The 57,671-nt window shown below is 45.8% G+C and carries 49 protein-coding genes and 2 pseudogenes (1 of these 51 only partly in view); 18 read left to right on the forward strand and 33 right to left on the reverse strand.

The genetic code is table 11. The annotated features are described in order from the left end of the window. The 3 genes in view from RKD52_RS18860 to RKD52_RS18870 are tightly spaced (at most 50 nt apart) and all read left to right on the forward strand, a layout consistent with a single transcriptional unit that may run on beyond the window. Positions 1–854: the 3' portion of a DUF418 domain-containing protein gene (locus RKD52_RS18860; protein WP_454100911.1), read on the forward strand. It extends 181 nt beyond the left edge of the window; the window shows 854 of its 1,035 coding nt (coding positions 182–1,035); its start codon lies off the left edge, out of view; the stop codon is at positions 852–854. Positions 855–904: 50 nt separating this feature from the next. After that, complete coding sequence (locus RKD52_RS18865; RefSeq protein ID WP_454100912.1) at positions 905–1,756, forward strand: DUF4097 family beta strand repeat-containing protein; 852 nt, start codon at positions 905–907, stop codon at positions 1,754–1,756. A 23-nt stretch (positions 1,757–1,779) separates the two neighbouring features. Continuing rightward, on the forward strand, positions 1,780–2,439 hold the full coding sequence (locus RKD52_RS18870) for a hypothetical protein (protein WP_454100913.1): 660 nt from the start codon (positions 1,780–1,782) through the stop codon (positions 2,437–2,439). Positions 2,440–2,476: 37 nt separating this feature from the next. On the opposite strand, the pseudogene RKD52_RS18875 reads toward RKD52_RS18870, so the two are convergent. After that, positions 2,477–2,587 (reverse strand): annotated as a pseudogene (locus RKD52_RS18875) (tRNA-dihydrouridine synthase); the annotation flags it as partial. Positions 2,588–3,097: 510 nt separating this feature from the next. Here RKD52_RS18875 and RKD52_RS18880 point away from each other — a divergent pair. Beyond that, a complete protein-coding gene (locus RKD52_RS18880) occupies positions 3,098–3,595 on the forward strand; it encodes a DinB family protein (RefSeq protein WP_454100914.1) in 498 nt (165 codons plus the stop codon). Between the two features lie 153 nt (positions 3,596–3,748). Here RKD52_RS18880 and map read toward each other — a convergent pair whose 3' ends face one another. The 9 genes from map to RKD52_RS18925 all read right to left on the reverse strand — a co-directional run bounded on the left by map (position 3,749) and on the right by RKD52_RS18925 (position 17,377). Beyond that, a complete protein-coding gene (gene map / locus RKD52_RS18885; RefSeq protein ID WP_454100915.1) occupies positions 3,749–4,489 on the reverse strand; it encodes a type I methionyl aminopeptidase in 741 nt (246 codons plus the stop codon). A 99-nt stretch (positions 4,490–4,588) separates the two neighbouring features. Continuing rightward, positions 4,589–5,092 (reverse strand): AAA family ATPase, encoded by a 504-nt coding sequence (locus RKD52_RS18890; RefSeq protein WP_454100916.1) that lies wholly within the window; start codon positions 5,090–5,092, stop codon positions 4,589–4,591. 485 nt (positions 5,093–5,577) lie between these two features. Beyond that, entirely contained in the window at positions 5,578–6,015 is a 438-nt protein-coding gene (locus tag RKD52_RS18895) for a hypothetical protein (RefSeq protein WP_369735791.1), read from the reverse strand. A gap of 409 nt (positions 6,016–6,424) precedes the next feature. After that, entirely contained in the window at positions 6,425–7,813 is a 1,389-nt protein-coding gene (gene rlmD, locus RKD52_RS18900) for a 23S rRNA (uracil(1939)-C(5))-methyltransferase RlmD (RefSeq protein ID WP_454100917.1), read from the reverse strand. 16 nt (positions 7,814–7,829) lie between these two features. Next, complete coding sequence (locus tag RKD52_RS18905) at positions 7,830–8,693, reverse strand: DNA-3-methyladenine glycosylase family protein (RefSeq protein ID WP_454100918.1); 864 nt, start codon at positions 8,691–8,693, stop codon at positions 7,830–7,832. An 83-nt stretch (positions 8,694–8,776) separates the two neighbouring features. Next, entirely contained in the window at positions 8,777–9,586 is an 810-nt protein-coding gene (gene pdaA, locus RKD52_RS18910; protein ID WP_454100919.1) for a delta-lactam-biosynthetic de-N-acetylase, read from the reverse strand. A gap of 107 nt (positions 9,587–9,693) precedes the next feature. Then, positions 9,694–11,226: a fumarate hydratase gene (locus tag RKD52_RS18915; protein ID WP_454100920.1), complete on the reverse strand. Its 1,533-nt coding sequence runs from the start codon at positions 11,224–11,226 to the stop codon at positions 9,694–9,696. Positions 11,227–11,751: 525 nt separating this feature from the next. Beyond that, positions 11,752–15,981 (reverse strand): phosphodiester glycosidase family protein, encoded by a 4,230-nt coding sequence (locus tag RKD52_RS18920; protein WP_454100921.1) that lies wholly within the window; start codon positions 15,979–15,981, stop codon positions 11,752–11,754. Between the two features lie 1,204 nt (positions 15,982–17,185). Continuing rightward, positions 17,186–17,377 (reverse strand): SE1561 family protein, encoded by a 192-nt coding sequence (locus RKD52_RS18925; RefSeq protein ID WP_029285889.1) that lies wholly within the window; start codon positions 17,375–17,377, stop codon positions 17,186–17,188. 141 nt (positions 17,378–17,518) lie between these two features. Between RKD52_RS18925 and yfkAB the strand changes: the two genes are divergently transcribed. Next, the gene (gene yfkAB, locus RKD52_RS18930; protein ID WP_454100922.1) at positions 17,519–18,643 is read left to right on the forward strand and encodes a radical SAM/CxCxxxxC motif protein YfkAB; all 1,125 of its coding nucleotides are present in this window, start codon (positions 17,519–17,521) and stop codon (positions 18,641–18,643) included. Between the two features lie 30 nt (positions 18,644–18,673). Here yfkAB and RKD52_RS18935 read toward each other — a convergent pair whose 3' ends face one another. The 3 genes from RKD52_RS18935 to cax form a co-directional block, all read right to left on the reverse strand. Continuing rightward, positions 18,674–19,459: a YfkD family protein gene (locus tag RKD52_RS18935; RefSeq protein ID WP_454100923.1), complete on the reverse strand. Its 786-nt coding sequence runs from the start codon at positions 19,457–19,459 to the stop codon at positions 18,674–18,676. Between the two features lie 69 nt (positions 19,460–19,528). Beyond that, positions 19,529–20,137, reverse strand: a complete 609-nt coding sequence (locus tag RKD52_RS18940; protein WP_454100924.1) for a YczE/YyaS/YitT family protein — start codon at positions 20,135–20,137, stop codon at positions 19,529–19,531. A 163-nt stretch (positions 20,138–20,300) separates the two neighbouring features. After that, positions 20,301–21,353: a calcium/proton exchanger gene (gene cax / locus RKD52_RS18945; protein WP_454100925.1), complete on the reverse strand. Its 1,053-nt coding sequence runs from the start codon at positions 21,351–21,353 to the stop codon at positions 20,301–20,303. Positions 21,354–21,479: 126 nt separating this feature from the next. Between cax and RKD52_RS18950 the strand changes: the two genes are divergently transcribed. Continuing rightward, entirely contained in the window at positions 21,480–21,896 is a 417-nt protein-coding gene (locus RKD52_RS18950; protein ID WP_369735801.1) for a pyridoxamine 5'-phosphate oxidase family protein, read from the forward strand. A gap of 27 nt (positions 21,897–21,923) precedes the next feature. Here the strand turns inward: RKD52_RS18950 and RKD52_RS18955 are convergent, their stop codons facing one another. After that, complete coding sequence (locus RKD52_RS18955; protein WP_454100926.1) at positions 21,924–22,307, reverse strand: OsmC family protein; 384 nt, start codon at positions 22,305–22,307, stop codon at positions 21,924–21,926. Between the two features lie 124 nt (positions 22,308–22,431). Between RKD52_RS18955 and RKD52_RS18960 the strand changes: the two genes are divergently transcribed. Continuing rightward, positions 22,432–23,598 carry an MFS transporter gene (locus tag RKD52_RS18960; protein WP_454100927.1) on the forward strand — a complete coding sequence of 389 codons (1,167 nt, stop codon included), beginning with the start codon at positions 22,432–22,434 and terminating at the stop codon, positions 23,596–23,598. Between the two features lie 132 nt (positions 23,599–23,730). After that, positions 23,731–23,877: a BH0509 family protein gene (locus RKD52_RS18965; RefSeq protein WP_035207669.1), complete on the forward strand. Its 147-nt coding sequence runs from the start codon at positions 23,731–23,733 to the stop codon at positions 23,875–23,877. A 365-nt stretch (positions 23,878–24,242) separates the two neighbouring features. On the opposite strand, the gene RKD52_RS18970 is transcribed toward RKD52_RS18965, so the two are convergent. From RKD52_RS18970 to RKD52_RS18980, 3 genes are read right to left on the reverse strand one after another with little or no spacing between them, the layout of a single operon-like run. Next, positions 24,243–25,067, reverse strand: a complete 825-nt coding sequence (locus RKD52_RS18970; protein ID WP_454100928.1) for a YihY/virulence factor BrkB family protein — start codon at positions 25,065–25,067, stop codon at positions 24,243–24,245. Positions 25,068–25,077: 10 nt separating this feature from the next. After that, complete coding sequence (locus RKD52_RS18975) at positions 25,078–25,404, reverse strand: YtxH domain-containing protein (protein WP_320154920.1); 327 nt, start codon at positions 25,402–25,404, stop codon at positions 25,078–25,080. Beyond that, complete coding sequence (locus tag RKD52_RS18980) at positions 25,397–25,891, reverse strand: low molecular weight protein-tyrosine-phosphatase (protein ID WP_454100929.1); 495 nt, start codon at positions 25,889–25,891, stop codon at positions 25,397–25,399. Before RKD52_RS18980 ends, RKD52_RS18975 begins: the two co-directional genes overlap by 8 nt. A gap of 183 nt (positions 25,892–26,074) precedes the next feature. Between RKD52_RS18980 and RKD52_RS18985 the strand changes: the two genes are divergently transcribed. Both RKD52_RS18985 and RKD52_RS18990 read left to right on the forward strand, forming a co-directional pair. Beyond that, positions 26,075–26,302 (forward strand): DUF1128 domain-containing protein, encoded by a 228-nt coding sequence (locus RKD52_RS18985; RefSeq protein WP_029285869.1) that lies wholly within the window; start codon positions 26,075–26,077, stop codon positions 26,300–26,302. 70 nt (positions 26,303–26,372) lie between these two features. Next, on the forward strand, positions 26,373–26,561 hold the full coding sequence (locus RKD52_RS18990; protein WP_454100930.1) for a hypothetical protein: 189 nt from the start codon (positions 26,373–26,375) through the stop codon (positions 26,559–26,561). Between the two features lie 36 nt (positions 26,562–26,597). Here the strand turns inward: RKD52_RS18990 and RKD52_RS18995 are convergent, their stop codons facing one another. Further along, positions 26,598–27,113 (reverse strand): type 1 glutamine amidotransferase domain-containing protein, encoded by a 516-nt coding sequence (locus RKD52_RS18995; RefSeq protein WP_369735808.1) that lies wholly within the window; start codon positions 27,111–27,113, stop codon positions 26,598–26,600. A gap of 314 nt (positions 27,114–27,427) precedes the next feature. Between RKD52_RS18995 and RKD52_RS19000 the strand changes: the two genes are divergently transcribed. Next, the gene (locus tag RKD52_RS19000; RefSeq protein WP_454100931.1) at positions 27,428–31,642 is read left to right on the forward strand and encodes a bifunctional 2',3'-cyclic-nucleotide 2'-phosphodiesterase/3'-nucleotidase; all 4,215 of its coding nucleotides are present in this window, start codon (positions 27,428–27,430) and stop codon (positions 31,640–31,642) included. A 50-nt stretch (positions 31,643–31,692) separates the two neighbouring features. Here RKD52_RS19000 and RKD52_RS19005 read toward each other — a convergent pair whose 3' ends face one another. Continuing rightward, positions 31,693–32,967 (reverse strand): lysine N(6)-hydroxylase/L-ornithine N(5)-oxygenase family protein, encoded by a 1,275-nt coding sequence (locus tag RKD52_RS19005; RefSeq protein ID WP_454101268.1) that lies wholly within the window; start codon positions 32,965–32,967, stop codon positions 31,693–31,695. 841 nt (positions 32,968–33,808) lie between these two features. Continuing rightward, positions 33,809–34,744, reverse strand: a complete 936-nt coding sequence (locus RKD52_RS19010; RefSeq protein WP_454100932.1) for an alpha/beta hydrolase — start codon at positions 34,742–34,744, stop codon at positions 33,809–33,811. A gap of 167 nt (positions 34,745–34,911) precedes the next feature. On the opposite strand from RKD52_RS19010, the gene RKD52_RS19015 reads away from it, so the two are divergent. Further along, positions 34,912–36,399, forward strand: coding sequence for a phytoene desaturase family protein (locus tag RKD52_RS19015; RefSeq protein WP_454100933.1), 1,488 nt, complete (start codon positions 34,912–34,914; stop codon positions 36,397–36,399). 37 nt (positions 36,400–36,436) lie between these two features. Here RKD52_RS19015 and treR read toward each other — a convergent pair whose 3' ends face one another. From treR to RKD52_RS19045, 6 genes and pseudogenes are all read right to left on the reverse strand, one after another. Beyond that, the gene (gene treR / locus RKD52_RS19020) at positions 36,437–37,156 is read right to left on the reverse strand and encodes a trehalose operon repressor (protein WP_454100934.1); all 720 of its coding nucleotides are present in this window, start codon (positions 37,154–37,156) and stop codon (positions 36,437–36,439) included. Positions 37,157–37,189: 33 nt separating this feature from the next. After that, a pseudogene (gene treC, locus RKD52_RS19025) lies at positions 37,190–38,873 on the reverse strand (alpha,alpha-phosphotrehalase). A gap of 63 nt (positions 38,874–38,936) precedes the next feature. Next, positions 38,937–40,352 carry a PTS system trehalose-specific EIIBC component gene (gene treP, locus RKD52_RS19030; protein WP_454100935.1) on the reverse strand — a complete coding sequence of 472 codons (1,416 nt, stop codon included), beginning with the start codon at positions 40,350–40,352 and terminating at the stop codon, positions 38,937–38,939. Positions 40,353–40,619: 267 nt separating this feature from the next. After that, a complete protein-coding gene (locus tag RKD52_RS19035) occupies positions 40,620–41,270 on the reverse strand; it encodes a DUF429 domain-containing protein (protein ID WP_454100936.1) in 651 nt (216 codons plus the stop codon). Positions 41,271–41,284: 14 nt separating this feature from the next. Beyond that, a complete protein-coding gene (locus tag RKD52_RS19040) occupies positions 41,285–42,628 on the reverse strand; it encodes an FAD-binding domain-containing protein (protein WP_454100937.1) in 1,344 nt (447 codons plus the stop codon). A gap of 15 nt (positions 42,629–42,643) precedes the next feature. Continuing rightward, on the reverse strand, positions 42,644–43,015 hold the full coding sequence (locus tag RKD52_RS19045; protein WP_454100938.1) for a DnaJ family domain-containing protein: 372 nt from the start codon (positions 43,013–43,015) through the stop codon (positions 42,644–42,646). A 168-nt stretch (positions 43,016–43,183) separates the two neighbouring features. On the opposite strand from RKD52_RS19045, the gene RKD52_RS19050 reads away from it, so the two are divergent. Further along, a complete protein-coding gene (locus RKD52_RS19050) occupies positions 43,184–43,585 on the forward strand; it encodes a hypothetical protein (protein WP_454100939.1) in 402 nt (133 codons plus the stop codon). 161 nt (positions 43,586–43,746) lie between these two features. After that, on the forward strand, positions 43,747–45,561 hold the full coding sequence (locus RKD52_RS19055) for a solute:sodium symporter family transporter (RefSeq protein ID WP_454100940.1): 1,815 nt from the start codon (positions 43,747–43,749) through the stop codon (positions 45,559–45,561). A gap of 34 nt (positions 45,562–45,595) precedes the next feature. Here the strand turns inward: RKD52_RS19055 and RKD52_RS19060 are convergent, their stop codons facing one another. Then, on the reverse strand, positions 45,596–46,390 hold the full coding sequence (locus RKD52_RS19060) for a VOC family protein (RefSeq protein WP_454100941.1): 795 nt from the start codon (positions 46,388–46,390) through the stop codon (positions 45,596–45,598). Positions 46,391–46,533: 143 nt separating this feature from the next. Here RKD52_RS19060 and RKD52_RS19065 point away from each other — a divergent pair, with 143 nt between their 5' ends. After that, complete coding sequence (locus RKD52_RS19065; protein WP_454100942.1) at positions 46,534–47,811, forward strand: MDR family MFS transporter; 1,278 nt, start codon at positions 46,534–46,536, stop codon at positions 47,809–47,811. Positions 47,812–48,211: 400 nt separating this feature from the next. Here the strand turns inward: RKD52_RS19065 and RKD52_RS19070 are convergent, their stop codons facing one another. The 3 genes from RKD52_RS19070 to RKD52_RS19080 all read right to left on the reverse strand — a co-directional run bounded on the left by RKD52_RS19070 (position 48,212) and on the right by RKD52_RS19080 (position 50,597). Then, positions 48,212–49,117: a sigma factor regulator N-terminal domain-containing protein gene (locus RKD52_RS19070; protein ID WP_454100943.1), complete on the reverse strand. Its 906-nt coding sequence runs from the start codon at positions 49,115–49,117 to the stop codon at positions 48,212–48,214. After that, positions 49,117–49,608 carry an RNA polymerase sigma factor gene (locus RKD52_RS19075; RefSeq protein ID WP_454101269.1) on the reverse strand — a complete coding sequence of 164 codons (492 nt, stop codon included), beginning with the start codon at positions 49,606–49,608 and terminating at the stop codon, positions 49,117–49,119. Before RKD52_RS19075 ends, RKD52_RS19070 begins: the two co-directional genes overlap by 1 nt. 332 nt (positions 49,609–49,940) lie before the next feature. Further along, positions 49,941–50,597 (reverse strand): MOSC domain-containing protein, encoded by a 657-nt coding sequence (locus tag RKD52_RS19080; protein ID WP_454100944.1) that lies wholly within the window; start codon positions 50,595–50,597, stop codon positions 49,941–49,943. A gap of 87 nt (positions 50,598–50,684) precedes the next feature. Between RKD52_RS19080 and RKD52_RS19085 the strand changes: the two genes are divergently transcribed. Further along, complete coding sequence (locus RKD52_RS19085; protein WP_454100945.1) at positions 50,685–52,145, forward strand: aldehyde dehydrogenase family protein; 1,461 nt, start codon at positions 50,685–50,687, stop codon at positions 52,143–52,145. 600 nt (positions 52,146–52,745) lie between these two features. Here RKD52_RS19085 and RKD52_RS19090 read toward each other — a convergent pair. Genes RKD52_RS19090 through RKD52_RS19100 form a run of 3 tightly spaced genes read right to left on the reverse strand, consistent with a single transcriptional unit; the run spans position 52,746 to position 56,419 of the window. Next, positions 52,746–53,966 (reverse strand): iron-containing alcohol dehydrogenase, encoded by a 1,221-nt coding sequence (locus RKD52_RS19090; protein WP_454100946.1) that lies wholly within the window; start codon positions 53,964–53,966, stop codon positions 52,746–52,748. Next, the gene (locus RKD52_RS19095; RefSeq protein WP_454100947.1) at positions 53,966–55,510 is read right to left on the reverse strand and encodes an aldehyde dehydrogenase family protein; all 1,545 of its coding nucleotides are present in this window, start codon (positions 55,508–55,510) and stop codon (positions 53,966–53,968) included. The genes RKD52_RS19090 and RKD52_RS19095 overlap by 1 nt, the downstream gene beginning before the upstream one ends. An 18-nt stretch (positions 55,511–55,528) precedes the next feature. Next, positions 55,529–56,419, reverse strand: a complete 891-nt coding sequence (locus RKD52_RS19100; protein ID WP_454100948.1) for a R2-like ligand-binding oxidase — start codon at positions 56,417–56,419, stop codon at positions 55,529–55,531. A gap of 123 nt (positions 56,420–56,542) precedes the next feature. Here RKD52_RS19100 and RKD52_RS19105 point away from each other — a divergent pair, with 123 nt between their 5' ends. Together RKD52_RS19105 and RKD52_RS19110 are read left to right on the forward strand one after the other, a co-directional pair. Beyond that, positions 56,543–57,214: a response regulator transcription factor gene (locus RKD52_RS19105; protein WP_454100949.1), complete on the forward strand. Its 672-nt coding sequence runs from the start codon at positions 56,543–56,545 to the stop codon at positions 57,212–57,214. A 166-nt stretch (positions 57,215–57,380) separates the two neighbouring features. Further along, entirely contained in the window at positions 57,381–57,668 is a 288-nt protein-coding gene (locus RKD52_RS19110; protein ID WP_454100950.1) for a 2-acyl-glycerophospho-ethanolamine acyltransferase, read from the forward strand. Positions 57,669–57,671 lie beyond the last annotated feature (3 nt).

Here is a 57,671-nt window from a genome sequence, read left to right on the forward strand (position 1 = left end):
ACGCTATATTTTCCTTTTTGTTCGGATTGGGACTTTGGATTTTCTTATCCAGGGCGAAAGAGAAAAGTGACCATCCATCTGCCCTTTTTATTCGGCGTATGCTGGTTTTACTTGCAGCAGGAGTCTTGCACCACCTAATATACGATGGCGAAACCTTGCTAATCTATGCAATTATGGGGCTTCCTGTTTTTTTTCTTGATAAGGCTCCAAAACAGATGAACCTAATCTTAGGTATAGCAGGAATTATTCTAGCAAGTTATCTTGAAAATAAACTGCTTGCCATTTTCCCCTTTTTTATATTGGGTCTGGCATTCGGGCAATATCGTGTATTTGAACATTATATAAAAAATCGAAAAATGTGGACGATGGCTGCTATTCTTTCACTTGCTGCAACATGTATTGTAGCTGTTTTTCTTTGGCAAGAAGCACCTGACAATGGATCGGCTAACCGTATGACTGGGCTTGAGTTATCCGACGCACAAATCGACTCCAATGTTGCCTTTTATGCCTTTACAGAATTGTCCTTAGCATTTGCTCCGTTTTTCTCTGTTTTTTACGTCAGTTTTCTTGTTTTGCTTGAACCTCATTTTCGGAAAATGTTATCCCCATTAAATGCATTCGGGCGAATGGCGTTTACCAATTACATTGGTCAATCGGTTATCCTGATTATCATTGCGATGTTTATTCCAGTTAATACGGCAGTTTCATACACGACTTCAGCGATAACGTGTCTCGTTGTAGTAAACGTGCAGATCATAGCTTCTTCGTATTGGCTTAAGTATTTTAAATATGGCCCATTAGAATGGCTTTGGAGATGCGGAACGTATGGAAGCTGGCTTTCAATACGAAGATAAACAGATGCAAAAAATTCAAATTAAGAAACTTTGAAAGGAGAGAGTTATTCTTGCGCAATAAAAAGTGGTATTTCCCAGGAATTGCGCTGATCGTCTTGAGCTTCGCCGGAACGGCTTGCAAGCCGCTTAAGTATGTCGACAAGTTGTCCTCACACGAGCAAAAATGGGAGTTTACACAGGACGAGCTGAGTGCGCTCACCATCGAGAGCGAATATGACGTGAACATGGAGTTCATCGAAAGCCCCGATGACACCAACTATGTGGAAGTCAGTGGAAATATGCAGCAAAACACAATCGATCAGTTGAAAGAGACAGAGATCACAGGGAATACGCTGGAACTCCCACTGCAAAAGGATGTGAAATTAGCAGCACCTACCTATAAGTCTATTAAGACGAAGGTTATTGTAGCGTTGGCGGACGAAACCAGACTGCAGCAAATCAGCTATAAAGCGGACTTTGGCAACACCAGCTTTACCGGTTTGAAAGCGGAGAATATCGACTTGTCCGTTTCTTCCGGCAAACTGCGCGCGGAAGCTATCAGCGCCGGGCGGTTGAGTTTAACCTCAAAATCCGGGGGTATTACGGCGGAGCAAATCCAGGGGGATGCAGAAATCCAGCTGCACTCAGGCGAAATCAAGGTGGATGGGCTGAAGGGCGCTCTGGCGGTCCAGTCCACAGCCGGCAACGTTACTGTGACGGGGCAACGTTCGGATAGCCTGGATATCTCCGTTCGCAGCGGAGATGTGACTTTGTCACCCGATCCGGAGTTCATAGGATTTTATGACTTGAAGACCACTTCCGGAAACATCACAGCGCCCGAATCCCCTAAAAAGACGACAGATGTTATCAAGGTAAAGACCGTTTCGGGTGATATTCGGATTGGCAGGGTTTCCCCAAATTAAATATACAAAAGGGAGTTGAGGAAATGTTCAAAGAGATACGCAGACGTAAAGCAGCGCGGCGGGTCAAGGCCGGTAACGGGCGTCCGCTAAAGGATTTCCGCTGGTGGCAGCAGCTCTCCCGTGCACTGTTTTACCTCACATTGACAAACGATGCTGGCCGGCAAGCAGTGTTCGCAGTTGACGTCCCGTATTGGCAGAAGTTTTTCTCTGCAGATGACGATAAAGGAACGGCCCACCTATACCTCGATGGCAAACATTACGCCGAGTCTAAGCTCCCTGCCGCCTTCTCCGTGGCTGGAGGAACGATCGAGGTAGCGTCCACGGTCTTTGGCCTCAAACGCTGCCATTTCGTAACCAACGAAGGAACGGTGCACCAGCTTATTCCGGATGAAAGTTCCGCTGAAGGACGGCGTGCCCGTCTCGATCGCGAACACCCCGCTTTGAGCCGCTGGATCAGTTTCATTTCGCTGATCATGCTCATTGTTCCGATGGTTTTAGCCATCCCTCAGATCATCGATGCGGTCACCCAGGTACCCCAGATCGCTCAGCGTTTCGGGACCTTTAACTCACCCATTACTCTGCCGGCGTGGATCAACATTGGACTCGGCTTCTGCGCCGCAGCAGGGAGCGTGGAGCGCGCAACGCGACTGCGTTGGAATGCATTGCTAGACGGGAACTTTTAGTAGCAGCCCGTGTGATTCAATTTATATTTTCTTGCTTCAAACGCCCTCTTACACTCTCAATGCCATCCGGATGACAATAGCTATCCGAATCTGTAAGCTCTGTGAAAAACACATCCGGCCGCCCCGCCGCACTCACCACATGACGAAAACTGGCTTATACTCAATCCACAATCACTTCACATATACAGGCGCTGGAACTCCTCTTTCCCTATGATTTCCGACTTTTTCATACGTTATTTAAATACCGCTTCTTTCCTGAAAAACCTATCAATTAGATCTTGTACTATTATATATCCACCCACATTAAAAAAAGCCTTAAACGTATTTCACATTACCTGTTATCTATCATTTCTAGATGCAAATTTGTATTCAGGCTTATCATCAATAATTAAACCTTGAGAGGCAAAAGCCAATCAAGGTTTATTGATATTATTCTTGCAACTTATCATTATTTCAATTTTTTTGAAGCATTAGTTAGAGATGCATAAAAGCATAGCAGCCACCAGCAGAATCATCGTGGGGCGTCATGATGCAGGAATACAAGCTGGATGAGCCGAATAGTAGGATGAAGAATTTTTTACCCTGAATCAATGTTCACGGGATTTTCAACTGTTTCTTATTTTGAAAGATTAAACTAATCAGTGAGGAGACTGGATGTATGCAAACAGTAACCAACCTTTTTTCAGATCAGCTGGACATGCATTGGCGCGAGAATGACTGGTTTGCATCCTTGGAGCAGGCGCTTGATGGAGTAACCGCGCCTGAGGCATCATGGACAGGTTCGGGAAAGAGCAATTCGATATGGCAGATTGTCAACCATTTGATTTATTGGAATGATGACGTCATTCATCGAATCAAGGGCACAAAAAACTCGCATAAAATAAAGGATAATGAAGAAACCTTTGCAAATCCCGGGGATCCGGAAGACGAAAATGGCTGGGCCCAAACATTACAGCGCCTTGATGAAGTCATGATTCAATTCAAAACCGTCATCGCGGAACTGGATGACGAAAAGCTAAAAGCCCCGTATGCAGCGAACAGGTCCTCCATTGAGCGCTTAATCAGCAGTATTATGATGCATGATTCTTATCATATTGGACAAATTGTTTTGCTTCGGAAGTTACAATCTTCTTGGGGCGGGGTTGATTGGTCTTAGTGGGCTCCAGTTTTAATGTAATTGAAAAGAAGCAGGAACCTGTTAACGGGTTCCTGCTTCTTGTTTTAAAACAAATTGTCGCGCACTCCATCGGTGGAACGGAGCTGGGCATCATATGGGTTACCTTTTCCTAAAATTTGTTTCTATCCAGCATTAAAGGGTTAAAATAATCGGCCCGTTTTTCGTCAGGATAATCGTATGTTCCACTTGGGCGACATAGCTCTTTTCCGTAGCAAAGGTCCAGCCGTCATCCAGTTGGAACACTTCTTCTTCAGAGGTGGAGATAAACGGTTCGAAGGCGATGACCATTCCTTCCTTCAGGATTTCATCATCCCACGGGTCATTATAATTTAAAATATGGTCAGGGGCTTCGTGGATTTTACGACCGATCCCGTGACCGGTAAGGTTTTTGATAACGGTGAACCCATGCTGCCGCGCTGTTTCGAATACCGCTTTACCGATTCTGCTTTTCTTGGAACCAGGCTTTGCTTTCTCAAGGCCCGCTTCAAAAGCTTTCTTCGCAGCTTCACATAATTTCGTTAAGACTTCTTCGCCTTTTCCCACAACAAATGAGATCCCCGTATCAGCGAAATAACCGTTCTTGGAAGCAGACACATCGATATTGACTAGGTCGCCTTCCTTGATCACCCGGTCGCCCGGAATCCCGTGTGCCACCTCTTCGTTCACACTAATGCACGTAAACCCGGGAAAATCATACTCGCCTTTTGGTGCTGAAACGGCCCCTGCTTTTTCAAAAAGCTCCCCGGCCAAATCATCAAGCTCTTTCGTCGTAATGCCGGGAACCGTTTTTTGAACCAGTTCATCCCGAATGGACGCGATAATCTTTCCGATTTCCTTCAAACCGCTGAAATCTTCTTCTGTCTTAGCAATCATTTTTTCTACCTCTTTTTCTTTTTCTTCTATAGGAGTCATTATTCCATTGTTTCATCGAAAATACCCGGAATATGCTTCGGGATCAGTCTGCCGGACAATCTACTCTTTAGATCCTCCACTAAACTCTATGACATGTAAACCCTCAGATGCATCTGGCTTCTCGAAGAAACTTGTGACATGATGAAACACCGCTTCCGTATCAAAAACCGCTCGTTCAGGTTGTTCCTTACGTCTTTTAGCAATTTGGCGCAAGCACTGTTCATCACTCAGGTTGAGATAAATCATCTGATGGTCTGCATGAAGCTCTTCAGCCATCTCTAATAACCATTTGCGCAGCTTTTGTGTGTTGGCCGGAAAGTCCATAACTACATCTGTACCGACACATAATATGTTTTGGACGTGCTTTTTCACCAGTGGCTTTAGCTGAAGGGAAAATCGTTTGTAATCCTCAAATGATTCAATCTGATTGGGATAAAGAGATGATAGCCATTCATCCTCTGACAGCAATACCGCACGTTTATCTAACGCCAATCGTTTTGACTCCGTAGATTTTCCAGCGCCCATTTTTCCGCAGAAGAAGTATAGGGTTCCTGGTTGGTTCAATTGCTATCCCGCCTTTATTAATAATTGGTTTTATCGTTGATCGTTCTTCTTACTCAGCCTTGTCCATCTACGTTTCAAAGGGATTGGAATTAAAAGGATGCAAATCTACAAGGGTACTTACTATTCCGGTAAGGGCCGATTGCTGATCTGCAACCATTTCCTTGGACCGTCTGCAGCCATTAGCAAGTTCATGTTCAAGAAACTCCATGTCTGGGCGGCCAAATTAGAATTAGCCGCATCTGCCGCAACTCTGTTATGAAAGGCAATCTGAATATCACACGAGGTTCAGCCATTCATCCACAAGTGATGCCTGTTCCTAGTAAAATCTCGGAATAGCCTCCAGCCCTTCCCCCTGAAAAATATCATGGGATGCGAGACTTGATCCAAGGTCTTCTGTAAGACAAGCAAATTAATATGCAATTTATTTTATCTTGCAAGGGGATCGCTTTAGGTCAGGGGGAATTTCATTAATTGGCATTAGATTCTTACTGCATTTTTTCCGCTAGAGTTTTTATACGCTCAAGAGCTTTGGGAAACCTGATGTTAAATGTTTCTTCTTGTTCCTGTGGAATATCTATTTTAACTATTAATGTAGTAACTCCATTTTTTTCGGTAAGAGAATAACTCTCTTTTCCACCAGTCCACTCTTTTTCGCGCTCCTGCTGTCCACTTTCTTTTGTGTCTGCACCGTGCCTGAATAAAACAAATTCATTTGATGTAAGTTTCTCTATCAGACTTGTCACACCGTAACCATTTACAGATGATATAAACTGGATTTCATTTCCTTCTTTCAATACTCCTTTCATATATGTGCCTTCATCAATTATATTTGTCCAGTCACGTAATGTAATATCTCCCCAAAGAGTTGTCCAGACACTTTCTTTAGAGGCATTTATTTCGATTGAGAACTGAGTTTCTTTCATATTTTCCTCCTTCAAATAAATGGTTTTACAAATTATAAAGATTCCTTTATATAACATAAATCGTTTTGGCAACAAATTTGAGAAAACACCATAGTCTCGAACTTTTGAATATGGGCGACATTTACAGATGTTCTACTTCTTCACCCTTGACATCTCTTTGAGTATACATCGATCGATTATGAATGCTTGATAAATAAATTCATTCTTCTGTAATTAGGACACTATCCAAATAATACCACAGCAGCACATTGACTATATGAATTTAAAGCTAATATAGAGTAATATCGAAAAATATTATCTATTCTCTCACTAAAACGCACGGGGTTGCATAATTAATGATAACCAATCAGTAAATCCCTCTAACGAAAAAAAGCAAGAAACCCTCAAACCGGTTTCCTGCTTTTTAAACTTACTTCAATACAAACCTCACCACACACTCCACATGAGCCGTATGCGGAAACATATCCACAGGCTGAATATACTCAACCTTATACGCCTTCGAAAGTGTCTTTATATCTTTCGCCAGTGTCGACGGGTTACATGACACATAAATAAACTTCTTCGGTTTAACCTTCAATATCGCACCAAGCAGTTTTTCGTCGCAGCCTGTTCGCGGGGGATCGACGACGACGGCGTCTGGGCGCCAGCCTTCTCCGAGCCATTTTGGGAGCCAGTGTTCGGCTGTGCCTTTTACGTAGGTGGCGTTTTGGAAGCCGTGTTTTTTTGCGTTCTTTTTAGCGTCTTCGACGGAGTCGGCGATGGTGTCCATGCCTCTGATTTCTTTGGCGCCGTCTGCGAGCCACATGCCGATGGTGCCTACGCCGCAGTAAGCGTCGACGATTTTTTCTTTGCCGGTGAGCTGGGCGGCTTTTTTGACTTCGTCGTAGAGTTTGACGGTCTGGACGGGGTTGAGCTGGAAGAAGGCCCGTGCCGAGAGGTCAAATGTCAAATCTCCTAGCTGTTCCTGGATGACTTCTTCTCCATCTAAGTGGACGGTTTTTTCTCCGAAGATCAGGGATGTTTTTTCCCCGTTGATGTTTTGCATGATGGATTTAACTTCAGGGAGACGCTTGTTGATTTCGCTCACGATCAGGTCCTTGCGCGGCAGGTTTTCCTGCGCGGTGATGAGGACGATCTGGACTTGTCCGCTTTTGAAGCCGACTCTGCTGACGATGGTCCGGACGATGCCTTTGCGTTTGCGCTCATCGTAGATGGATACTTTCAGGTCCTGCAGAATTTGCTTGACGGTCTGTACCGCTTTGTTAGTTGCTTCGTGCTGCACAATGCAGTGATCAATGTTGACAAGGTGGTGGGAGTTTTTGCTGTACAGTCCCGCGATGACTTTCCCGTTTCTGAGTCCTGTCTGGAACTGGCTTTTGTTGCGGTAGTTCCACGGGTCCTCCATGCCGATCGTCTGTCTGATGTCGGTTTTACCGAGATCAAGTCCGGAAAAACGCTCCATCGCCTGAACCACAATGTCTCTTTTTTCATGCAGCTGTTTTTCATACGTTAGGTGCTGAAGCTGGCAGCCGCCGCATTCGTGATAGATCGGGCAAGGCGGGTCCACCCTGTGCGGGGACGCCTTCCTGATTTTCTTCACTTTGCCCTCGGCAAATTTGGCGCTGATGTTCGTTGCTTCCACGACGACTTCTTCATTTGGCAGAGCACCTGGTACAAATACGACCTGCTTTTTAAAATAGCCGACTCCTTCTCCGTTGATACCGAGTCTTTTTATGGTTAATGGAAAGGTTTGTCCCTTCTCCAGAGGCACACCTTTGTTCTTTTCGTTGGTCTTCATGTTTGACGCTCCATTTCTATTCAATGCTTCTCCATAAATACAGGGAAGCATAGCTTAAATAAGGGTCCCACTCCCTGCTCAGCTCCTGCATTTCTTCCAAGGTGGGCTTGCGGTCGAGTCCAAAATGCTTTTTCATCGCGTTTTGGATGCCGATGTCGGCAATAGGAAACAGGTTGGGCCGTCCAAGTCCGAACAGGAGCAGGTTCTGGACCGTCCATGGCCCCACTCCGCGGATTTTCACGAGCTCCTTCAGGATGTCCTCGTCCGGCTGATCCTTCAATTCTTCCAGGTTTATTTTGCCTTCTGCAATCAGCTTTGATGTATCGATGACATACTCTGATTTGCGCCCGCTGAACTGCAGCTCCCGCAGGTCGCTGTAGTCGAGTGCCGCCACTTTTTCAGGAAGCGGATAAAACCAGACTCCGTCCACCTGCTCGCCGAATGTATGGACGAACCGCTCTGTCAGTGTATGGGCGAACTTCAGGTTCAGCTGCTGGTGGATGATGCATTTCATCAGGCACTCATACAGGCCAAATTCCAGCACGAGCGGCGTGCCGTCGTGCTCCTGAAAAATACCGGCGATGTTTGAGGAATGAAAATGGGTCTGAACGTCAAGAAGGGACGTATCCCACTGAAAAATACGCATCGTCTCTTTCAGCGCAGCCTCACGGTTCCTGCTTCCGCTTACTAAAAACTCCGGTGCATCCTTCGTTCCAAGAGCCTTCACCTTTACAACAAACGGCTTTTTATCCCCGTCCCTCATCGGAATGGACACTTTACGTTCAGCCATCGTCACGTGATGCAGCGGATCCATGGATAAACGGTCAAGGACACGGTCAAAATCATATGGAGGATCTATTTTTACTCGCTCTTCCCACATTCGTTCTCAAACCCCTTATTTTTGATACTGACTATTATATCATGAAACGCCCGGGGAAAAGGGAAAACTCCCTGTGACCACTGTCAGAGGGAGAAAAAGTATGGCTGATGGAAGGTCCGGTCTATCATAAGATCGTCCAGGCTTTTGAAAATATAGCCTTGTTTGCGCAAATCCGTAATGGCTTTGTCAAGCGCCTCCGCATTGTCCTTTGAAACGGTGTGCAGCAGCAGAATCGATCCCGGATGAATCTGACTCATCATCTGATCATAGGAATATCTCCAGCCCTTTTGTGCATTCGTATGCCAGTCGACAAAAGCAAGCGACCAGAAAACCGGCTGGTACCCGAGCTCTTTCGATTTGGCCAGCACCCGCTCACTGAAAACGCCCCTTGGCGGACGGAGATACTGAATTCCCTGATAGCCTGTCAGCTTTTCCGTCTTTTCCTTAACGGAATCCAGCTCTTTTTTCAGTCTTTCGTCCGTTACTTTTGTGAGATCGGGATGGTGCCACGAGTGGTTTCCGACAATATGCCCTTCATCTGCCATGCGTTTTACAAGGTTTGGCTGGTCAAGAAGGTAGTGTCCCGTCACAAAGAATGCTGCGGGTACCTTTTGTTTTTTCAGGACATCCAAAACCCCTTCTGTGTAGCCATTTTCATAGCCATTGTCGAAGGTGAGGTAAATGTATTTTTGGCTTGGATCTCCCATAAAAAACGCATCATATTTCTCAAGCAGCTTTACTAGCGGCTCCCCGGGGTTTGCGGATTTATGGTTTCTGCTTTTTTCAAAGCCCCAGTTGATTGGCTGGTTGGAAACAGCTGCTGCTGGCTGAATGCCTGAAAGGAAAAACAGCAAAAAGCATGTTGCAAGTATCCAGTATTTCAACTTCTTCACTCCCCTGACATTGTTCTACTTATAGTGTCGGGAAGTGAGGGAATTACATACTGGGAATAATTATGTAATAAATGGAATACAAAAAGCCGGATTTCTCCGGCTTTTCCTTAAATGAATACTGGTTCTTTAAATTGTGACAATTTTTCAAGAGACGACTGGTCAACGTCAGCATGAAGGCTGTTCTCGTGGGAATCCATGGTCACAACAGCTGTAAATCCTTCTACCTTCAGGTGCCACATCGCTTCAGGAATCCCGAACTGCATAAGGTCAACGCCTTCAACTGATTTGATGCAGTCTGCATAGTACTGGGCAGCTCCGCCGATGGCATTGAGGTAAACGCCGCCGTGCTCATTCAGCGCTTTCAGTGTTTTCGGGCCCATGCCGCCTTTTCCGATGACAGCGCGGATGCCGAATTTTTTCATGATGTCGCCCTGATAAGGCTCTTCGCGGATGCTTGTTGTCGGTCCGGCTGCTTTTACATGCCAGTTTTCGTCCTCATCCTTCAGCATAACAGGTCCGCAGTGGTAAATGATCTGGCCGTTCAGATCTACTGGTGAATCGTTGGTTGAAAGGTACTTGTGGATGGCGTCGCGCCCTGTGTACATCATGCCGTTGATGCGGACAACATCTCCGACTCTCAGCTCGCGGATTTTTTCTTCTGTGATTGGCGCTTCAAGCACGACTTCACGCGGGCTTTCTGCCGGAGCCTCTGCAGGCTCGTCGTCCTGAAGATTAGGCATGTCGCCTTCCTGGTACAGCCAGTCCTGAATCGCTCCGCTGCCGGCATCAATCGTGACGCCTAAACGGCGGTATGCCCAACAGTTGTAAGCAACAGAAACGAAAAAGCTTGCTGGAATCCTGTTCATCACGCCGACTTTACAGCCGAGAAGTGTGGCTTCCCCGCCAAAGCCCATTGTGCCGATGCCGAGCTTGTTCGCTTTATCTACGATATATTCTTCGAGTCGCTGCAGATCCTGATTAGGATTCGTATCTTCCGCGCTTCTGAAAAGCTGATCCTTCGCAAGCTCGTAGCCTGAAGTCCGGTCTCCGCCGATGCCGACGCCGATGAAGCCTGCGCTGCAGCCCTGTCCCTGTGCCTGATACACGGAGTGAAGGATGCATTTGCGGATGCCGTCAAGGTCGCGTCCGGCTTTGCCAAGTCCGTCAAGCTCGCATGGCAGGCTGTACTGGATGTTTTTATTTTCACAGCCGCCGCCTTTTAAAATCAGGCGCGCGTCAATGTAGTCTTTTTCCCACTGCTCGAATTTGATGACAGGCGTGCCAAAGCCGAGGTTGTCCCCGCTGTTGTCGCCAGTCAGCGAGTCAACTGAATTCGGGCGCAGCTTTCCGTCCTTTGTCGCCTGTGCAATCGCACGATAGATGTCTTCTTTCATATTCAGCTGATTGGCTCCGACGGGAACCTTCAGTTTAAAAGTCGGCAGTCCTGTATCCTGGCAGATCGGAGATACGTTCTCGTCCGCCATTTTGATATTCTCGGATATTGTCGCAAGGGACATGGCAGCGCGTGTGCCTGCGTTTTCCTGCTGCTTGGCTCTTAAAATGGCGCGGCGCACATCCTTCGGAAGCTTCGTTGATGTTTCCACGATCAGTTCATACATGCTTTCATAAAAACGATCCATCCTGTTTCTCCCCTTATTGTCTATAGAATTCGGTCAATTTTATTCAATTTTTATTATACTCCTTTGTGATTTGGTTGGAAAGGCTTTCAGTCTAGAAATGCGGAGGCTCCCGTTTAGCCCTGACAGGCAGAAAAGAAATCACCGGAAAAGTCCGGGTTTGACTTTTTCGGGGATTTCGTTCTGACGGAAGGGTTGGGAGGCGGAGCTGGACACCTCGAAAAGCGGAGCAGCCCGTTTAGCTCCGGGAGTCAGATAAGGAAACGGCGGAAAAGGCGCTTTTTGCCTTTACCGACGATTCCGTTCTGACAGAGGAGCTGGGTTGCGGAGCTAGACACCACGAAATTACCCGTTCCTTTCCGCTCCAGGAACTTGCTTTCCGCGGGGAGCCCCGGGAGCCTCCTCGCTGCGCTTGCGGGGTCTCCCGTTCGCTCTATTTCCCGCAGGAGTCAAGTTCCTTCCGCTGCAATCCACTGGAGTTTCATTTAAAGACCAAAAACCGCCCGGCCAATGACCGGGCAGCTACTGCTAGTTCTGTTTTTTAGGGAGAATGTTAATCTCCAGGCTTTTCTTGATTTCAAGGTATTGATAGGAAATGGTCAGAGTTCCGCTTTTGTTTGTTTTGATTTTGCCGTTTTTCCATTCTGCAAGGTCCGGAGGTGAAAGCTCCATGAAGAGCTTGTCAGGGTCCATGGCAAATCGGTTGCCGTCTTTGTCGATGGCTGTTGCTGTCAGGCGGATGTTCTTTCCTTCTATGACTGTTTCGTTATTTGGGCTGAGTTCAACGTTGACAGGCTTGATTGTGTTCGGATCAACCACGGTCACTTTGATCGTGCTGCTTTTTCCTCCTGAAACTGCTGTAATGTTAGCTGTACCAGGCTTGAATGTCTGAATGGTTCCGTCCTGAAGCACTTTTACGGCTTTTTCATTATCAGAGGTCCAGACTGTGTTAACATCTTCGAACGTGCTCAGGTTGACGAGATAGTTTCCGTAGATTTCCCTGAAATCACCGAAAAGGTTGAGTGTGCGTTCTGCACCTGCTGCCATTTTCATTTCGCGCTGTTCATTGAGGGCGTCATCGACGATGGATACGTCCGTCAGCAATGGATTGAATTTGTAGTCCATTCCCGACTTCGTCACTTCGAGCACTCCGCTTCCAAGGATGTTTCCTTTGTCGTTGGAGACATATCCTTTGCTCGCGCCGTTGCCTGTAATCGTATAGTTGACGCCGTCTTTTTCCCATGACTGCAGGAGATGAAGGTGACCGAACAATACTTGAACGTTCACGCCGCTGTTTTTCTTTTTATAGGCTCCGAGAATGTCTTCGAATTGCTTGGCATCAGTTGGGTTCATTTCATGCTTCGTGCCGAAGTCATCTTTGGTCGTGTTGTGTGTCACGACAAGAACATTCTTCTTTTTATTTTCCTTAAGAAGCTTTTGAAGGTAATGGAACTGTGTAGAGTCTGATGCTGAAATACTCTGTCCAAACGCGCTGTTCAAGCTGATGATCAGCGTGTTTCCATATTCAAAATGATAGGTTGGCGATCCAATGATGTCTGAGTAGAAATCAATGTTCCCCTGGAACGATTCATGGTTTCCAGGCGTTGCGAAAAACGGTTTTTCTCCAAGCTGGGAAAGGTCGCTCATGGCTCTGTCCCATTCTGCCTGTGAAGAAGTATCCACGATGTCGCCGACATGCATCACAAAGTCTGTTTCTTCTTTTGCAGCCCGGTCAAACAGGCGTTTCGAGTACATAAACCCTTGTGTATCAGGCAGGACAGAGATGGCGAATTGATTGGCCTTTTCCGGCTGCTGAAGCTGTTTTGTATCAAATTCCTTCACAAATGGTGTCATGACATTTCCACTGTTGTCTTTTGCTTCGATGATAAAAGAATGCTGGCCGTCTTTAATCGGCTTTTCAGGAACGGCATATGCCCAGCCCGTTTTTTCGTCGTAATGGACAGGAGCAGGTTTGCCGTCAATTTTGACAGCGATGCTGTTTTTCTTCACGCCGCTTTTTTCATCTTTGAGTTTAAAGGTAATGCGCGGTTCTGCTGTTTTTTCAACTGTTTTGCCTGTTGGCGTCACATTTGAAAGAACCGGTTTTTCTGTATCATCGCTCAAGTCTACTTTTATCGTTTTATCGACGGATGGAACGGACACATTTCCGTTTGTGTCGCGTGCTGAAGCCGTCAGATGATAGGTGCCCTCTGTCAGGTTTTCAACTGCTGCTTCTACTTTTCCTGTTTCAGCATCATAGGTGTGCGGAAGCTTTTCGCCGTTTAGTTTTACTTCGATCGATTCAGCATCTACACCCGATTCTTCATCAACCAGAAGGGATGAAAATGCGATTTTGTTTTCATACACGGTATTTCCAGCAGGTGTGATCTCTTTGAATTCAGGACCGTTAAAGTCTTCTGTTTCGTTCGTGTAAATATATCTCATGTGATCGATATATACACTGCCGCTGTAGTCAGGGATGCTTTTGTTCGTTTCGACAAAATAGAGATAGTTGAATACGATCGGCAGCGCCCAGTCCTGCGGAAGCTCAACTTCAAGGTATTTCCAGCCTGTCCAGTCTACTTTTGGCGCAAGATCAAGCGTCTTGTTGACGCCGTTTGCTTTGAAAATCAGGCGTGCCCACGGAGCTTTTCCGTCGCCGTACACCCATACGCCGAATTTCTTCGGTCTGATGTCTGTTTTATAGGTTTCATACATGGAATCAGCGAGCTCGTCCGGCCATGCCCCAGATGCTGACTTGTTCCAATGTGGTATAACATTAATCGTGCCGTTGTATTTGCGTTCCCACTTTTTCGAATCGTAATCTACACGCAGGCTGCGCTCTCCGAATTTCGCTTCGTCCCCGGACAGCTGATGGGTGCCGCCCATGAAGCCTGATACTTCATAGCCTTCTTTTGGATACGTTTCATAGTCATCGATGACTTGTTCTTTCAGCCCTATTAATAACTCAATCTGCCTTTCAATGGAACCAAGCTTTGCCGTTACCGTTGTTCTTGTTCCCGCAGGTACATCTTCTCTTATTTGAATGGTGCCGTCTGCAGTGATTTCACCAAACTGGCTGTCAATCTCCCAGTCAATTGCATCTCCTGTGAGAATGACCTCTTTTCCGTCTTTCACTGCTTCAGCTTCCAGTTTCTTTTCCTCGCCTGGCTGGAGAATAACCGGTCCCTGATCGGCAAATTGGAAGTCATCCACCTGGTTGATGACCGTAATAGACGCCTGCCCGCTTACTCCGTTGATGACAGCTTCCACTTTATCTGTCCCTGCCTGAGCAGGAGCCTTGTACAGACCCGTTTTATCAATTGTGCCTTTTGAAGCTTTCCACTGGATGGAGCGGCTTGCTATCATGACAGGGTTGCCGTTGCTGTCTGTTGCTTTTACGCCGAACGGGAAAGCCGCATTTTTGAATATCGTTACATCTTTTTCGACGATGACTTCGCCAATTTCACCTGTTTTGGCAGAATGATTGACAAAGAGAAGGCCGTTAGTGATTGATCTTGACTGCCCGTCACTCGGGTGATTGGCTGTTTCAAGCGCGCTTTTTCCTTTCGGCTGAACGAGCATTTCTGTCGATCCTCCGCCGTCAAGGCCAAGAGCAGAGACTGCACCATGTTCTTCCATGATTTCAGCCATTTCGACCAGCGTTACGCCCTGACTTTTATCAAAAAGGGTGCTCGGTTTATCAATCGTCATCGTGATGACCTTTTGCTCTGCTGTAATTCCGATGGCGGTTCTGGCGCTCTTAAGGTTAACGTGGCTGCCGTATTTGGACAGGAGCTCGTCTTTTGTAAGGGCCTTTCCGTCCTTAACAAGCCAGTTGTAGCCGCCTGTAGCCTCTGTAATATCATTTTTGAGGACTCTGTTCTCCCCCGTGAAAAGATCAAACTGGAAGGAAATGTCCATGCCTTCTTTTAATTCATTCCGGATCATTTCTGCTTTTGACCCGAATCCGGCAATGATGACACTGTCTGATGGAATATCAATGCTCTCATAAGCAGGGTAGATCTTTTCGATTTTTCCTGTGTAAGCCTGTCCTCCTTTGATGGCAGAAGCGTCCTTTACCTCTTTTACGACGGCCATGGCTCCATTTTTAATGAAATTCTCATTGCGGTCATCGAAGGTAAGGACTCCCTTCTGGTTTAACTTTGGTGTGAAAATGCCAAGCTTTTCTCCCGCGTTTTCATTGCGGTTCAGTGTATCAACCTTTACATTTTTGCCGCTGTAGGTCAGCGAGCCTCTCATTTCAACTTCTCCGATAAAAGGTTTCTTGTTTTGGTCAATCGCAAAAACAGGATGAAGAGCAACGCCTGAAGGATAGCTGTGATTGATAAGAAGATTGCGGTTTTGAACCTGGAGCGTCATATTGATGCCTGTCTGCATATTGAACATATCCGCATTCACGCCTGCAACAATGTCTTTCCCCTTGAATTCTTCTCGGGCAGCCTGTGACGGCAGAGTTTCTGCAGCAACAACTCGTTCAAGTGCTTTGGATGTGACAACTGATACATTCGGATTCGAAAGATCTGCCTCGAGAACGTTCACTCTCTGGCTGTTACCCGCTGTTCCCCCGAAATTCTCGATTTGCTTTTCAGTGTGTGTAATGCCTGAAGAAATCTGCTCCGCTTTTAACACTGTGCTTTTCTCTGACTGCACGGTTTCTTCTCCAAGAACAGAAACCGGCTGAATCAGCAGCGTGCAGGCCATCAGCATGACGGCAAGCTTGTTTTTCCCTTTCATCTTGCACCTCCGGATAGTAGTATGTACTCTTCTATTCTAGAAGGTAATTGTTGATAGGATTTGGTATTTTTTTTAATGCTTGTAAATTTTTTAGGGCTAAAAGTACCGGTGAGTGTGGATTTAGTGTAAAGGAGTGAGGTATGGACTAGATAAAATAGAAGAAAATTACATTTGATTCAGGTCTTTGGGTTGGCAAAGGATGGAGGCTGTTTTGTTTTTTGTTTCTATGGTACCTTTTTTGCAATCTGCACCCGTTTCTTTCCTGCGGGTAGAGAGGAACAATCCCACTGGTTTTTCTTTTGGTTGATGGTTCTTATCGGGAAGAATAGAACCATCAACAGGGGATTTCGTACGGTTGGTGGTACTTATCAGAGAGAACGGAACCATCAACAGTGGATTTCGTTTGGTTGGTGGTACTTATCGGAGAGTATGGAACCATCAACAGAGCATTTTGTTTGGTTGGTGGTTCTTATCGGGGAGAACGGAACCATCAACAGAGCATTTTGTTTGGTTGGTGGTACTTATCGGGGAGAACGGAACCATCAACAGAGGATTTCGTTTGGTTGATGGTACTTATCCCGTAGAACGGAACCATCAGCAGAGGATTTCGTTTGGTTGGTAGTACTTATCGGAGAGAATGAAACCATCAACAGAGGATTCTGTTTGGTTGATGGTACTTATCGGGGAGAATGGAAGCATCAACAGAGAATTTCGTTTGGTTGATGGCACTTATCGGGGAGAATGGATCCATCAACAGAGGATTTCGTTTGGTTGATGGTACTTATCCCGTAGAACGGAACCATCAACAGTGGATTGCGCTTGGTTGATGGTACTTATCGGAGAGAATGGAACCATCAACAACGGATTTCGTTTGGTTGGTGGTACTTATCGGAGAGAATGGAACCATCAACAGAGGATTTCGTTTGGTTGATGGTACTTATTCCGTAGAACGGAACCATCAACAGAGGATTTCGTTTGGTTGATGGTACTTATTCCGTAGAACGGAACCATCAACAGAGGATTTCGTTTGGTTGATGGTACTTATTCCGTAGAACGGAACCATCAACAGAGGATTTCCGCTTTCTGAAGGGCACAATCCAAACGTTTTCGTGCCTGCATCCCGCAGGAATCAAGTTCCTTCCGCTGCAACACTGGAGTTTTTAAGCCAAAAAAAGAACACCCTCATCAGGTGCTCTCACGTCATCTATTCTTTGTTCCAGTCTTTTTTAAACTGCTCCTGCTTGATTTCAAGTTCGTCCAGCATGTTTATTAAACGGTCGATATCTTCAAGGTCGGTTGATTCGGGATCCATTGAATCAATCACATTCATGAACATATTCAGCCGTGATTTTAAATATTGTAGTTGTGAGTCTTTATCATGAACGGCGTTGCCCAAGATGTATCTCTCCTTTCACTGTTACAGTTATCGTAGCTTATTCAAGGAACTTTGACAACCGCCCCTGAGCGCGAGGTGTTCCAAACTGACAGGTTCATGTTAGAATGTTCTTTATGTGAACTTGAAAAAGGAGTTTTATGAATGAATGCATCAGCTGTGAATCTGCTGCCTATCACCCCTTCTCATGATCCATGGGAAGCTTATTTAGATGTAAAACAGTATGGAAAAATGACCCTTACGAATGTGGAGTTTACAACGACGACACTTTGCAATATGCGGTGTGAGCATTGCGCCGTAGGGTACACCCTTTCTCCAAAGGATCCCCAGGCACTTCCGCTCGATCTGATATTGAAACGGCTTGAAGAGGTTGAGACGCTCCGCTCCATCAGTATTACAGGCGGAGAGCCGATGCTATCCAGAAAATCCGTTGACCAGTATGTGCTTCCTCTATTAAAGTATGCCCGGGAACGCGGGGTGCGTACGCAAATAAATTCGAATTTGACGCTTGATCTTGCCAGGTATGAAAAGATTGCCCCGTACCTTGATGTGCTGCATATCTCCCATAACTGGGGAACACTCGATGATTTTGCCGAAGGCGGCTTTGCGATGATGGAGAAAAAACCGTCTTACGCTCAGCGCACGGCGTATTTTGACCGAATTGTAGAAAACAGCCGGGCGCTTGTTGATGCCGGCATCATGGTCTCGGCGGAAACGATGCTGAACAAGCGAACGCTTCCTCATATTGAAAAGATACACAAGCAGATTACAGAGGATATGAAGTGCCAGCGGCATGAGGTACACCCTATGTACCCATCTGACTTTGCGAGCACGCTCGAAACGCTGACTCTCGAAGAAACGAGAGCTGCCATTCATCACCTGCTCGATATTCGGAACGAGGATGTCTGGATGCTGTTCGGCACACTGCCGTTTTACGCGTGCAGCACAAATGTTGAGGATACAGAGCTGATTAAAAGGCTTCGCGCCTCCAAAAATGTGACCGTGAGGAATGATCCCGACGGCCGTTCTAGACTGAATGTCAACATTTTCAATGGCGACATTATCGTAACGGATTTCGGCGATACGCCTGAGCTTGGGAACATTCAGCGCGACACCCTCCAGTCGGCCTATGACCGCTGGAATGACACAGAGCTTGCGCGCGGCCTGAACTGCCACTGTCCTGCCGTATCCTGCCTTGGCCCGAACCTGCTTGTGAAAAACGCCTATTACCCTGATGTGGATTTTCAGTCCGGAAAATCCGTGATCTAAACTCAAAAAGCGAGCCATTTGGCTCGCTTTTTATCGTGGCTGTTCAGAAACGGTAAAACCGAAGGAAGCGTGATCCTGTACAGGAATCCAGGCTCCAATTCCCTGTGAGGTTACGTTTTGGACAACGATTTTGCGCTTGTTGCCTTTCAGCACCAAGTACACTTCGCCGTAAGTCACCTTGCCTTTTTCGCTGACGGCAGGTGCGTAGGCATTCAAATAGCCAAGGCGCTTAACCGGGACATTATAGACCTGGTCTTTCTTTGAGCCTGTCCCAATGATGGTTTGAAAAGACAATGGAAGATTTGTTTTCTTCATCGCTTTGAGCAGCATCATTTTTTTCACGTCTTCCTCGTTCGGGATCCGCGCTGTCAGTCCGCCTTTGACCTGCTTTTGAGACTCCTGCTTGTAATGAATCTGAACGGCCGCTTTTCCGCCCCGGTTGTCAAAAAAGTTCGTGTTGATCTTTTGATATTCCCAGTTTACCGCGGTTTCGGACGACTCATAGTTCAGTGCCCACTGACCAAGAAAAATCGTTGCTCTGTAGCCGATTGCAAGTTTATTGTCCGGAATCGATGATTCGTTTAAAAGACGAATCAGATTAGGATTTTCGATCGCTATTTTTGATGTATCGATTAACCCCTGTGTAAACTCGCTCGGCTGCAGATACGGAAGATCCTGAGTGGGATTCGGATACGTGTTTTCTTTTGAAATATCCAAAACCGAACTTGGTATCTTTGCTTTCGGTGCTGCAGACACAGAGCCTGAAAAACTGATTGATAAGAGCAAAGCCATTGAAACGAGCATCCATTTTCTCATTTCCTAAACCCCTTTCGGTTGCTTTCCCCTTATTGTTTTCAAGCCCTTATGTCTTTATCCAAACTTTCATTACGTTTTTGCGATCCACTTTCCAAGCACCGCATGTACCCTTGGATTGCAGAGCTGAATAAGCGGTCCAATCGCAAATGTGATTATGATGGTGCCAAGGCCGATCGGTCCTGCGAATAGGAGCGCAAGCAGCAAAGCGCCTACTTCACCGATCGTTTTTGCGGCCATCAGGCTGAGACCAAACTTCTCATGAAGCGTGAGCATTAGCTGGTCGATCGGATTTGCCGGAAAGTTTGTTTGAAGGTAGATGGAGACTCCGATCGCGATCAGGAAGATTCCTGAAAGGAGGATTCCCGCTCTGCCTGCAAAGCTCTGTATCTCAAATTCCTGAAAAACGCGCAGCATCCAGAAATCGACGAAAAAGCCGATCAGCAAAATAGTCATCACACCGAGCACTTTCGGCGCCTCGCGCATAATCAGCGCATTAAGGACGATAATCAGTATCCCGACGATAAAAATCCAGCTTCCGACCGTCAGGCCAATTTGATCTGTCAGCCCTACATTCAGCGCATCCCAGGCGCCGGCGCCAAGGTTTGCTTTAATCGTTAATGTCACCCCAAAGGCCAGAATAAAAAGACCGGCCGTAAAAAAAATCAACCGAAAAATCATGCTCCCCCAACTCCTTCATGTTCTATATGTATGTCCAGGCGGTCATTCTAAATAACTGAATATTTACAAAGTTTAAACTATATGTTACCTTAGAGGTAATCGTTACAAATTGTTTCGTCCTACACATAAAAGACTCTGTGCCGCCTGCACAGAGTCTCTTTTTTTACAGAAGATAAAACCCGATGCCCATAATCAGGTAAGCTGCAAGCAGCGTCGCCCCTTCAAACCAGTTCGTATCACCGTCATTGGTGATGGATATCGTCAGAAGTACAGCTGTAATCATGGAGATCAGTTCCGGCACTGTAAAAACAAGAGGCATTTTCTTTGTAAACAGCAGCGAGATCAGGACGAGAACAGGCGCCACGAACATGGCCACCTGAAGCGTTGACCCGACGGCGATTTCGACTGCAACATTCATTTTATTTTTATAAGCCATAATGATCGCAGAAGCATGCTCTGCAGCATTTCCGACGATGGCTACGATGATGACCCCGATGAACAATTCGCTCCAGCCGAATCTCTCTCCCACTGCTTCAAATGTATGTACGAGGCTTTCAGATACATAGGCAACAGCAGCGGTTGCAAGCAGGAGAATCAGCAGCGCCTTTTTGGCCGACCATTCCGCTTCTTCGTCGTGTCCGGCTTCATCCGTCTCATGCTTGTAAACACCACGGTGGGTCACAAGCTTAAAGAACAGCGCAGCGAGATATAAAAGAATTAAAATGACGGATATTCCCACACTCAAGTTTAACGTCTTTGTCTCATCCATGTCCATCGAAAAAATCTCCGGAATGACAAAAGCGACAATCACTGCAAAGATCAGCAGCCCTGAATTATGCCTCGCATCATAGACGCTGAATTCCTGCCGTTTGTATTTTAATCCCCCTACAAAAAAAGAAAGACCAGCGACAAGCAGCAGGTTCCCAAGTACTGATCCAGTAAGGGATGCCAGCACAACCCCGATTAAACCAGCTTTTAAGGCGAAAATCGAAATGATCAGCTCAACGGCATTTCCAAACGTAGCGTTCAAAAGACCGCCGACTCTCGGCCCCGCTACAACAGCAAGGCTCTCCGTTGCCCGCCCCATATAGCCTGCAAGAGCAATAATGGTCAGGCAGTATACGGCAAACATGATGACTTCAGGCCAGTGCAGCAGCCGTCCAATAACCGAAAGCGGCACACCGGCCACAACGACGATAAAAAAGATTCGATTCACTTATTTCCCACCCTTCTTTGTCTTATTCTTCCTCTATTCGGCAAAAAAATAAGCCGGTCTCTTTTTCGCGTATGAAACCGGTAAATTGATGCAGATTAATGATAGATATGAAAGGAGTGGATAGTTATGAGCGATTCAAAACAAAGAGTCATTCAAATGCTCAAAGACCATAAAATCGGAACACTTGCGACCATTCGCGAGAACAAGCCATTCTCGAGATTTATGCTGTTTTTCCACGAAGATTTGACGTTGTACACGGCAACCAATAAAGAAACGCACAAAGCAGATGACATTGAAAGCAATCCGAATGTCCATGTTCTCTTGGGGCTTGAAGGCAGCGGATGGAACAATGAATACGCAGAGGTTGAGGGAACAGCATCTTTTGAAGAATCTGCCGAGCTAAAAAAGAAATTCTGGCAGGAGGATTTGAAAGAGTGGATTTCCGGTCCGGATGACCCGAATTATGTGCTGCTGAAGATTCAGCCTTCTTCGATCCGGTATTACCAAAAGGCAGGAAGCGAGCCTGAAGTCATCAAAATGTAAGCAAAAAGACCGTGCATGCGCACGGTCTTAGTTTTTGATTTCAAATGTTTCGGTGATCTCAATACTTCCCTCAACGGAACGCACCATCGGGCAATTTTTTCTTGCAAGTTTCACGACCCCATCCACTTTTTCTTCTTTTAAATCATTTCCTTTGATGACGTAATGAATGGCAATGCTCTCAATGCGGTTTGCTTCCTCTTCGTTTCGTTTCACGGATGCCTGAATCGTGATATCCTCTACCTCAAGCCTTTTCTTCTCAAGAATTCCGCGAAGAACACCTCCGCTGCAGACAGCAATCGATGAGACCATCAGCTGATACGGACGGAACCCGTATTCTTCATTCCCTGCAACATGCAGTTCCCCGTATTCAAATTCAGCAGAAAAGCCTACTTCCCTCATTTTAAATTCCATTTGAATCATCCTCTCTTTTTTGCCATCATACTGAATTTTCTCGGGAGGAAAAAGAAATGTGCTTGTCTGCATGGAAAGATGCGTGTAACATTCAGGATGGAAAATCAAGTTAGGAGTCAACCTCATGTCAAAATTCAAATTTGCGATTTTAGTCAGCATTGTTGCCATCTCAGGCTTTTCTCAAGGAATGCTGCTGCCACTGATTGCCGTTATTTTTGAAAAAGAAGGATACTCTTCTTCTGTAAACGGTCTTCATGCGACAGGACTTTATATAGGGGTGCTGCTTGCGTCCCCTTTCATGGAAGGCCCGCTGAAAAAATTCGGCTTTAAGTCGCTGATCCTTGTCGGCGGACTCATGGTGGCGCTGAGCCTGTTCGGCTTTTTGTGGTTTCAGTCTTTCTGGTTCTGGTTTTTACTGAAGCTTTTGATTGGCGTTGGAGACCACATGCTCCATTTCTCCACTCAGACATGGATTACATCGATTTCATCCGAAGAACGGAGAGGTCGGAACATTTCGCTCTACGGTCTTTTTTTCGGACTTGGATTTGCGGCCGGACCGCTGATGGTCCCTCTTGCAGAAATCAATACGTCCCTGCCGTTTATCGTATCAGGCAGCATCAGTCTGATTGCCTGGGCATTCGTCTTTTTCCTGAGAAACGACTTTCCTGAGCATGATACAGGCTCAACCTCTTTCTTTGGAACAGCTAAACGATTTGCTAAAGCATCGCGCCTTGCCTGGGTTGCCTTCCTGCCGACCTTCGGGTACGGATTTCTTGAAGCTTCGCTGAACGGCAACTATCCTGTTTATGCTCTAAGAACTGGCATTGATGTCGCATCTGTATCCATTATCCTGACGTCATTCGCCGTCGGCGCCATTCTTTTTCAGCTTCCGCTTGGCATGATCAGCGACCGGTATGGCAGAAGAAACACTCTTTTATTTGTCATGCTGTCCGGCTTCGCTGCATTTATGGCGGCAAGCTTTGCGGAAAGCCTTGTTCCGCTCATGATCTGCTTTTTCACTGCAGGCATGATGGTCGGATCGACATTTTCTCTAGGCATCAGTTTTATGGCTGACCTTCTGCCTAAAAACCTTTTGCCTGCGGGCAATCTGCTCTGCGGAATTTTCTTCAGCATCGGCAGCATATCCGGCCCTTTCCTAGGCGGGCTCTACATTGAAACCGTGGATTCAGCCAATTTCCTGCACGTCGTCAGCTTTATCCTGCTGCTTATTTTCATAACGCTCGCCTTTTACAGGCAGAAGAAGTTTGAACCGGTGAACATAAACTCATAATGACAGCCGCCAATTTTAAAAAATTGGCGGTTTTTTTAAAATATAGGTTGAACATTTTGAATTGTCTGTTATATAATAGCATTAACAAATACAAACTGTATCATAACAAACAAAAACAGGAGGATGAGTGAAATGAAAAGACAGGAACGCAAAAATATGATCGAGTTTATCGCTAAAATGAAGGATATCGAGTCAGAAACGCTTATGTACATGACAGATGAGGACATTGAGCATATCTATACATCGGCTTATCATTCTTATATTCAATGGTCTGAATAACGAATAATGGCAACGCAGCTGTTTACTTGCCGTTTCACATCGTTTACTTGAAAAACTCATGTAAACACTTGCCACTATCATCAAGTACTAGAATTCATCCATTTTAAGGGAATAAAACACATCAAAAAAGCAAACCGCCCCATGCGGTTTGCTTTTTTATGTTAATGGTAGCCGTTCTGCCCGTTGGCACTTCCGCTTGTCTTGTTCTGCGGCTTGCTTTTCGAGCTCTGTTTTGTGTGGCTTCCGCCCTTTTTCGTATGCTTTGTCATGATTGGTCACCATCCCGGCTGTAGTTTGAAGACCTGGGTCTTCTCCATTACTGTCTCACTGACAGCCGGTGAGTATGAGTCACAATCACTGGAAAGCTACGTTTGTTTTTTCCGCGAATAAAGAACGGCATTCAGCTCACCGCCGAGCATAATGATCATGCCGGACAGGTAAAACCAGATCATCAAGACGATGATTCCCCCGAGGCTTCCGTAAGCGGCGCTGTAGTTTCCGAAGCTTGATACATAATAAGAGAAAGCAAACGAGACCACAGCCCATCCAACTGTTGCAAACACAGCACCCGGAAAAACATCCTTAATATGCAGCCTCTTGTTCGGGGCAAAAAAGTACAGGGCAGTAAACACGATGAACAGAATGACGGCACTCACAAGCCATCTTGCCATGTTCCAAAACGCCAGAAAGGCATCTGACAGACCGAACACGGAAAAGAGAAAAACACCTAATTCTTTTCCGAAAACAGGCAGTAAAAGTGCAACAAGAATGACAAACACCATCGCGATCGTTAAAAGAATTGCCATCCCCCGTGCCACGATGAATGACCTGCTTTCTTCTACTTCATAAGCACGGTTGAATGCGCGGACAATGGCATTGATTCCGTTTGACGCCGACCAAAGAGTGGCCAGGATCCCAAAGGAGAGCAATCCCCCGCTAGATCCAGCCACGATTTCAGTCAGAGTCCTCTCAATCAGCTTGATTGATTCCCCCGGTGCATACTGCGCGAGGAAATTCAGCAGATCATCCTGGGACAGAGGCAAAAAAGCAATCAATGTAATTAAAAAGATTAAAAACGGAAAGAGAGACAGCAGAAAAAAGTACGCAAGCTCTGCTGAGAGGCCGATCAGCTCGTCTTTTGAAAAACGCCTGATCAGACTTCTGATGATGGATTCGTTCACATGCTGCACGCTCCTCCGCTTATTTATCCGTCAGAAACCTTTCTTTTGTTTCTTCAATCATTTGGAGTACCTGCGGAGTTGTTTCCTTCAGTTCATTGATTTTTTCATTAATAAAATCAATATCGTCTTTCGCTTCCTGCACAACGGCCCTCGCCTTGTCAATCTGCTCTTTAATCTCTTCAGTCAGGAGCGACGGGTTTTCAATGTAGACAGCTGTTTTATCCTTCAGCGCGATTCCCTGCCGGACAAACTGATCTCTTGTGGGCTTGTGCAAGAGAGTAATGGCTCCTCCGATTGCTGCACCTGCAAAAACACCTTTTAAAAACAAACTGTTCGATTCACTCATCAATATCCCCCGCTTCTTTTAAATGATGATCTTCCATAATCCGGTCTAACAAAAGCCTGCAGCCGTTATAAACCATGTCATACACCTCTTCAAAATTATCGGTGTAATACGGATCCGGCACATCCGCAATATCCGAATCCGGCACAAAATCCATCAGCCGGCCGACGTATCCTGTCTTAGAATAACCGGCAAGCCTTCTGAGAAAACCCAGATTTTCATTATCCATCGCGATAATATAATCGCTTTCCGTCAAGTCCGCCATTGAAACCTGTCTTGCAGCGATTCCTTCAAAGCTGATCTGATTTTCTTCAAGCATACGCCTTGTGCCTTCGTGAGGCCCCTTCCCGATGTGCCAGTTTCCTGTGCCTGCGGAATCAGCGGAAATAAGCCCACTCAAGCCTTCCTTTTCGATTAAATGTCTCATGATGCCTTCTGCCATCGGCGAACGGCATATATTCCCTAAACAAACAAATACTACTTTAATCATCAATATCCTCCCGGGTGATGTCCATAAACCGCACGTTATTTTATATGTATGAGTGTACATGCCGCCTTTATGGTACTTTTCTCTATTCTTTCATAAGTGATTCAAGAATAAGCATCTTTCATCCATATAAAACATGTTACAATAAATCATACTTACACTGGCAAGCTGAAAGGATGAATCCATTTGAATAATCTGTCTGAAAAATCGGTTGAAAACGTAGAATTTATGATTGAGCAAATTAAAGAAAAGCTTCGCGTCATCAATATCGGCGCCATCAAGCCTTCTCATTTTGACGAGGAAATGTACGAAGAACTGAAAGACATTTATGATCATGTCATGAAAAAGAACACGTTCTCGCCGAATGAAATGCAGGCGATCGTTGAAGAGCTCGGCAACCTCCGCAAAGTATAAGCTTCTGCGAAGAAAAAGATTCTAAAGCCAGTCCCCTTTTGCATATATGTGTAAAAAGGGGGCTGGAATCATGGCTGCAATGTGGTGGCTTGCAACAATCATGCTGTTTTTATTATTGGTCGTCTGTATCATTTTTGTCATAGTAGCATTAAAATCGGCCATTCATACAGAGGACGCCGTTACGATTGATCCTCTTCCTGACGCTGGGGATTCAGAAGAAACTCCTCCTGAAAAAGAAGAATCTGAAGACAAGAAATAACCCGGTGCGTTTTTTACGCCCGGGCTGTTTTTTTTATTATTTTAAAAGGTTCAGCGATTCACGTGTGAATGCCGGCAGATCATCCGGTGTACGGCTTGTGACAAGCTGATTGCCGCATACGACAACCTCTTTGTCATGGAAGTTCGCACCTGCATTTTTCAAATCAACGGCAATGGATGTGTAGCCTGTTGCATCACGTCCGTTCAGCGTCTCAGCTGTAATGAGAAGCTGCGGGCCGTGGCAGATGGCAAACACAGGTTTTTTCTCATCCATGAATGCTTTGGCGAACGTTACAAATTTATCGTCTGCACGGAGGATATCCGGTGAGAAACCTCCTGGAATGAACAGTGCATCAAAATCTTCCGGTTTTACATCATCAATGGACGCATCCACCTTAACAGATTCCTGTCCCTGTTTTCCCTTCACTGTTTTACCTTTTTCATTTTCAATAACTGTCAGCGTATGTCCTGCTTCCTTGAATGCTTTTGCAGGATCTGTGTATTCAGAGTCCTCAAAATGATCGGTCATAACTACTGCGATTTTTTTACTCATCGTTTAGAACCCTCCTATTTGATTGACAGTGTATAAATTACCCTTTTACTAAAAAAATAAAACACACGATGCTTTTGTCGATTGATGGATGGAGCAGATTCCTTTCCGCTTCTAAGACTAATGACCTGCCTTCTTTTAAAAAACACAGTCATCCCCTCTTAAAACAGGGCCATCCTCCTGCAAAACTCTTCCATTTTTAAATCTTTTGTTCTCCTATTATTTACGTTAATTTAACAATATTAGACAAAATACTCATAGCTTTATAGACAGATTATTTATAAAATTTAACTGTTGCGAAAATTTCCGAAAGGTGGATGTTTGTGAAAAGTAAACCGAATACAGTCAGTAAGAAATTCCTGCACTCATTTGCTGCTTCTCTCGTTTTTTTAAGTATTCTTCCCTTCTCTGCCCCAAAAGCTTCAGCCGAGGTGACGGCGGCAGTCGATCTTCGCCTGATTGAAACAACCGATATTCACGCTCACATCATGGATTATGACTATTATTCGGATAAAGAAACCGCTTCATACGGGCTCGCCAGAACAGCTGTCCTGATTGATCAGTACAGAAGCTCTGCCAAAAACAGCATCCTTGTCGATAACGGAGATCTGATCCAGGGAAATCCGCTCGGAGAATATGTTTTCAAAAATCTTGGCGCAGAGATTGCGGCCGGCACGAAAACAAACCCGATATTCGATGCGCTCGGCACGCTTGACTACGATGCGGGCACACTTGGAAACCATGAATTCAACTACGGTCTTGAGTATCTGAAAGGATCGCTTAAGAATACGAATTTTCCTGTCGTAAGCGCGAACGTTTACGATGCTGCAACAAACGAGCCGTACTTTAAGCAGTACGATATTCAGGAAAAAGAACTGATCGATGCAAACGGCAATAAACATCTTGTCAAAATTGGCTACACAGGCTTTGTTCCGCCGCAAATAAACGTTTGGGACAAAAAGCATCTTGAGGGAAAAGTAGTGACAAAGGATATTGTCGAAACGGCAAACAAAGTCATTCCTGAAATGAAAGCCCAGGGCGCTGACCTGATTGTCGTCATGGCTCACTCCGGGATTGAAACAGCTTCAAGTTCTGCAGGCTCTGAAAACATGGTTTTCGACCTGGCTAAAGAAGTGAAAGACATTGACGCCATCGTATCAGGCCATCAGCACGGCATCTTCCCCGGCGACAAAAAATATGACGGCATCGCTTCTATCGATAATGTAAAAGGAACAGTAAACGGCGTGCCTGTTGTCATGCCTAAAAACTGGGGCAGTCATCTAGGGGTCATCGACCTGAAGCTGACCGAGCAAAACGGCGACTGGTCGGTAGCAGACTCACAGTCAAAGGCCGTGCCGATCACAACGGTCACAGCAAAAGATCAAACGATTGCCGCATCTATTAAAGATGTCCACGAAAAAACGCTTGAATACGTAAGAAAGCCGGTCGGAACAACAGAAGCCCCGATTAACAGCTTCTTTGCCCTTGTTCAGGACGACCCGTCTGTCCAAATCGTCAACGATGCCCAAATGTGGTATGCGAAAAAGGTTGCGGAGCAGAACCCGGCCCTTCAGAACCTGCCGATTCTCTCAGCAGCAGCACCGTTCAAATCAGGCGGCCGCAACGGCGTTGACTACTATACAAATATTGCAAAAGGAAGTCTCGCCATCAAGAACATCGGCGACCTTTACCTTTACGACAATACGGTACAAATCGTAAAGCTTAAAGGATCACAAGTAAAAGAATGGCTCGAAATGTCAGCCGGACAGTTCAACCAAATTGATTCTGCAAAAGAAGGCGAGCAGCCTCTTTTAGACACGAACTTCAGATCTTACAATTTTGATGTGATCGATGGTGTCACGTATCAGATTGATGTGACAAAGCCTGCTAAATACAATGCAGACGGAAAGATTGTCAATCCGGATTCAAGCAGAATCATCAACTTCAAATATGAAGGCAAAGACGTAAACCCAGAGCAGGAATTTTTAATTGTCACAAATAACTACCGCGCTTCAGGCGGAGGCGGGTTCCCGAACATGAAGGCTGAAAACATTGCCTACATTTCTGCAGACGAAAACCGCCAGGCTCTGATGAATTACATTTCGGAAGAAAAAACAATCAACCCTTCTGCTGACGGCAACTGGTCGATTGCACCTGTAGAAGGAAATGCACAGGCTGTATTCACTTCAACACCTGCTGCAAAAGACCTTGCTGAGCAAACACCGAATATCCGTTATGCGGGTGAAGCAGCCGACGGCTTTGCCAAATATACGATCGATTTAAAAGGCGGCACAACAGCTCCTCCAACAGACAGCTGGAAACTGACGGTCATGCATACAAATGATACGCACGCTCATCTTGACGATGTGGCGCGCCGCGTGACAAAGGTAAAAGAAGTCCGCGCTGCAGAAGAAAACAGCATCCTTCTTGACGCAGGCGATGTTTTCTCAGGAGATCTCTATTTTACAAGATGGAACGGCCTTGCCGACGTTGAGTTTATGAACATGATGCAGTACGATGCCATGACGTTCGGGAACCATGAGTTTGACAAAGGTCAGGATGCCTTAAGAGCATTTATTGAAAAAGCCAAATTCCCGATCGTCAGCTCGAACGTGGATGTAAGCAAGGAACCGAAATTAAGCGATTTGGTTAAATCGCCAAGCGACTATCCTTCAGTAAAAGAAAGCGCGATTTATCCTTACATCGTTCTTGATGTTAACGGTGAAAAAGTGGCTGTTTACGGCCTGACGACAGAGGATACGCCTGAAGCATCAAGCCCAGGCGAGAATATCGTTTTTAAAGACGCAGTGAAAACCTCTGAAGAAACAGTGAAAACAATTGAAGAAACCGAAAAGGTGGACAAGATTATTGCATTAACCCACCTCGGGTACCAGAAAGACCTTGAGCTTGCCGAAAAAGTAGAAGGCATTGACGTCATCATCGGCGGACACACGCATACCCTTGTGGATACGTTAAAAGTAGTTGATGAAGACCAAACGCCGACCATCGTTGCCCAGGTTCAGGATTATGGAAAATTCTTAGGAAAGCTTGATGTCGCGTTTAATGACGAGGGAGTTGTTCTCCCTGAAGAATCAGCGATCGAGCTGATTGCGATTGATGAAACAGTAGAAGAAGACCCGGAAGCAAAAGCTCTGCTTGACGGATACAAAGAAGAGATCAACAGCTTTAAAGATAAAGTTGTCGGACATACAAAAACGGTACTTGACGGAAAACGCGAAAATGTCCGTTCAAAAGAAACAAACCTTGGAAATCTCATTGCAGACGGCATGCTTGCTAAAGCAAAAGAAGCAAAAGGCGCACAGCTTGCCATCACAAACGGCGGAGGCATCCGTGAGTCCATTAACGAAGGCGACATCACTCTCGGCGAAGTTCTGACCGTGATGCCATTTGGAAATACACTGTTTGTCCTGGATGTAACAGGTGAACAAATTGTCGCTGCACTCGAACACGGCGTGAGCGCTGTTGAAGAAGGCAAAGGACAGTTCCCTCAAGTTGCAGGCGTAACTTTTGCTTTCTCTAAAGGAATGCCTGCTGGCGAACGCATTATGAATGTACAAGTTCAAAACGAAGACGGCTCTTACTCTCCTATTGAACTGAATAAAACGTACAGAGTCGCGACAAACGGCTTCATGGGAGCCGGCGGAGACGGATATGACGTCTTCAAGGAAGCAACTTATGCAGAGGATCTTTTCTTCGTAGACTACGAAGTCTTCCTTGAGCAGCTGGAAGAAAAAGAGTCCGTTAACCCTGAAATCGAAGGCCGCATTATGGAATACTTCACGCCGACAATTGAGGAAAAAGACGGTAAAGCGTTTGTGACGTTTGATGACACGTTTATTCCATACATCGAGCACACAAATGATGTGCTGATCGATCTTTTCGGCACCTCTGAATTTGCTTCAGTTGAAATGACATTTACTGCAGACCAAATGACCGCTCTGAAAGCAAAAGAGGAAAGCCTGTCCTTCAACAATGAGGCAATAGGTCTTGACATCCCGCTTTCAAATCTGGATGAGAAAGAAACCATCATTTCTTTCGCAAAAACAGAAAAAGTGGAAGATGCCCTGACAGACACATATGACTTCGCCATCACTCAGGACGGGAAAAACGTAAAGAAATTTAAAGAAGAAATCGGTATTGCTTTCTTTGTTGAAAATGCCGAGAATCCAAGAGTCTATTATGTAGACCGCAAAAAAGAAGAACTGACCGAGCTTGAAGGATCTTATGAAGACGGTGCAGTATTTGGCTATACAGACCACTTCAGCGAGTTTACGGTTCTTGAATCAGCTGATTCCGGCGAAAACCCAGGGGAAAAACCGGGGAACGGAAATAATCCTGGCAGCGGAGAAAACCCTGGAAAGGGCAATGGCGCTGATAAAGGAAACAACAACGGAAACGGCCTTCCTCATACAGCAACAAGTTCATTCAACATCCTTCTTACAGGTGTTGCAATCCTGATTGCAGGGAGTATATTTTACATTATTCAGCGCAGAAGGCTGAACAGCAAGTAATCGTCTGATGAGGAAAAGTCCCTTCCCGGGTGCGGGAAGGGACTTTTTTTTTATGGCGTAAACTGCTGAAAGACGTTTTTGCCCTGATCTTTAAAATGTTCTTTTTCAAGAATGGAGTTGATGATCTTCATGTTCCGGTCAACTGAAAGAGCAAGATTTGTTGCCCCTGTTCCGTGAGAGTGTTCAAGGTTTGTAAGAGTGTAGATCTGTTCTTTCCTTCCGTCCTTAAAAGCAAGCCGGAAATCCTTTTCAACTTTGAACAGCTTTTCATCCTCCCAGATGATCTCATCCTTCATAGCCTCAATCCACTCCGGGATATTCGGCTTAAAGCCTGTCGCAAATACGATTCCTTCTGTCCCGTGATCAAAGCTAGTATCGCTTTGCCACTGATGGCATTTGAGAATATACTTGTCACCATCCGGTTTCAAATCGTTCACATCTGTCAGCGGCATGATCTTCACGCGCGCATCTTTTCCGTGAATGGAACGGTGATACAGCAGGTCATAGATTGAAACAAGCGTCGTTTTATCCACGCCATTACGCAGCTGTTCAAGCTCCGGAAGCGCCTTCTGCCTCTGCTCAAACGACAGGTCGTGGAAATAGGAGACAAAATCCGGTGAAAATACTTCTTGGCCGAGCTTGGCAGATTCCAGCTGGGTGAAGCCTGCCGATCTCGTAAACCAGCTGAGCTCATAATCGAACAGATCCTGAGACTGGAGAAGATCAAGAAAAATCTCTGCGGCGCTTTGGCCGGAACCGATGACGGTAATGGATTTTTTCTTCTTTAACGACTCCTGCTTGAACATATAGTTACTGGAATGAAAGACATCCTCTCCAAGCTCAGTGTCAAACGGGAGCAGCGGGATGCTTCCGGTGCCCATGACCACGTGCCTTGTTTGATATACCTCGGTGCCTTCCTTGCTTATGACACGTACTTCATAATGCGGGGTTGCCCCTTTTTTGTATTCAACATGTGTCACGCATGAACTGAACCGGCAGCTCTCGATCTCTTTTGCCGCCCACGCCGCGTACTCACTGTATTCTCTCCTGGGAATATCAAACCGGTTAAAAAAGTAAAAAGGATATAGCCTGTTATGTACATGAAGATAGTTGATAAAGGTATATTTACTCCTTGGATTGCAGAACGTCACAAGATCTGCAAGAAACGGCACCTGCATATCCGTCCCCTCGATAAGCATGCCGGGATGCCAGACAAACTCATCCGTTTTATCAAAAAAGACCGCTTCAATCTCAGGCAGATCCTCCAAAATGGCCGCCATGCCAAGGTTATATGGACCAATCCCAATCCCGATCACATCGTACACTGTCTCACCTGCTTTTCTCATAATTGCTCCTGAATCTATACCCCTACTTTCCCCAGAATAATCCGTTTTAAGCAGACTGGGGCGAACCAGGAGATTCTCCCTTTTGATGGTTCTATTCCTCCGGATAAGTGCCCTCAACCTGTAGATTCTTCTTTTTGATGGTTCTATTCTTCCGGATCAGTGCCATCAACCTGTGGATTCTTCTTTTTGGTGGTTCTATTCTTCCGGATCAGTGCCATCAACCTGTGGATTCTTCTTTTTGATGGTTCTATTCTTCTAGATCAGTGCCATCAACCTGTGGATTCTTCCTTTTGATGGTTCTATTCTTCCGGATCAGTGCCATCAACCCGAGCATTCTTCTTTTTGATGGTTCCATTCTTCCGGATCAGTGCCATCAACCTGTGGATTCTTCTTTTTTGTGGTTCTGTTCTTCCGGATCAGTGCCATCAACCTGCGGATTCTTCTTTTTGGTGGTTCTATTCTTCTATATAAGTGCCATCAAACTGAGGATTCTTCTTTTTGATGGTTCTATTCTTCTGGATCAGTGCCATCATCCTGTGGATTCTTCCTTTTGATGGTTCTATTCTTCCGGATCAGTGCCATCAACCTGACGATTCTTCTTTTTGGTGGTTCTATTCTTCCGGATCAGTGCCATCAACCTGAGCATTCTTCTTTTTGATGGTTCTATTCTTCCGGATCAGTGCCATCAACCCCAGCATTCTTCTTTTTGGTGGTTCTATTCTGCCCGATAAGTGCCATCAACCTGAGCATTCTTCTTTTTGATGGTTCTATTCTTCCGGATCAGTGCCATCAACCAAACCTCCCAAACAAAAAAGACGCCTCAGCGTCCCCCCACCTCTGCTATTCCATCTCCGTCATGCTCGATCTTCTTTAGAAACTCCAGTACCTTAGTTTCATAGCCTTCAGGGTCTGTTAGAAACGCCTGGGCGTGGCCGGCTTTCGGCACCAGGTACAGCTGTTTGAGTCCTTTTTTCATTTTGTACATATCAAGGGTCATGTTGACAGGAATAAAGGAATCTTCCTTACCGTGGATGAAGAGAATCGGTGTTTTCGTGTTCTCAAGATCGCGCGCAGGCTTTATTTCCTCAAATCCCCACCCGTATCTGAACTTCGTGACCATGCTGGTCAGGTAGATGAGCGGATAAAATCTGATTTTAAAGTCCAGCATGAGCCGTGTTTTCAAAAGTTCGGTCAGGTCGCTGAAGGCGCAGTCTGCAATGCAGAAGGAAACACGGGGATCTTTTTTCACATACTGCAGGGCCGATGCCGCTCCAAGGGATTCGCCGAGTATTCCCACAAATGCGGATGATCCGAGTTCTTCATAAATATGGTCGACCCAGGCGTGCAGGTCGTCGCTTTCATAGTAGCCGAATGAGGTATGCGTGCCACCGCTCAGGCCGTGGAATCTGTGGTCGCACAGAAGAACATGATAGCCCCGTTTATGAAACATTTTGACGTACTTAAAGCTTCCGAAAAGCGACCATGTGATGCCGTGTGCAATAATAATCGCTTTTTTACTGTTCTCAACAGGAAACCACATGCCGTGAATTTTGTAGCCGTGGTAGGAATCAATGAACCATTCTTCTTTAGGCGTTTTTTCAAAATGCTCTGTATTGATTTCCCCGCTTTCTACTCCGAGCCTGTACGTTTTTTCATATTCCACTTTTCTGGGTACCGTAATAAGGGTGCTGAAAAAGAAGGATACAGCGAGTATTGCTATCAAAGCGGCAAGTATGGAGCAAAGCAAAATCCACATGGTATCACCTTCACTTCCCTTTTCCACATCATATTACCGTTTTCATAATAGGTGATAAGTGTGAGGGTACCGTTTAGTCACTGTAAAAGTTTTGTAAGAATACCGGCAGCCGATTAAAAGTTGGGCGCTGAGCGGTAAAAAAGTACAATGACAGCGAGGTGAAAACGATGGCAAAACGGACAATCATCATTGGAGGCGGCATCGGCGGACTGACGGCAGCTGCTTTTCTTTCAAAAGAAGGAACAGACGTCACCGTTCTTGAAGCATCAAACGAGTGGGGCGGCTGTGCGGGTAAGTTTCAGCGCGGGAAATTTTTATATCCTGCAGGCGCAACCCTCGGCATGGGCTTTGAACAAGGCGGCGTGCACGATAAGCTTTTCCGTGAACTCGGTCTTCCTTTTCAGGAACACAGCCTGCTTGATGTCATCATGGACATTCACCTGCCGGGGAAAACCATTTCCTATTACCGCGACCGTACCCTTTATTTAAAAGAAGCGGAGAAGCACTTTCCGCATCTTACAGCGAAAATCCATGCATTTTACTCAGACATATGGAAAACCGGTGCGGAAGTGAAAAAGCTGATTGATCCCCTGCCGGTCCTTCCTCCAAAGACAGCTTTTGAGTGGGGGAAGCTCTTAAAGTCACTAAAACCATCCACCCTTGGCCTTATCCCTTATTTTCAGAGTACGATGGCGGCCCTGCTCAAAAAGCACGGACTTCAGAATGAGCGGGACTTTGTTCACTTAATTGATGCCCAGCTCATTGATTCGATGCAGATAACGAGCGAGGACTGTTCTGCCATCCTCGGCGCCTATGCCCTGACTGTGTACCATGACGGCGCCTTTTATGTGAATGGCGGTTTGTATCAAATAGCCGAGCATCTGGCTGCATTCGCAAAAGACCGCGGAGCCGTTCTGAAAAAACGATCCTGGGTGAAATCCATTCATAAAGAAAACGGCCGGTACAGAGTGACTGACCGGAAGAACAAGACCTATGACGCGGACTATATCATCTGCAACCTTCCCCTGCCCGGATTTATCAGCCTCCTGTCCCAGGATTTAAAAAAGCAGCTGAGCAAAGCATATACGAAAAAACAGAGCCTGCAGCAATGGGGCACGATGACGCTTTATCTTACTGTAAAAGAGGAGGTCATCCCGGAGAACTTTCCGCTTTTTCATCAGGTGATGGACAATGACTCAGGCGATATGACGGAAGGGCATCACTTGTTTCTCTCTGTTTCAAAAAAAGAGGACGCGCGGAGGGCACCTGCCGGATACAGAACCATGACAGCAAGCACCCATACGGACTTGAAGCTGTGGGATACGAAGGAAAAGTATGACCGATATAAAGAGGTGCTCACAAACCGGATGCTGCGCTCGATTGAGACGGCGATTCCGCGTCTGCAGGACGGATTGACAGATGTCATGCCGGGGGCTCCGGGAGCGTGGGAAACGTTCACTAAAAGACCGGGAGGAATGGTCGGGGGATATCCGCAAACTCTGGAGCATTCGCTGTTCAACAGTCTGTCGCACCGCACCGGCATACCGGGCATCTACCTGTGCGGCGACAGTGTGTTTCCCGGGGCCGGAACAATTGGTGTGTCTGTCAGCGGGTATCATGCTTCCCAGTCTGTTCTCAGGGATTTGCGCAGCTGAAAGCACATAAAAAAAGTCAGGCAGCAGCCTGACTTTTTCAATGCCCTCTCCGGGCGAAATCCACAAACCGGAACTTATCAAGTCTGTGCCTTGATTCTGTATACTGAAACAGACTTGTATCATCCAGGTAAACATGGTTTTTTACTACAACGATGTGGGTAAAGCTGTGCAGATCGAGATAAGCATAGTCTTCTTCCGTACACTCTTCCACAACAATCTCTTTTTTGGCGAAGCTGATCTTGAGACCAAGCTCTTCTTCAATGTACCGGTAAATGGAATCCTCGCAGATCTCCTTTGTTAAAGAAGGAATGAAGCGGCTGTTCAGGTAATCCTTATCGAGAATAATGGATTCCCCGTCGATGTTTCGTGACCTGACAACCTCCCATACATCATCCCCGCCGCTAAGGTTCAGCTGCTGGGCAATAAACGGATCCGGTTTAATAAGACCTAATTTTTCTACAGTTGTGCGGGACGAGCGTCCAAGGTTTTTCGACAGCTCTTTAAAACTGACAAGACCGGAAACGGGAAAGCTCATTTTCGTCACATCGAGCACAATGGACCCTTTTCCTTTAACCTTCTGAATGAACCCGTTCTGCGCCAATAGATTGAGCGCCTTGCGGATCGTCTCCCTTGACGTCTCGTATTTTGCAGCGAGCTCGTTTTCAGATGGAATTGTTTCATCAGGCGCGAGGATGCCCTGTTTGATTAAATCGGCAAGCTCCTGGTAAATAGCCAGGTATTTATTGTTTGTTTTCATCTTTAACCACCATCACCAGTTTACCATGAAATGTTACTTTTTAAGATGATAAACGACGGATTCATATGGACGGAGAGTGATTTCTTTTACAGATTCACTTGAGTCCTGATAGTTGCTGATCAGGATTTCCGCTTTAAACTCATCACCGATGTGCACCGGCAGTGTAAAGACGGTTTCTTTTTCATAGAAATTGTTGATGACGAGCAGTTTTTCGCCGTCTCCATTGCGGACGTAGGCAAACAGCTGCTCATGGTCGTCATGGATCAGTTCGTAATCTCCGTACGTGATGAGATCAATGTCTTTTCTTAATTGAATCAGCTTCTGATAGTGATAGAAGACTGAGTTTTCATCCTGGACGGCTTTCTCGGCGTTGATCTCAGGGTAATTTTTCGCAGGCATGATCCATGGTGTGCCTGTTGTAAATCCTGCATGTTTTGAATCATCCCATTGAACCGGCGTGCGGGAATTGTCTCTTGATTTGCTCTTTAAGATTTCAAGGATTTCTTGTTCTGACTTGCCGGCTTCTTTTAAAATGCTGAACATGTTCAGGGATTCAACATCGCGATAATCATTGATGGATTCAAACTTAGGGTTTGTCATGCCGAATTCCTCGCCCTGATAAATATAGGGTGTCCCCTGCATCATGTGGACGGTTGTGGCCAGCATTTTTGCCGATTCCACGCGGTACTTGCCGTCGTTTCCGTATCTTGAAACAACGCGCGGCTGATCATGGTTGCACCAGAACAGGGCATTCCAGCCGCCGCCTTTATGCATCTCCACCTGCCATTTTGAAAGGATTTGCTTCAGCGCCTGAAAATCAAAATCTGCGAGCGCCCACTTCTCCCCGTTCGGGTAATCCACTTTCAGGTGATGGAAGTTGAACGTCATGCTGAGCTCATTTGAATCAGGATTTGAATATTGGATGCAGTTGTCGATTGTCGTGGATGACATTTCGCCCACTGTCATACTGTCATATTTTGAAAACACTTCTCTGTTCATTTCTTTCATATACTCATGAACACGCGGTCCGTCTGTGTAAAACTTGCGGCCGTCTCCCGGAGCAGTGTTGCCGTTGTCATCAGGGAAGTTCTGATCCTTTGAAATCAGGTTAATGACGTCAAGCCTGAAACCGTCGACACCTTTTTCAAACCAGAATGTCATCATGTCATACACTTTCCGGCGGACCTCTTCGTTTTCCCAGTTCAGGTCAGCCTGTGTGACGTCAAAAAGGTGAAGGTAGTATTCGCCTGTTTTTTCATCCAGCTTCCATGCAGAGCCCCCGAACTTTGAAATCCAGTTTGAAGGCTCAGAACCGTCCTCTTTTCCTTCTTTCCAGATGTAAAAATCGCGGTAAGGACTCTCTTTTGAAGACTGGGCTTCTTTAAACCAGGAATGTTCTGTTGACGTGTGGTTCACCACAATATCCATGATGACTTTAATTCCGCGGTCATGAGCCTCTTTTAACAAGCGTTCAAAGTCTTCCATCGTTCCGTATTCTTCATGAATGGAAAAATAATCACTGATGTCGTAGCCGTTATCTTTTTGGGGGAGATTCGTAAATCGGCGTCAGCCACACGACATCGATGCCGAGTTTTTTCAAGTAATCAAGTTTATCGATGATTCCCTGAATATCGCCGACTCCATTTCCCGTCGTATCGTTAAAGCTTTTCGGATAAATTTGATAGACCGCTGATTTTTTCCACCAGGGCTGTTTCATTGTACATGCACCACCATTTTAGAATTTACGCAAAAAAGGACAATGGCTTGTCCCTTTCTGCTTTTATTTTTTCTTCCAGTTAAATTTCGCAAACACATATGTCAGAACAAACGGCACGACAACTGCTATCGCCATTCCGATAAAGAACGCTGTCCAGTATTCAGACTGGATGGATAGGAATCCGGGGATTCCGCCGACGCCGATTGAGAATGCTTTGACATGATTAATTGTAATAAAGATACCTGCAATCGCAGAACCGATCATTGCAGCGATAAACGGATAGCGGTATCTGAGATTCACACCGAACATGGCCGGCTCCGTAATCCCGAGATAAGCGGAAATACCGGATGTCAGGGCAAGACCTTTTTGCTTTTCATCCTTCACAATGCGCATCATCGCAAAGGCAGCAGAACCTTGAGCAATGTTTGACAGAGCAAGCATCGGCCACAGGAATGTTCCTCCGGCGCTCGCCACAAGCTGAAGGTCAACGGCAAGGAACGTATGATGCATGCCTGTTACAACAAGCAGAGAATAGAATCCGCCGTACAGGAGACCGCCAAGAGCTGCAAAGTTGTCGAAAATGGCAATAACGCCGTCTGTGATTGCATTACCGGCTGCAAACGTAACAGGTCCAATCAGGATAAATGCTGCAAAGCCTGTTACTAAAAGAGTGATTGGAGCAACAACAAGCAGTTTAATGGAATCCGGTATCCGCTTGTTTAAGAAAACTTCTATTTTGGCAAGCAGGTACGATGCAAACAGAACCGGAAGCACCTGTCCCTGATAGCCGATTTTTTCAACCTCAAGACCGAACAGGTTCCATACTGGAACCTCTCCTTTGGCCTGAGCTTCACCGTAAGACCATGCATTCAGAAGATCAGGATGCACAAGGATCAAACCAAGGACAATACCAAGCAGCGGGCTTCCGCCGAACCGCTTTACTGCCGACCAGCCGATCAAAGCTGGCAGGAAGGTGAAGGCGGTATTGGCAATCAGGTTAATAATGGAGGACAAATCCGCCCATTGCGGGTACACCTGGATCAGAGACTGCCCGTCAAAGAAAATATCTTTCCCGCTCAGAATGTTGTTGATCCCCATAAGAAGACCGGCCGTAACAATCGCCGGAAGAATCGGAATGAAAATATCCGCAAGCATCTTCACGGCACGCTGAAGCGGATTCAATTTGCCTGATGCTGCTTCCTTGACATCCTCTTTGGACGACTCGCCCATGCCTGTCTGTTCAGCCATTTCTTTATAAACCTTGTCAACAAGACCCTGTCCTATGACGACCTGGAACTGGCCGTTTGTTGAAAATGAGCCCTTTACCATATCAATCTGATCAAGCTTCTCTTTATCCACTTTGCTTTCATCTTTCAAAGCAAACCGGAGACGAGTGACACAGTGCGTTGCAGCGGCAATGTTCTCTTTCCCGCCGACCGCATCCACAATGTCGCGGACTTCCTGCTTGTTCACGCTCATCTATTTCAACCTCCCGTAATCGTTTTCATTTACGTGCTATTATTCTCGCTATGTTCACAGAAAATCATCCTGTATATACAAGTTACACTCACATTGTATTCCTGTATATACAGGTTGTCAACAGAAAAGCGTAATCGTTTTCAGCCAGATGCTTTTTTATGCATAACAATCATTCCCTTCAGCAGGCCTTTATTGGTTGTTACCCTTTTTGCCGGCATACAAGCAGGAAAAGCAGAATTAAAAAAAGACCACGCACAAACGTGATCTTCAGCAGCAAAAATCAAAAGGATGAAACGGTTTATCGGCCCCTATGCATATTTCGGGTTCAAGTTCTACATCTGCCCAGTGCCAGGCAGCAAGGGCGGCAGCGCATGCATCAAGTCCGTGGCTTGTTTCTGCAGCGTCCGGCGAAAGATTCTTCATCCTCCATTGTTCAAAGAACGGGAGAAGGCTTCTCCTGTCCGCATCTGATTTTTTATATGTCAAAGCGAGATTCCGGTCTTCAGGCTTCAGCCGGAGCCCAATTGCACCGCCGGGATGCACTTCAACAATAGAACCCGTGTATTTCTCAAGCGCCCTGCTCAGGTGAATGCCTCTTAAAGTGAGATAAACCATCCGGTTCAAGGTCGGAGGCATGATGGAGCCGTGATAGAGGCCCGCCTCCCGAAGCTTTGATCTGACAGCTTTGTCTGAAGGCCTGTCCCCGCCGCCGTCCTGATAAGAGAGCGGCGCATCAATTCCGACAGTAACTTTTCCTCCTTCTAAGGCTAAACGGCTTACTGTCTCCAGAATAAGCCGGTCGCTGTTATGAAACGTCAAGCTGTTCAGTACAAGGCTGTCCGCTTCTTTTTTAAAAACAGCAACTGCCGTCTCTTTGTGATTGGCAGGACCTGCAAGATCAATTCCAACTACATGCACTCTTCTCCCTCCTTTTATAAATCAAATGACAGCTGTTCACTATCAGAAGGCTTGCTTTTGCGTTCCGTTCCTTTTTTTGCAGGTTTAACCGCTTTTTTCAGATCAATCACCGGAGCTTGGTAGTCCAGCTGAAAAAAACCTGGATAGTTCCAAGGTTCATGAATGTATTTCGCAGGCACACGCTCCAGAACGGGCAGATACCTCTTGATAAAAACTCCGTCCGGATCTTCCGCCTTTCCTATTTTGACCGGGTTCACCGCTTTTGAAGAGACCTTTTTCATCTGTTCGGTGTGAATCGACGGCTCATAGTCCAGGAAAAGGGAGGCAAGTGCTTCCGAACACGCTGCGTGATCCAGTTCGAGAACCGCAATTCCAAAAGAAGCAAGCATGCCCCGGTATTTGGCAGGAAGCCACCCTGTTTTGTGCAGACATTTCATGCATGCATCAGCAAACGGTATGCCTGTTTCTCCCGCGTGCCATTTGTCGAATAATGGTGGCCTTTCATCATGAAGACACAGCTCTGAAATCGCTTCAACTTCACTCTCCATCAGCTTCCATCTCGCCTTCAGCTGGTCCATAAAAGCCGCCAATTGTTCCACGGGGAACAAATTATCACAATTTTCTATCTTTATCGACGTTTTTTGTAAAATGGTGCACAGCGAGATGTTTCCCCAAGCAAGATACGGAGACAGCCTGCTTGAAGAAATCGTGGACTGAAGAGGGTTTGACCGATTTTCTAAATAGGAAGCGGCACGCTCATTTAAAAACGTTTCAATCGTTTCCAGTGCCTGTGTTTCCCCTCCCTGCTGGCCGAATTTTATCGGGCTGCCTTTGACAGGGAGCGATTTCAGCTTTTCTGTGCCGGAAAAGAAACGGTCCGGAACCTTTTCAGGTATGGATAAGCGGCTGGGCATCCGCGCTGCTTCACTTCCGCAAAAAGCCTCCCACCTCTGCTTTGCATTCTTTCCGGGTGCATCGTACTCTTCATACTCATGAAAAGCAAGGCCTCTATCAGTCATCCAGTCTCTGACTCTTTCATGCTTGCTCACGTCTGCCGCAGACCGCGATCCAACGTACGCATACAGGGAAAAGTCGCCGCACGTTTCATACATTTCTTCGAGCGCATCCTCTATCTCACCAATGAATGTGTAAAGACTGCTTCCCATTTTCTCAAATGAAAGCTGCATGTCTTCAAGACTTTCCCGTACGAATTGAAGATGCCGTGCTGAAAGGCAACCTGTCCCCCAAAACGAAGGCTCCGCAGCATACAGCGGCAAAACTTCTCCATAGCGTGCTGCTTCTGCAAGGGGGATGTGGTCTTCGGTCCTCAAGTCCCGTTTAAACCAGACAACGTTCATGTCACTCACTCCATGTTATGACCATTTCGAATTGATTTTATTTTTGTAAAAAGCGGAAGCCTTTGATGAAAATGTGCCGCGCTTTTTCAGTATTCTTTCAAGCTTTACCCGTTTTTCGCTCAGCTGCATCTCAAGCTTTTCTTTTTCAAGGGCATCATGACAGGCTGATGCCAGGTCTTCAAGCTTATGAATGGATTTTTTCAGCTCTGCCTCTTCATCAAGCATGCCTGCATTCTTCATCATCTTGTAGGACACTCTCAGCTCGGGGGAAATATGGGACAAATCCTCAAGCTGAAGCGGTTTTCCCATGCCGGGCAGCCGGTTAAATTCCCCGTCTTTTATTGCCTGTTTTATTTTATCCTCTGACAGAATGGTGAACAGATCCATTTTTACAGCCTCCTGTCCTGTAATCACTACTCTTTACTAGCTTATACATTGTGCAGCACGATTCCTTCTTAAAAATATAGATGATTCGTGACAAACAATCAAACAGACGTTCTGCAAACAGGCCCTCTTGCATATCCTTTAAGAACATCATAAATTGGAGGCATCAGAATGAACAACCCAAACACCTTTCAAATCCCTGAGGAAATGGTCTCCCGGTATGCTGCGCTGAATGAAAAGGCAAAGAAAGTAGAAGAAGAAATGAAGGACATCAAAAAGATTTTCAATGCCTATTTTGATCATGAATACGGCAAAAACAGCAAAGGAGAAGAAAGAATTGGAGCTTACAAGATTCAGAGGCAGATCAGGCAGTCCGAATCCTATCATCCTGAAAAAACGGTCAAAGTCCTGGAAGAATTGAATCTCTCAGATTGTATTATTCTGGTCAAACAGCCCGATAAAGAAAAAATTGATGCAGCGCTCACACTTGGCATGCTGTCCAATGAAGAATTGAACGACTGCGTGATCCGTAAATGCTCCCAGGCGATTGTGGTAAAGCCATTAAACAAATAGCTTCTACTTACAAAGTCTGATTTTTCCATTAAATCAGACTTTTGTTTCGTTCTTATTTCCTTTTTTTTATCCAGTCAGGTTTATCTTTGTCGAATGGAGGTTATTTAATGGATAGAAATTATTCTAAAAAACAATTTTAGCATCTTGAAGGAGGCATACATATGGGAGGAATCTGGTTCACGCTTTTATCATGCGCCTTTTTTATGGGTCTTGTAGCATGGATTTCCTATCTGAAAACAAAAGGCGGCAATGAGGATTCAAACGGTTATTTCCTTGCGGGCAGAGGACTTACGGGTGGTTTTATAGCAGGTTCACTGCTTCTTACAAATTTATCGGCTGAGCAGCTCGTGGGACTTAATGGACAGGCTTACCGCACAAACCTGTCAAATATGGCCTGGGAGGTTACTTCCGCCTTTGCGATTGTTGTGATGGCTTTGTATTTGCTCCCAAAATACCTTGGCGGCAGTTTTACGACTCTCCCCGAATTCCTGAGCAAACGGTTTGATGAGGGCGTAAGACGGTATACCGTCATTCTTTTTATGCTCGGGTATATTCTGGTAACGATTCCTTCCATGCTTTATTCCGGAGCACTTGCTGTCCTGCAGATGTTTGATGTTCCGGCGCTGTTTGGAATTTCTTATATGCAGTCAATCTGGCTTGTCATTTGGGTGATTGGTATTATCGGAGCTGTTTATGCCATTTTCGGCGGGCTGAAAGCTGTGGCTGTGTCAGATACACTGAACGGAATCGGACTTTTAATCATTGGAATTCTCGTTCCTGTTTTAGGTTTTATCGCCCTTGGCAATGGAAGCATGCTTGATGGCATGAAAGAGATTACAACCTCTCATTCCGAAAAATTGAACGCAATTGGATCGAGTGAAGACTCTGTTCCCTTCGGCACCATTTTCACAGGAATGATTTTCGCCAATCTGTTCTATTGGGCATCCAACCAGTATGTTATTCAACGGACGCTTGGCGCCAAAAATCTTGCTGAAGGTCAAAAAGGGGTCATTATTTCAGGCTTTTATAAGCTGCTTATTCCTCTCTTCATGATGATTCCCGGCATCATTGTTTTCCATCAATATGGTGACGGCCTGAAATCAGTTGACCTTGCTTATCCGACTCTGATTGCGGACGTGCTGCCGACGTATCTGTCAGGATTTTTCCTTGCAGTCCTGCTTGGTGCCGTGTTCAGTTCATTCAATTCTCTGCTGAACAGCGCAGCCACGATGTTTGCACTCGATATTTACAAGGTGCAGGTTAATCCGAAGGCTGATGATAAAAAGCTGATCAGCGTGAGCAAGCTGTTTGGAACATTGCTCGCACTTGTCGCATTATTTGTTTCTCCTTTGCTTATGTATGCGCCGGACGGCTTGTGGGATTTAATCCGGAAATTTACCGGCTTTTTCAACATCCCGATTATTACCATTGTCCTTGTCGGTCTGCTTTCTAAATTTGTACCGGCCGCTGCTGCAAAAGTGGTGATCATTTTTCACGTTATTGCCTACTATATGCTCGTTTGGGGAACGAACCATCTCTTCGGCTTTACCGTCGATATCCACTTCATTCATATTTATGCCATTCTCTTCTTTATTGAAGTGTTCATGATGCTTGCAATCGGAATGGTTAAACCGAGAGAACAGGCCTACATTTATAAGACTGAAGCATCGGTTGACATGATGCCGTGGAAGTACACAATTGCTACCTCTATCATTCTGCTTGCGCTCGTCTGCGCAACCTATATCGTTTTCTCTCCAATTGGACTTGCGTATGCGGACGGATATGTGTCGGCGGCATTCTGGCCAGCAATCACTGGTCTCATTCTCATAACAGGCGTTCTCGTCTTTGCTTCTGTTAAACACTGGAACCGAAAGTATGAAGAATACCTGCTGAAGCAGCATACGAGAAAGAATTACAGGCTTCGCCGCCCTTCGGGAAAATTGAATCCTGTATCTGTTAAATATTTGACTGACTAAAAAAATCAGCCTCCAGGATAAGGAGGCTGATTTTTTATTTGTACATGCTGCCGTGCACCTGATAATACGATTTGAAAACAGGCGGATCGAACTCTGCAAGATAAGGCCCTTCCCCTTTTCGTTCAAGCATCTGCTGAACAAGGCCGTCCCCTGAAGGCTCGGCAAAAATCAGCTGAAAAGACGGAAGAGAGAATGTATAAATCCTTGCCCGCCACTCATCATAAACAGCCTCTTCGCCTCTTGGAAGGTCAAAATATTTTCTCCATTTCAGAACAGCTGCATTTAAATCCCTTACGATATAGTGTACTTTCGAAACCGACACTTCGGTATTTTCAGACGGAAGTGCGCCAGACCTGAACAAGTCATGCTTTCGTTCATCCTCAGACTGCTTCCATTCAATAAAGAAAGGAAGAGGCGCTTCGTCGTCGCTTTGCTCGATGAAAAGCATTTTCCACTCTAGCAGTGATCCATCCTCGCGTTTTCTGCCCGCTTCAAGAATGTCTACTGTTTCAAGCCCCTTCTCTTCAAGCTCTGCTTTCACATGTTCAAGATTGTCCGATCTCAGGGCAATCTGGCCAAGACCCTCGGTCCGCTGTTTCAGCAGACGGTGGATGAGAGGGTTGTCCGATTCATTGGCTTTTTTCCTGTCTTCAATCGATAGGAACTCCAAGTAGGCGAGGTTGCTGAAATAACAAAGGCTGTTATACGAGCCCCATTTCTCATGCCTGCCCCCCATTACAGCAGTCAGTCCCTGTTTTTTAAAAAACTCTGCCGCTTCAAGCGGATGGCGGTCTGTAAAATGAACGAGATGATCTAAAATAATTTCCATTGGACAGCTCCTTTGGCTTTATTTTCGGCCTGACTAAAACCTACCACCTTATGTGCCCCTGCACAAGCATGAACCTGTTTGCCCCTTTTTGTGCAGCAGGGTATGATGATAGAGGTTTGATTTTAAAAAGTGAGGTCAGCAGCATGAGACTTAGAGATTGGGACCGGAATTTAAAGATACGCTTATTCGGGGAAGCGTTGATGAATATTACATACTGGATGTTTTTCCCGTTTTTGACGATTTATTTTGCAGATGAATTCGGCAAGGAACAAGCCGGATTCCTTTTAGTGTTTTCACAGGTTTTCTCCGTGATGGCGAATTTAATGGGAGGCTACTGCGCGGACCGGTTCGGGAGAAAAAAGATGCTCGTTCTCTCTTCAGCAGGACAGGGAATATCCTTTCTCATATTTGCCCTGTCTGTTTCACCATGGCTTGACGCCCCTCTGATCGGATTTGCATGCTTCGCTCTTGCAGGGGTTTTCGGTTCGTTCTACTGGCCTGCAAGCCAGGCTATGATTGCCGATGTCGTAAAGGAAAAAGACCGGAGCAATGTGTTTGCGGTATTTTATACGTCTATCAATCTGGCTGTAGTCATCGGCCCTATCTTAGGAGCCATCTTCTATGTAGACTATTTCTTTGAACTCCTCGTCTTCGCAGGGTTCATCTGTTTTCTGCTTTCAGGCATGCTGTTCCTCTGGACAAGGGAAACAGCACCGGAATCCGTACTGAACAAGAAGGGCAACACAAAGTGGCATCACTTTCTCCTTCAGCAGCTGGGAGAATACAAAATCATCTTCAAAGACCGGGCCTTCCTCCTGTATATCGGTGCCGGTGTTCTTGCGGCACAGACCTTTATGCAGCTTGACATGCTGATTCCCGTCTATACGAAGGAAACGGTTCAAAGTGAAGAACTTCTCTCATTCGGCAGCTGGTCGCTCACACTTGGCGGCGAGCAGGCCTTCGGCTTTCTTCTTTCTGAAAATGGACTGCTGGTCGCCCTGTTGACGATTTCTGTAACGAGATGGATGACGATGTACAAAGAACGGAATGTTTTTATTCTTTCTTCCGTCCTATACGCAGTCTCGATCTTCCTTTTTGGCCAGTTCAGCTTCTTGTGGGGACTGATTTTTGCCATGGCACTGTTCACACTCGCTGAATTGATGACAGCCGGCCTGCAGCAGAGCTTTGTTTCAAAGCTTGCCCCCGAGCATATGCGAGGACAGTATTTTGCCGCAGCGAGTCTCCGCTACACGGTCGGCCGGACCATTGCCCCGCTCTCCATTCCGATGACGGTCTGGTTTGGCTTTCAATGGACATTTGCCATCCTCGGAATGCTCGCCCTTGCAAGTGCAGCCCTTTACTGGGTGACGTTTGCGGTTTATGAAAAGAGCAGTGAAAAAAGCAACTTGGACAAAACATAGGAGCGTTGAATCGCATTAATAAACCCGAGACTTCATACATTTTTTGTTAATATATAAGGGTTTACGTGTCAATCCTGTTCATTTTTGACCTATCAAATCTCATAGCAATCAGCAGGGCTTTGTTGAGCAGCAAAGTTAAGGTGCTATTTATACTGCCATTTATTAACCGGTATTGCAGCACAGCAAAAAAAGGCACTCCAGCATTAAATTGGAGTTCTCTTTCTTATTCTATTAAAGCTCCCGATCGTATTTTAAGGTTGACCAAGTTATTGGTTGACCTTTTTTTAAGGTCTAGACTACTAGAGGCACCTGGGGAGTATAGCAAGCTAATCCAGCGAATGTTTGACAAACCATTAGCTGATTTTGATTAATAAGAATCTGTTTCGCAACTAAACATTTATTACTTTTCAGGTTTAATGTAAGGAACAATTTGTGCTGTGGCACCGATGGAAGCACCACGAATAAAAGTTTGATTTTCTAAAGCTTTGAAATTTTCCGCTTGCCCAGTGAGCATTACTCCTAGAATTTCCACATTATCAAATGATTTATTTTTATTTTTATTTAAAAAGTCCTGAATCATATCATCGTCAGCACCATATTGCTCTAGGTCATTAATAAATGCGTTATACGCTGTCCTCGGTGAAGCAGACGGAACATATCCATAAACAGGCATTCCAGCTGGTCCTTTACTCTCATCCACAATTTCTGAGGTCATGTATAACCATACAATGTTTAAATTATCAGGTATTTTTTCTTCTATTTCTTGAAAGGTATACGGTTGATTGAAAGAAATGGCAACCTCTGCAACGTGATTATCCATTTGCAAAAGTTCCTCTAATTCATTTGGAACACCCCTAAAGTATTTTTTAATGGACGGATGATAAAATGTTGCAACTTTGTTTTTTGTTTGTTTGTCATACTCATAAAAGTTTGCATCAGACCAATAAAAGCCTGGTTTTAATTCGTTATCATCTATTTGTCCTCCAATCCAATCATACGAACTTGTTAGTGTACTCCATTGAACTACATATCCATTAATGTTTTTAGAACGGTTTGTTATTATGTTTCCGCCAAACATTGATGAATGACTGATCATTTGAGAATCGATTTGGATATTAGGTTCGGCAATGGCATTATGTAAAGACAGTGCTTCGTGCAGACTTGCCGAACTTTTCGCTGCAAAGTAATTACCTGTTTTATCGAGTATAGGTAATAGAATTAATATGACGATGATTGTCGTCATAATGATTTTTAAAAGTTGTTTTCGTTTAGCCTTTTTCAATGCTTCATTTAATGAATTGTCCATTATCGTCTTCCTCCTACTTTTGAGTAGATAAACTTGCGTGCACGATATAGTTTTTGCTTAACGCTGTCTACTCGAATATCCAACATATGAGCAATTTCCTCATAAGATAAATCATAGTAATACTTTAAAAAGAAAATTTCCTTGTATTCTTTTTTTATGTCCTTTAATAAATAAATAATCTCATCCTTGTTTAAAATCGTGTCAATTTCGCAATCTACGTGTTGGAGCTTTGAATAGATTTCCTCGGTTAAGTAAATGTTCTGCTGTTCTTTTTTTCTTTTCAAGTCAATATATTCGTTAAGTGATACTCTAAAAAACCAAGGACGTAAATTACTTTCTGTTAGGCCATCCAATATGGTGTAAACTTTGTAAAAGGTATTTTGAATGATATCTTCTGCATCTTCTTTCTTGGCCCCTTTCATCAGTAATAATCCGAACACTTCCTCTCCCAAATGGATAAGATAGGAGGCTAATACATCTTCCCTTTTCATCATTTTTTCCTCCCTATACTTATACAACGAATGAAGGATTATAAATGTATACACTTATATGGATTATTATTTTCTTTACTTCATCACCAACGTTAATAACCTCCTACCAAACTAACTAGCAGGAGGTTACTGCATCCTCATAAAAAGGGGTCATAACTTGGATACTTCTACATATAGACCGTATAAGAGACATACAGGTAAAAGCACACCATTTCAGTTGTTAAATGGTGTGCGAATCACTTTGCGATTTACTGTTTTTCACCTCTGAACCGAACCCTTAAATTTGATTCGTGCATGCTCAAATTCACCCTATATCTCTGTCCCATCCTTTTTTACAGCCGTTTTTCAAACGAACTTCTAAAGCTCTCCGACAATTCCTTCACTTCCAGAATCTCTTTTATCGCTTCAGCGTTTAATTTATCCTCGTATTTGATCTTGTTGACAAATTCTATGGTCACCTTCTTCGGATGGCTTGAAATCCGTTCAAGTACATCTCCGCTTCTGATCATGCCCTCTTTTTTCACCCGAAAATAAAACCCGGTATAACGGGTGTTCTGCACCTGAACAGGAAGATCCTTGACTTCATGTTTCAAAGCAAGCTTGAAGCACGGCTGGCGCGGCTGGCTCACTTCGAGTTCGGCTTCTCCGAGTCTGAATATGTCCCCGATGCAGACTTCTTTTTCGGTCATGCCGCTTATTGTCAGATTTTCACCGAAAGCACCGGGCGAGAGCTTAAAACCAAGAGTGTTTTCCCAATATGGGTAGTGATCGTAAAAGTAGGCGCAGACTGCCTTGTCCTCGCCGCCGTGATTTTTCAGGTCAGCCTGTCCGTCCCCTTCAAAATTTGTTTTTTTCAGCATGATCGGCAAATCTGCCGGTTCTTTATAAATGCCGGTTTCAATTTCACGGCCGTTGTGCAGGACTTTTTTCGGCAGTCCTGTATTGATGGAAACTAGTTTCAATTGATTCCGCTCCTTCACCTTGGTCATACCCTTATTTTGCCACAAAATAGACTTGTGCACATCGGACGTTTTAAAGAAATTGCATAACGGGAATAGTACCGGATGACAGGAGGAATGGAAATGAACAAGTATACAAATCAATTTATCAATGGTGAATGGACAGAAGGATCAAGCGAAAAGACCATTAAAAACATCAATCCGTTCAGCGGTGAAACGATAAACGAATTCCGCTCCGCAGATGATGCCGATTTGGACAGAGCCTATCTGGCTGCCGAAAAAGCACAGAAAGAATGGGCAGATACTCTTCCTCAAAAGAAACAAGAAGTCATGGACAATGTAGCAAAGGCGCTTCTGGAACGAAAAGACGAGATTATCAATCTTCTCGTAAATGAATCAGGAAGCACAAAAATAAAAGCAGAAGTGGAATGGGCGGCAACACTTCGGATCGTTAAAGAAGCAAGTACATTCCCGTACCGGATGGAAGGAAAAATCCTCCCTTCCAATATTCCTGGAAAAGAAAACAGGGTGTACCGGACAGCAAAAGGAGTCATCGGCGTCATCGGCCCGTGGAATTTCCCGCTGCACCTTGCCATGCGTTCAGTAGCACCGGCGCTTGCCACAGGTAATACGGTTGTCATTAAGCCTGCATCAGAAGCGCCAATTACTTCGGGCTTTTTAATCGGAGAGCTTTTTGAAAACGCAGGAGCTCCAAAGGGCACAGTGAATGTAGTTGCAGGACGAGGCTCAGAGATTGGAGATGCCTTCATTGAACACCGCGTTCCAAAGCTCATCTCCTTTACTGGTTCAACCGAGGTCGGTCGCCACATCGGCGAGCTTGCAGGCAAGCACCTGAAGGATACGGCACTTGAACTCGGCGGCAACAATGTCATGCTCGTGCTGGCAGACGCAGATCTTGAAAAAGCTGCTGAATCCGCGGCCTTCGGGAAATTCCTGCACCAGGGGCAGATCTGCATGGCGCTTAACCGCATCATTGTAGAAGAACGCGTACACGATGACTTCGTCGAGCTTTTCAAACAAAAAGTCGGACAGCTTCAGGCAGGTGATCCATCTGACCCTAAAACAGCTGTCGGCCCGCTGATCAACAGCGATCAGATTGAACGGATTCAGGATGATCTGGAAGAAAGTCTGAAAGCAGGTGCCGAAAAAATTGCAGGCGGTGCTGTGAACGGAAACGTCATGGAGCCGGTCATTCTTACGCACGTAACCAATGACATGCCGATTGCCAAAAATGAAATTTTCGGCCCTGTTGCCCCAATCCTGAAAGCAAAGGACGAGGCGCACGCCATTGAACTTGCCAACGGATCCCCGTACGGCTTGAGTGGATCCGTCTTTACAAAAGACCTTCACAGAGGCGTCACGGTTGCAAAACAAATCGAAACCGGCATGATTCACGTCAACGACCAGTCCGTTAACGATGAAGCACATGTAGCCTTCGGAGGCGAGAAAGATTCAGGGCTTGGCCGCTTCGGCGGCGAGTGGGCGCTCGATAAATTCACGACCGTCAAATGGATCGGCGTACAGGAAAAAGACCGGAGCTATCCGTTTTTCAGCTGATTGCGAATAGATAATATAAAAACGAGGCGCTGGAGTAGGCGCCTCGTTTTTTTGTGTGCTATCAAGCTTTTCTTTTCAGAGGTTGATGGTTCTTATAAAAGCGTTTAGTGCCATCAAGCTTCTCTTCTCAGCGGTCGATGGTTCCTGTAACAGCGTTCAGTACCATCAAGCTTCATTTCCAAGCGCTTGATGATTCCTATAACAGCGTTCAGTACCACCAAGCTTCATTCCCAAGCGCTTGATGGTTCCTATAACACCGTTCAGTGCCATCAAGCTTCATCCCTATGCGCTTGATGGTTCCTATAACACCGTTCAGTGCCATCAAGCTTCATTCCCAAGCGCTTGATGGTTCCTATAACACCGTTCAGTGCCATCAAGCTTCATCTCCACGCGCTTGATGGTTCCTATAACACCGTTCAGTACCACCAAGCTTCATCCCCAAGCGCTTGATGGTTCCTATAACAGCGTTCAGTACCATCAAGCTTCATTCCCAAGCGCTTGATGGTTCTTATAACCCTTTTTAGTACCACCAAACTTCATCCTCAAGCGCTTGATGGCATCAAACTCTACCGGATGTCCGCCATCCCGCTGCCCATTCAATCAACTCGTAACCCCCGCACCTGCAGGGAGCACTTTCTGGCTGATCGCCTGTATCAGTTCCGGCGGCATTGGGAAGGAAACCGCAGCTGGATCCATTGCAACAGCCTTCACGATTTTCTCCGTATCTTGATGCGCAACACTGTAGTCTCCAAAATCAGACGGCAATCCTGTTTTCTTCTGCATCAGCCTGATTTTTTCAACAACTCGCTCTAACACCGCCTCCGGATCCTTTTCCCCGCTTCCAACATTCAGTGCCTCTGCGAGCTGATGGATTTTAGGCGTATACAGAGCAGGTATTGTCTCCATAACCGCAGGCAGGAAGACTGCATTGGCAAGACCGTGCGGGATTCTGTACATGGCTCCGTATGCATGGGCAAAATTGTGCACCGGAATGGCATTCAGTGCAAAGCTGAAGGCTGTGATTCCCATGAGACTTGCATGGAGCATGTCCATTCTAGCTTTCAGATTCTCCCCGTCCTCAACGGCTTTCACCAGATTCTGTTCAATCAGGCGGACGGCATGCAGGGCGTATGCATCCGTCAGCGCAGTTGCATTAGGCGATGCATAGGCTTCAATTGCATGGGTCAGAGCATCAAAGCCTGTGAATGCTGTAATGAACGGCGGCAGTTCCGTCGTCAGATCCGGATCCAGGACCGCAATATCGGCACTGATAAACGGATTGATTATATTTGTTTTCAGCTTCAGATCTTCGTTGTAGATAACGGCAATTGGCGAAACCTCAGATCCGGTTCCAGCTGTTGTCGGTATGGCAATATGCGGGATCGGCATGTGCGAAGCTTCCGGAAACGACTCCATGACAAATCCTCCGGGAATTGCGTCCTTGATGCTTGTTAACCCTTTGTGCAGACAGTATTTCACCCCTTTAACTGTATCAAGCACGCTACCTCCGCCAACCGCGAGAAGTGCATCGGCACCGTGTTCCCTGGCAAAGCGCAGCGCCTGGTCCACACAGCTGCTCTCTGCATCCTGCCTGATATCCGTGTACACGCCTGCAAGCACAGGACCGTTTCCGTAACCTGCCAGCGTGAATATGGAAGCCACTTTTTCCACTACTCCCGCTTTTTCAAGGCCTTTATCACTGAAAAGCACTACCCGCTTTGCTCCAAGCCCCCTGAATAGATCCGGGACCATCGCCCGTGTATTGGATCCGCTGTAGATTCCCGAACGCAGCATAAATTGTGAAAAAGTTGTCGTCAGCATCACTTCTCACCTCTCGTTTCAGCTTTTTCAGAAAACAGAATGCCGTACCAATTCCGCTTATGAAGATCTGTCACCATAGACGTATGCACGTGTTTTACTTGTGTATAGGCATCAAGAGAATGCTTCCCCATCTCCCTGCCAATGCCGCTCTGCTTGTATCCGCCGAACGGTGCATCATTCCGCAGCATATGCCAGTCGTTGATCCAGACAACCCCAGCCTGCAGCTTTCTGGCAGCTTCATAGGCTTTATTCACATCTCTCGTCCAGACACCTGCAGCAAGACCGTAAATGGTATCGTTCGCCATCGCAATGACTTCATCCATACTGCTGTACTTGATGACGCAAAGGACAGGACCGAATATCTCTTCTCTGGCGATTTTCATGTCGTTTGTCACGTTTGTGAAAATGGTCGGTTCAATGAAGGAACCGCCTTCACAGTCGGCCACAGAAATTTCTTTGCCGCCGCATACAATCTCAGCCCCTTCTTCAAGCCCCGAACGGATATAGGAAAGAACGGTTTCCTTCTGCTGTTTAGAGATAAGAGGACCCATATCAGATGCGGGATCGAGAGGATTTCCGGGCTTTATTTTTTTCGCCAGCTGCACAAGCCCTTCCACCACTTCATCATGCATGCTTTCATGGACGAACAGGCGGGTTCCTGATTCGCAAAGCTGTCCTGAATGGAGAAATACGCCGAAAAGACTTCCTGGCAAAGCAAGGGATAGATCCGCATCTTCAAGAAGGATGTTCGGAGACTTCCCTCCAAGCTCAAGGGTCGTATTTTTCACCGTATCAGCGGCAAGCTTCATGATGTTTCTGCCAACTTCTGTCGATCCTGTAAAAGCCACTTTATCCACGTTCGGGTGGCGCACCAGCGCTTCACCTGTTTCAGCACCGGGACCTGTGACAACATTGATGACACCAGGCGGAACAACCTTCGAGATGATTTCAGCCAATTTTAATGTCGACAGCGGCGTATAGCTTGCCGGTTTAATGACAATCGTATTTCCCATCGCAAGAGCAGGCGCTATTTTCCACGAGGCAATCAGCATCGGCATGTTCCATGGAGTAATGGCAGCACATACTCCGACCGGCTCCCTCCAGATGAAATTATGGGCAGGCCCCGGAAACGGAGGGACTGGCAGTGTTTCAGAGAATGGATAGTCGAGCACGAATTTACCGAACGTCTGGAACAAGTCGGCCATCTGCAGAATGTCATTGGAGCTGATGCGCCTGATTGTTCCGCCTGAGCTGACGCATTCAAGATAAGCAAGCTCCTCTGCATGCTCTATAATCTCATGGGCAATCGCATACATCACCTTGGAGCGGTCCTTCGGATTCATCTCTCTCCACTCCGCTTGATCAAAGGCAGCTCTTGCCGCCATCACAGCACGGTCAACATCCTCCGCCGTTCCTTTTGCAGCCTTTGCTATTACCTCTCCTGTTGCAGGATTATGCACATCAAACCACTCGCCTGAAGCAGCACTCTCCCACTCTCCATTGATGAAAAGCGGCATCGTCAGTACATCGACTTTCACACTCATTCGTTTCAGCCTCCTCTTTTAAAGTACGCCAACCTCTATTTCTGTCATTCTGTAAATCTCTTCAATTCGTTTTCCGCGTGCCCTTGCCAAGATATCCATGCGGACAGACAGCTGCTTCATTGTAAAATGCATTGTATCATCAATTGTGTGGCCAAACGCCGTCTGCCCTCCGGCTATGCCTTCCTGGTTCAGCTTAATGGCATATGGAGTCAGCTCGTCCATTTTTTGAGCCACTAAATCAAAAATCGAGTCATTCTCGCAAATAAGACGCTGAAGCAGAAACGTCCCGTAGCCGATGTGCCTTGATTCATCCTTTTTCAGCAGACCTACACCTTTTAAAAGACCAGGCATAATATTCGCTTCCTCAAGCGACCGGTAAAATGAAAAATAGCCCGTTTCAGCAAGCACTCCCTCAACGAACATGTTGTAGACAGTCGACGCTTCGGCAATGGCTTCCTGCGACTGATCATGGAGCAGCCTGTCCATTGTCCGGGGCAGCAGCTCGTAAAAAATCTCTTTATATGTGTCTGTATGATAGACGGACAGATCCCCGGTTTCCCCGATTGCATTTAAAGCAAGCCTGAAAAATTCCGTATGCTTGGCTTCCTCAAACAGGAACGTCGTCAAATACATTTCTTCTTCCAGACGGCCTTCCTTGGCAATCGCCATCATCAGCGGCAGCAAATCAAGCGTGACCGCCTCTTCTCCTGCCTGAAACTGTGATATCAGCCTCAGCACTTCTGTCCTCTGATCCTGATTCATGCCCTGCCAGTCCCGCTGATCCTGTGAAAAATCAATGTCCGACGGATTCCAGATCCCGAAACGCTTCGCTTTTTGATAAAGTCTGAACGGGAGAGAGTCCTCCTGAATGCCCCGCGCACTCGTGGTAATGATTTCACGCTTATTCATCGCTACCTCCTGAAAACTTTTTTTCAAAAACACGGCTTCACGTTTGTAAGTGCTTACATAACTATTTTACAATGAGAAGTGGAACCCTCATATTCCTGAAAAAGTAGGGGAGGAAATTGTCGAATGATAGATTCCAGAGTGAGAGATTATGTACGTGAAACACATAAGATCCATGACTTTTCCCAAAAATGCGAACGGATGGTCCTTGGGTGCATCCGCTTCTTCCCATTCAAGCGGGCAACCCTCTTTACATACTCCGCCTTCAGTAATATCGGTGAAGGCCTCATCCAGGCAGAAGAAGGAAAAACCACCTCAGTCAAATGGATCAAAGAAGATGTCCGCACCATTCCGCCTGTCTATCATGCTCTCAAAAACAACAAGCTCCGGCTCCTTGACCTCACAGAAAGCAACGTCTCTTTTCCCGAAAAATACATTCAGCAATATGACCTCTCAACCATTGCCGTCATCCCGATCAGCCAGTCCAACCATGTCATCGGCTGTGTTCTGGCCGATCAGTACACAGGCTGCAGCCAGTCCATCCATACTCAGCTCGAGCAGCTTTCCAGCTACTTTCAGGAATTTTTCACACACCGGCCTGCGCACAGGCTCAGCAGGCGGGAAACCGAAGTCCTTCAGTACCTCGCAAACGGCCTCTGCATGAAAGAAATGGCGCACTCCATGAACATCAGTGAATACACCGTCCGCGATTACCTGAGCGCCGTCATTCGAAAACTCGGCGTCAGGCACAGAGCAGAAGCTGTGGCGGAGGGATTGAGAAGGGGGATCATTTTATGAAGAAAGTGGCTGCTGTCGAAAGTACTGGAAGCCGGAACTGGACACTGCTGAAATACCGATGCAGTTTGGGCTGAACAGGCAGAAAAATAAAAACCCTGCACAATAGTCAGAACCTGACTTTTTGCAGGGTTTGCTTTAACCTTAAAGTGAAAGGAGAGATAGACAGATGGAAAGGGAAAAACTAAAAATATTCACTGACATTTCGTTCTATATTGCTCTTTTCGCATTAATCTCTATTCCGTGTTCTGTTTATATCTCTGGACTGAGTATATTGGGACTTCTTGCATTTTTTGCTACCTTTATCGGGATTCCATTAAGTATTCTTTCAATGTTCAGCAAAGAGAGTGCAGGTAAGAGAATGTTTGCATTGCTTGTAAATTTACTGCCTCTAAGTATTATGGTATATGCTTTAATAGCAGAATTTACAGATGAATTTCTTCGAAGCGCTCCTTAAATA

It is taken from the genome of Metabacillus sp. SLBN-84 (genome assembly GCF_053629595.1).

Excerpts from the sequence above, each read along its gene's own strand:
- RKD52_RS18870 (WP_454100913.1), top strand. The coding sequence starts at position 1,780 with ATGTTCAAAGAGATACGCAGACGTAAAGCAGCGCGGCGGGTCAAGGCC.
- RKD52_RS18880 (WP_454100914.1), top strand. The coding sequence starts at position 3,098 with ATGCAAACAGTAACCAACCTTTTTTCAGATCAGCTGGACATGCATTGG.
- map (WP_454100915.1), bottom strand. The coding sequence starts at position 4,489 with ATGATTGCTAAGACAGAAGAAGATTTCAGCGGTTTGAAGGAAATCGGA.
- RKD52_RS18895 (WP_369735791.1), bottom strand. The coding sequence starts at position 6,015 with ATGAAAGAAACTCAGTTCTCAATCGAAATAAATGCCTCTAAAGAAAGT.
- rlmD (WP_454100917.1), bottom strand. The coding sequence starts at position 7,813 with ATGAAGACCAACGAAAAGAACAAAGGTGTGCCTCTGGAGAAGGGACAA.
- RKD52_RS18905 (WP_454100918.1), bottom strand. The coding sequence starts at position 8,693 with ATGTGGGAAGAGCGAGTAAAAATAGATCCTCCATATGATTTTGACCGT.
- RKD52_RS18915 (WP_454100920.1), bottom strand. The coding sequence starts at position 11,226 with ATGGATCGTTTTTATGAAAGCATGTATGAACTGATCGTGGAAACATCA.
- RKD52_RS18920 (WP_454100921.1), bottom strand. The coding sequence starts at position 15,981 with ATGAAAGGGAAAAACAAGCTTGCCGTCATGCTGATGGCCTGCACGCTG.
- yfkAB (WP_454100922.1), top strand. The coding sequence starts at position 17,519 with ATGAATGCATCAGCTGTGAATCTGCTGCCTATCACCCCTTCTCATGAT.
- RKD52_RS18935 (WP_454100923.1), bottom strand. The coding sequence starts at position 19,459 with ATGAGAAAATGGATGCTCGTTTCAATGGCTTTGCTCTTATCAATCAGT.
- RKD52_RS18940 (WP_454100924.1), bottom strand. The coding sequence starts at position 20,137 with ATGATTTTTCGGTTGATTTTTTTTACGGCCGGTCTTTTTATTCTGGCC.
- RKD52_RS18950 (WP_369735801.1), top strand. The coding sequence starts at position 21,480 with ATGAGCGATTCAAAACAAAGAGTCATTCAAATGCTCAAAGACCATAAA.
- RKD52_RS18955 (WP_454100926.1), bottom strand. The coding sequence starts at position 22,307 with ATGGAATTTAAAATGAGGGAAGTAGGCTTTTCTGCTGAATTTGAATAC.
- RKD52_RS18960 (WP_454100927.1), top strand. The coding sequence starts at position 22,432 with ATGTCAAAATTCAAATTTGCGATTTTAGTCAGCATTGTTGCCATCTCA.
- RKD52_RS18965 (WP_035207669.1), top strand. The coding sequence starts at position 23,731 with ATGAAAAGACAGGAACGCAAAAATATGATCGAGTTTATCGCTAAAATG.
- RKD52_RS18975 (WP_320154920.1), bottom strand. The coding sequence starts at position 25,404 with ATGAGTGAATCGAACAGTTTGTTTTTAAAAGGTGTTTTTGCAGGTGCA.
- RKD52_RS18980 (WP_454100929.1), bottom strand. The coding sequence starts at position 25,891 with ATGATTAAAGTAGTATTTGTTTGTTTAGGGAATATATGCCGTTCGCCG.
- RKD52_RS18990 (WP_454100930.1), top strand. The coding sequence starts at position 26,373 with ATGGCTGCAATGTGGTGGCTTGCAACAATCATGCTGTTTTTATTATTG.
- RKD52_RS18995 (WP_369735808.1), bottom strand. The coding sequence starts at position 27,113 with ATGAGTAAAAAAATCGCAGTAGTTATGACCGATCATTTTGAGGACTCT.
- RKD52_RS19000 (WP_454100931.1), top strand. The coding sequence starts at position 27,428 with ATGTTTGTGAAAAGTAAACCGAATACAGTCAGTAAGAAATTCCTGCAC.
- RKD52_RS19010 (WP_454100932.1), bottom strand. The coding sequence starts at position 34,744 with ATGTGGATTTTGCTTTGCTCCATACTTGCCGCTTTGATAGCAATACTC.
- RKD52_RS19015 (WP_454100933.1), top strand. The coding sequence starts at position 34,912 with ATGGCAAAACGGACAATCATCATTGGAGGCGGCATCGGCGGACTGACG.
- treR (WP_454100934.1), bottom strand. The coding sequence starts at position 37,156 with ATGAAAACAAACAATAAATACCTGGCTATTTACCAGGAGCTTGCCGAT.
- treP (WP_454100935.1), bottom strand. The coding sequence starts at position 40,352 with ATGAGCGTGAACAAGCAGGAAGTCCGCGACATTGTGGATGCGGTCGGC.
- RKD52_RS19040 (WP_454100937.1), bottom strand. The coding sequence starts at position 42,628 with ATGAACGTTGTCTGGTTTAAACGGGACTTGAGGACCGAAGACCACATC.
- RKD52_RS19045 (WP_454100938.1), bottom strand. The coding sequence starts at position 43,015 with ATGGATCTGTTCACCATTCTGTCAGAGGATAAAATAAAACAGGCAATA.
- RKD52_RS19050 (WP_454100939.1), top strand. The coding sequence starts at position 43,184 with ATGAACAACCCAAACACCTTTCAAATCCCTGAGGAAATGGTCTCCCGG.
- RKD52_RS19055 (WP_454100940.1), top strand. The coding sequence starts at position 43,747 with ATGGGAGGAATCTGGTTCACGCTTTTATCATGCGCCTTTTTTATGGGT.
- RKD52_RS19060 (WP_454100941.1), bottom strand. The coding sequence starts at position 46,390 with ATGGAAATTATTTTAGATCATCTCGTTCATTTTACAGACCGCCATCCG.
- RKD52_RS19065 (WP_454100942.1), top strand. The coding sequence starts at position 46,534 with ATGAGACTTAGAGATTGGGACCGGAATTTAAAGATACGCTTATTCGGG.
- RKD52_RS19070 (WP_454100943.1), bottom strand. The coding sequence starts at position 49,117 with ATGGACAATTCATTAAATGAAGCATTGAAAAAGGCTAAACGAAAACAA.
- RKD52_RS19075 (WP_454101269.1), bottom strand. The coding sequence starts at position 49,608 with ATGAAAAGGGAAGATGTATTAGCCTCCTATCTTATCCATTTGGGAGAG.
- RKD52_RS19080 (WP_454100944.1), bottom strand. The coding sequence starts at position 50,597 with ATGACCAAGGTGAAGGAGCGGAATCAATTGAAACTAGTTTCCATCAAT.
- RKD52_RS19085 (WP_454100945.1), top strand. The coding sequence starts at position 50,685 with ATGGAAATGAACAAGTATACAAATCAATTTATCAATGGTGAATGGACA.
- RKD52_RS19090 (WP_454100946.1), bottom strand. The coding sequence starts at position 53,966 with ATGCTGACGACAACTTTTTCACAATTTATGCTGCGTTCGGGAATCTAC.
- RKD52_RS19095 (WP_454100947.1), bottom strand. The coding sequence starts at position 55,510 with ATGAGTGTGAAAGTCGATGTACTGACGATGCCGCTTTTCATCAATGGA.
- RKD52_RS19100 (WP_454100948.1), bottom strand. The coding sequence starts at position 56,419 with ATGAATAAGCGTGAAATCATTACCACGAGTGCGCGGGGCATTCAGGAG.
- RKD52_RS19105 (WP_454100949.1), top strand. The coding sequence starts at position 56,543 with ATGATAGATTCCAGAGTGAGAGATTATGTACGTGAAACACATAAGATC.
- RKD52_RS19110 (WP_454100950.1), top strand. The coding sequence starts at position 57,381 with ATGGAAAGGGAAAAACTAAAAATATTCACTGACATTTCGTTCTATATT.